General features: G+C 74.2%; 60 protein-coding genes and 1 tRNA gene (2 of these 61 only partly in view). 28 read left to right on the top strand and 33 right to left on the bottom strand.

Going from position 1 to position 55,389, the window contains the following annotated elements; genetic code table 11:
• Positions 1-1,903, bottom strand: the 5' portion of a protein-coding gene (locus E4P39_RS14895; RefSeq protein ID WP_135137356.1) for a sodium-translocating pyrophosphatase. Its footprint begins 359 nt before the window's first position; only the first 1,903 of its 2,262 coding nucleotides appear in the window; the start codon lies at positions 1,901-1,903; its stop codon lies beyond the left edge, outside the window.
• 287 nt (positions 1,904-2,190) lie between these two features.
• On the opposite strand from E4P39_RS14895, the gene E4P39_RS14900 reads away from it, so the two are divergent.
• On the top strand, positions 2,191-4,680 hold the full coding sequence (locus tag E4P39_RS14900; RefSeq protein ID WP_135137357.1) for a DEAD/DEAH box helicase: 2,490 nt from the start codon (positions 2,191-2,193) through the stop codon (positions 4,678-4,680).
• Between the two features lie 365 nt (positions 4,681-5,045).
• Here E4P39_RS14900 and E4P39_RS14910 read toward each other — a convergent pair whose 3' ends face one another.
• The 6 genes from E4P39_RS14910 to ssd form a co-directional block, all read right to left on the bottom strand.
• Complete coding sequence (locus tag E4P39_RS14910) at positions 5,046-5,486, bottom strand: TadE family type IV pilus minor pilin (protein ID WP_135137358.1); 441 nt, start codon at positions 5,484-5,486, stop codon at positions 5,046-5,048.
• 48 nt (positions 5,487-5,534) lie between these two features.
• On the bottom strand, positions 5,535-5,807 hold the full coding sequence (locus tag E4P39_RS23265) for a DUF4244 domain-containing protein (RefSeq protein WP_135137359.1): 273 nt from the start codon (positions 5,805-5,807) through the stop codon (positions 5,535-5,537).
• Between the two features lie 124 nt (positions 5,808-5,931).
• A complete protein-coding gene (locus E4P39_RS14920; RefSeq protein ID WP_245159852.1) occupies positions 5,932-6,678 on the bottom strand; it encodes a type II secretion system F family protein in 747 nt (248 codons plus the stop codon).
• A gap of 13 nt (positions 6,679-6,691) precedes the next feature.
• The gene (locus tag E4P39_RS14925) at positions 6,692-7,507 is read right to left on the bottom strand and encodes a pilus assembly protein TadB (RefSeq protein WP_135137360.1); all 816 of its coding nucleotides are present in this window, start codon (positions 7,505-7,507) and stop codon (positions 6,692-6,694) included.
• A complete protein-coding gene (locus E4P39_RS14930) occupies positions 7,504-8,655 on the bottom strand; it encodes a TadA family conjugal transfer-associated ATPase (RefSeq protein ID WP_135137361.1) in 1,152 nt (383 codons plus the stop codon). The genes E4P39_RS14925 and E4P39_RS14930 overlap by 4 nt, the downstream gene beginning before the upstream one ends.
• Complete coding sequence (gene ssd, locus E4P39_RS14935) at positions 8,652-9,743, bottom strand: septum site-determining protein Ssd (RefSeq protein WP_135137362.1); 1,092 nt, start codon at positions 9,741-9,743, stop codon at positions 8,652-8,654. The genes E4P39_RS14930 and ssd overlap by 4 nt, the downstream gene beginning before the upstream one ends.
• 127 nt (positions 9,744-9,870) lie before the next feature.
• Between ssd and E4P39_RS14940 the strand changes: the two genes are divergently transcribed.
• From E4P39_RS14940 to E4P39_RS14950, 3 genes are all read left to right on the top strand, one after another.
• Positions 9,871-10,722 (top strand): HAD family hydrolase, encoded by an 852-nt coding sequence (locus tag E4P39_RS14940; RefSeq protein ID WP_135137363.1) that lies wholly within the window; start codon positions 9,871-9,873, stop codon positions 10,720-10,722.
• Between the two features lie 52 nt (positions 10,723-10,774).
• Positions 10,775-11,050: a hypothetical protein gene (locus tag E4P39_RS14945; RefSeq protein WP_135137364.1), complete on the top strand. Its 276-nt coding sequence runs from the start codon at positions 10,775-10,777 to the stop codon at positions 11,048-11,050.
• A 178-nt stretch (positions 11,051-11,228) separates the two neighbouring features.
• Positions 11,229-12,113: a hypothetical protein gene (locus tag E4P39_RS14950; protein WP_135137365.1), complete on the top strand. Its 885-nt coding sequence runs from the start codon at positions 11,229-11,231 to the stop codon at positions 12,111-12,113.
• A gap of 37 nt (positions 12,114-12,150) precedes the next feature.
• On the opposite strand, the gene E4P39_RS14955 is transcribed toward E4P39_RS14950, so the two are convergent.
• From E4P39_RS14955 to E4P39_RS14965, 3 genes are all read right to left on the bottom strand, one after another.
• Entirely contained in the window at positions 12,151-12,939 is a 789-nt protein-coding gene (locus E4P39_RS14955; RefSeq protein WP_135137366.1) for an oxidoreductase, read from the bottom strand.
• Positions 12,940-13,030: 91 nt separating this feature from the next.
• Complete coding sequence (locus tag E4P39_RS14960) at positions 13,031-13,249, bottom strand: hypothetical protein (protein WP_135137367.1); 219 nt, start codon at positions 13,247-13,249, stop codon at positions 13,031-13,033.
• A gap of 115 nt (positions 13,250-13,364) precedes the next feature.
• Positions 13,365-13,685 (bottom strand): tetratricopeptide repeat protein, encoded by a 321-nt coding sequence (locus E4P39_RS14965; RefSeq protein WP_135137368.1) that lies wholly within the window; start codon positions 13,683-13,685, stop codon positions 13,365-13,367.
• Between the two features lie 205 nt (positions 13,686-13,890).
• On the opposite strand from E4P39_RS14965, the gene E4P39_RS14970 reads away from it, so the two are divergent.
• Both E4P39_RS14970 and E4P39_RS14975 read left to right on the top strand, forming a co-directional pair.
• Entirely contained in the window at positions 13,891-14,577 is a 687-nt protein-coding gene (locus tag E4P39_RS14970; RefSeq protein WP_135137369.1) for a DUF4383 domain-containing protein, read from the top strand.
• Positions 14,578-14,644: 67 nt separating this feature from the next.
• The gene (locus E4P39_RS14975; protein ID WP_245159853.1) at positions 14,645-15,874 is read left to right on the top strand and encodes an MFS transporter; all 1,230 of its coding nucleotides are present in this window, start codon (positions 14,645-14,647) and stop codon (positions 15,872-15,874) included.
• A gap of 7 nt (positions 15,875-15,881) precedes the next feature.
• Here the strand turns inward: E4P39_RS14975 and E4P39_RS14980 are convergent, their stop codons facing one another.
• Together E4P39_RS14980 and def are read right to left on the bottom strand one after the other, a co-directional pair.
• Positions 15,882-16,499 carry an NAD(P)H-dependent oxidoreductase gene (locus tag E4P39_RS14980; RefSeq protein WP_135137371.1) on the bottom strand — a complete coding sequence of 206 codons (618 nt, stop codon included), beginning with the start codon at positions 16,497-16,499 and terminating at the stop codon, positions 15,882-15,884.
• A 38-nt stretch (positions 16,500-16,537) separates the two neighbouring features.
• On the bottom strand, positions 16,538-17,095 hold the full coding sequence (gene def, locus E4P39_RS14985; protein ID WP_135137372.1) for a peptide deformylase: 558 nt from the start codon (positions 17,093-17,095) through the stop codon (positions 16,538-16,540).
• A 221-nt stretch (positions 17,096-17,316) separates the two neighbouring features.
• Between def and E4P39_RS14990 the strand changes: the two genes are divergently transcribed.
• Both E4P39_RS14990 and E4P39_RS14995 read left to right on the top strand, forming a co-directional pair.
• The gene (locus E4P39_RS14990; protein WP_135137373.1) at positions 17,317-18,072 is read left to right on the top strand and encodes an ANTAR domain-containing protein; all 756 of its coding nucleotides are present in this window, start codon (positions 17,317-17,319) and stop codon (positions 18,070-18,072) included.
• Positions 18,073-18,207: 135 nt separating this feature from the next.
• The gene (locus E4P39_RS14995) at positions 18,208-18,870 is read left to right on the top strand and encodes a lysophospholipid acyltransferase family protein (RefSeq protein ID WP_135137374.1); all 663 of its coding nucleotides are present in this window, start codon (positions 18,208-18,210) and stop codon (positions 18,868-18,870) included.
• 12 nt (positions 18,871-18,882) lie between these two features.
• Here the strand turns inward: E4P39_RS14995 and E4P39_RS15000 are convergent, their stop codons facing one another.
• Complete coding sequence (locus E4P39_RS15000; protein WP_135137375.1) at positions 18,883-19,272, bottom strand: thioesterase family protein; 390 nt, start codon at positions 19,270-19,272, stop codon at positions 18,883-18,885.
• Positions 19,273-19,389: 117 nt separating this feature from the next.
• Here E4P39_RS15000 and E4P39_RS15005 point away from each other — a divergent pair, with 117 nt between their 5' ends.
• On the top strand, positions 19,390-19,815 hold the full coding sequence (locus E4P39_RS15005; RefSeq protein WP_135137376.1) for a VOC family protein: 426 nt from the start codon (positions 19,390-19,392) through the stop codon (positions 19,813-19,815).
• 16 nt (positions 19,816-19,831) lie between these two features.
• Here the strand turns inward: E4P39_RS15005 and E4P39_RS15010 are convergent, their stop codons facing one another.
• Complete coding sequence (locus E4P39_RS15010) at positions 19,832-20,029, bottom strand: hypothetical protein (protein WP_135137377.1); 198 nt, start codon at positions 20,027-20,029, stop codon at positions 19,832-19,834.
• A 194-nt stretch (positions 20,030-20,223) separates the two neighbouring features.
• Here E4P39_RS15010 and E4P39_RS15015 point away from each other — a divergent pair, with 194 nt between their 5' ends.
• Positions 20,224-20,763 carry a type II toxin-antitoxin system PemK/MazF family toxin gene (locus E4P39_RS15015; RefSeq protein WP_135137378.1) on the top strand — a complete coding sequence of 180 codons (540 nt, stop codon included), beginning with the start codon at positions 20,224-20,226 and terminating at the stop codon, positions 20,761-20,763.
• Between the two features lie 58 nt (positions 20,764-20,821).
• Here the strand turns inward: E4P39_RS15015 and E4P39_RS15020 are convergent, their stop codons facing one another.
• Positions 20,822-21,049 (bottom strand): hypothetical protein, encoded by a 228-nt coding sequence (locus E4P39_RS15020; RefSeq protein ID WP_167761882.1) that lies wholly within the window; start codon positions 21,047-21,049, stop codon positions 20,822-20,824.
• Between the two features lie 206 nt (positions 21,050-21,255).
• Between E4P39_RS15020 and cobA the strand changes: the two genes are divergently transcribed.
• Together cobA and E4P39_RS15030 are read left to right on the top strand one after the other, a co-directional pair.
• Entirely contained in the window at positions 21,256-22,536 is a 1,281-nt protein-coding gene (gene cobA / locus E4P39_RS15025) for a uroporphyrinogen-III C-methyltransferase (RefSeq protein WP_135137379.1), read from the top strand.
• Positions 22,537-22,750: 214 nt separating this feature from the next.
• On the top strand, positions 22,751-22,936 hold the full coding sequence (locus E4P39_RS15030) for a hypothetical protein (RefSeq protein WP_135137380.1): 186 nt from the start codon (positions 22,751-22,753) through the stop codon (positions 22,934-22,936).
• Positions 22,937-22,942: 6 nt separating this feature from the next.
• On the opposite strand, the gene ygiD is transcribed toward E4P39_RS15030, so the two are convergent.
• Both ygiD and E4P39_RS15040 read right to left on the bottom strand, forming a co-directional pair.
• Entirely contained in the window at positions 22,943-23,797 is an 855-nt protein-coding gene (gene ygiD / locus E4P39_RS15035; RefSeq protein ID WP_209306550.1) for a 4,5-DOPA dioxygenase extradiol, read from the bottom strand.
• Between the two features lie 78 nt (positions 23,798-23,875).
• Complete coding sequence (locus E4P39_RS15040) at positions 23,876-24,586, bottom strand: (2Fe-2S)-binding protein (RefSeq protein WP_245159854.1); 711 nt, start codon at positions 24,584-24,586, stop codon at positions 23,876-23,878.
• Between the two features lie 156 nt (positions 24,587-24,742).
• Here E4P39_RS15040 and acs point away from each other — a divergent pair, with 156 nt between their 5' ends.
• The 3 genes from acs (at position 24,743) to E4P39_RS15055 (ending at position 28,331) form a co-directional block, all read left to right on the top strand.
• On the top strand, positions 24,743-26,692 hold the full coding sequence (gene acs, locus E4P39_RS15045; RefSeq protein ID WP_135137381.1) for an acetate--CoA ligase: 1,950 nt from the start codon (positions 24,743-24,745) through the stop codon (positions 26,690-26,692).
• A 173-nt stretch (positions 26,693-26,865) separates the two neighbouring features.
• Positions 26,866-27,366: a phage holin family protein gene (locus E4P39_RS15050; RefSeq protein WP_135137382.1), complete on the top strand. Its 501-nt coding sequence runs from the start codon at positions 26,866-26,868 to the stop codon at positions 27,364-27,366.
• 35 nt (positions 27,367-27,401) lie between these two features.
• Positions 27,402-28,331, top strand: a complete 930-nt coding sequence (locus E4P39_RS15055) for an alpha/beta hydrolase (protein ID WP_135137383.1) — start codon at positions 27,402-27,404, stop codon at positions 28,329-28,331.
• A 17-nt stretch (positions 28,332-28,348) separates the two neighbouring features.
• Here E4P39_RS15055 and E4P39_RS15060 read toward each other — a convergent pair whose 3' ends face one another.
• From E4P39_RS15060 to nth, 5 genes are all read right to left on the bottom strand, one after another.
• Positions 28,349-29,530, bottom strand: a complete 1,182-nt coding sequence (locus E4P39_RS15060; RefSeq protein ID WP_135137384.1) for a MarP family serine protease — start codon at positions 29,528-29,530, stop codon at positions 28,349-28,351.
• A gap of 83 nt (positions 29,531-29,613) precedes the next feature.
• The gene (locus E4P39_RS15065; RefSeq protein WP_135137385.1) at positions 29,614-30,075 is read right to left on the bottom strand and encodes a plastocyanin/azurin family copper-binding protein; all 462 of its coding nucleotides are present in this window, start codon (positions 30,073-30,075) and stop codon (positions 29,614-29,616) included.
• Positions 30,072-30,842: a CoA pyrophosphatase gene (locus E4P39_RS15070; protein ID WP_135137386.1), complete on the bottom strand. Its 771-nt coding sequence runs from the start codon at positions 30,840-30,842 to the stop codon at positions 30,072-30,074. The genes E4P39_RS15065 and E4P39_RS15070 overlap by 4 nt, the downstream gene beginning before the upstream one ends.
• Positions 30,839-31,408, bottom strand: coding sequence for a TlpA disulfide reductase family protein (locus E4P39_RS15075; protein ID WP_135137387.1), 570 nt, complete (start codon positions 31,406-31,408; stop codon positions 30,839-30,841). The genes E4P39_RS15070 and E4P39_RS15075 overlap by 4 nt, the downstream gene beginning before the upstream one ends.
• Positions 31,405-32,241 (bottom strand): endonuclease III, encoded by an 837-nt coding sequence (nth, locus tag E4P39_RS15080; protein WP_135137388.1) that lies wholly within the window; start codon positions 32,239-32,241, stop codon positions 31,405-31,407. The genes E4P39_RS15075 and nth overlap by 4 nt, the downstream gene beginning before the upstream one ends.
• Before the next feature lie 201 nt (positions 32,242-32,442).
• Between nth and E4P39_RS15085 the strand changes: the two genes are divergently transcribed.
• Positions 32,443-32,682 carry a hypothetical protein gene (locus E4P39_RS15085; protein WP_135137389.1) on the top strand — a complete coding sequence of 80 codons (240 nt, stop codon included), beginning with the start codon at positions 32,443-32,445 and terminating at the stop codon, positions 32,680-32,682.
• Positions 32,683-32,845: 163 nt separating this feature from the next.
• Positions 32,846-33,520, top strand: coding sequence for a Crp/Fnr family transcriptional regulator (locus tag E4P39_RS15090; protein ID WP_135137390.1), 675 nt, complete (start codon positions 32,846-32,848; stop codon positions 33,518-33,520).
• A gap of 470 nt (positions 33,521-33,990) precedes the next feature.
• On the opposite strand, the gene E4P39_RS15095 is transcribed toward E4P39_RS15090, so the two are convergent.
• The 3 genes from E4P39_RS15095 to E4P39_RS22400 all read right to left on the bottom strand — a co-directional run bounded on the left by E4P39_RS15095 (position 33,991) and on the right by E4P39_RS22400 (position 35,568).
• Positions 33,991-34,788: an NUDIX domain-containing protein gene (locus E4P39_RS15095; protein WP_135137391.1), complete on the bottom strand. Its 798-nt coding sequence runs from the start codon at positions 34,786-34,788 to the stop codon at positions 33,991-33,993.
• Between the two features lie 127 nt (positions 34,789-34,915).
• Positions 34,916-35,401, bottom strand: a complete 486-nt coding sequence (locus E4P39_RS15100) for a RidA family protein (RefSeq protein WP_135137392.1) — start codon at positions 35,399-35,401, stop codon at positions 34,916-34,918.
• Complete coding sequence (locus E4P39_RS22400) at positions 35,398-35,568, bottom strand: hypothetical protein (protein ID WP_167761884.1); 171 nt, start codon at positions 35,566-35,568, stop codon at positions 35,398-35,400. The genes E4P39_RS15100 and E4P39_RS22400 overlap by 4 nt, the downstream gene beginning before the upstream one ends.
• Before the next feature lie 107 nt (positions 35,569-35,675).
• Here E4P39_RS22400 and E4P39_RS15105 point away from each other — a divergent pair, with 107 nt between their 5' ends.
• From E4P39_RS15105 to E4P39_RS15115, 3 genes are all read left to right on the top strand, one after another.
• Complete coding sequence (locus E4P39_RS15105) at positions 35,676-36,695, top strand: ArsA-related P-loop ATPase (protein WP_209306551.1); 1,020 nt, start codon at positions 35,676-35,678, stop codon at positions 36,693-36,695.
• Between the two features lie 61 nt (positions 36,696-36,756).
• Positions 36,757-38,010: an ArsA family ATPase gene (locus E4P39_RS15110; protein ID WP_245159855.1), complete on the top strand. Its 1,254-nt coding sequence runs from the start codon at positions 36,757-36,759 to the stop codon at positions 38,008-38,010.
• Between the two features lie 41 nt (positions 38,011-38,051).
• Entirely contained in the window at positions 38,052-40,406 is a 2,355-nt protein-coding gene (locus tag E4P39_RS15115) for a transglycosylase domain-containing protein (protein ID WP_135137394.1), read from the top strand.
• 8 nt (positions 40,407-40,414) lie between these two features.
• Here the strand turns inward: E4P39_RS15115 and E4P39_RS15120 are convergent, their stop codons facing one another.
• Positions 40,415-40,867, bottom strand: coding sequence for a GatB/YqeY domain-containing protein (locus E4P39_RS15120; RefSeq protein ID WP_135137395.1), 453 nt, complete (start codon positions 40,865-40,867; stop codon positions 40,415-40,417).
• A gap of 53 nt (positions 40,868-40,920) precedes the next feature.
• Here E4P39_RS15120 and E4P39_RS15125 point away from each other — a divergent pair, with 53 nt between their 5' ends.
• The 3 genes from E4P39_RS15125 to E4P39_RS15135 all read left to right on the top strand — a co-directional run bounded on the left by E4P39_RS15125 (position 40,921) and on the right by E4P39_RS15135 (position 43,879).
• A complete protein-coding gene (locus tag E4P39_RS15125; protein ID WP_135137396.1) occupies positions 40,921-41,832 on the top strand; it encodes a metallophosphoesterase in 912 nt (303 codons plus the stop codon).
• Positions 41,833-41,914: 82 nt separating this feature from the next.
• A tRNA-Pro gene (locus E4P39_RS15130) sits at positions 41,915-41,991 on the top strand.
• Positions 41,992-42,082: 91 nt separating this feature from the next.
• Positions 42,083-43,879, top strand: a complete 1,797-nt coding sequence (locus tag E4P39_RS15135; RefSeq protein ID WP_135137397.1) for a prolyl oligopeptidase family serine peptidase — start codon at positions 42,083-42,085, stop codon at positions 43,877-43,879.
• Here E4P39_RS15135 and E4P39_RS15140 read toward each other — a convergent pair.
• The 3 genes from E4P39_RS15140 to E4P39_RS15150 are packed head-to-tail and all read right to left on the bottom strand — an operon-like array spanning position 43,812 to position 47,524.
• The gene (locus E4P39_RS15140) at positions 43,812-45,161 is read right to left on the bottom strand and encodes a glycosyltransferase family 87 protein (protein ID WP_135137398.1); all 1,350 of its coding nucleotides are present in this window, start codon (positions 45,159-45,161) and stop codon (positions 43,812-43,814) included. The genes E4P39_RS15135 and E4P39_RS15140 overlap by 68 nt on opposite strands.
• A gap of 39 nt (positions 45,162-45,200) precedes the next feature.
• Positions 45,201-46,259, bottom strand: a complete 1,059-nt coding sequence (locus E4P39_RS15145; protein ID WP_135137399.1) for an aspartate-semialdehyde dehydrogenase — start codon at positions 46,257-46,259, stop codon at positions 45,201-45,203.
• Entirely contained in the window at positions 46,256-47,524 is a 1,269-nt protein-coding gene (locus E4P39_RS15150) for an aspartate kinase (protein ID WP_135137400.1), read from the bottom strand. The genes E4P39_RS15145 and E4P39_RS15150 overlap by 4 nt, the downstream gene beginning before the upstream one ends.
• A 74-nt stretch (positions 47,525-47,598) precedes the next feature.
• Here E4P39_RS15150 and E4P39_RS15155 point away from each other — a divergent pair, with 74 nt between their 5' ends.
• From E4P39_RS15155 to E4P39_RS15175, 5 genes are all read left to right on the top strand, one after another.
• Entirely contained in the window at positions 47,599-49,191 is a 1,593-nt protein-coding gene (locus E4P39_RS15155; RefSeq protein ID WP_135137401.1) for a phospholipase D-like domain-containing protein, read from the top strand.
• Positions 49,192-49,351: 160 nt separating this feature from the next.
• Positions 49,352-50,539, top strand: coding sequence for an MFS transporter (locus E4P39_RS15160; RefSeq protein WP_135137402.1), 1,188 nt, complete (start codon positions 49,352-49,354; stop codon positions 50,537-50,539).
• Between the two features lie 296 nt (positions 50,540-50,835).
• The gene (locus E4P39_RS15165) at positions 50,836-51,444 is read left to right on the top strand and encodes a helix-turn-helix transcriptional regulator (RefSeq protein WP_135137403.1); all 609 of its coding nucleotides are present in this window, start codon (positions 50,836-50,838) and stop codon (positions 51,442-51,444) included.
• 159 nt (positions 51,445-51,603) lie between these two features.
• Positions 51,604-53,337 carry a 2-isopropylmalate synthase gene (leuA, locus tag E4P39_RS15170; protein ID WP_209306552.1) on the top strand — a complete coding sequence of 578 codons (1,734 nt, stop codon included), beginning with the start codon at positions 51,604-51,606 and terminating at the stop codon, positions 53,335-53,337.
• A gap of 43 nt (positions 53,338-53,380) precedes the next feature.
• On the top strand, positions 53,381-54,109 hold the full coding sequence (locus E4P39_RS15175; protein ID WP_135137404.1) for a VOC family protein: 729 nt from the start codon (positions 53,381-53,383) through the stop codon (positions 54,107-54,109).
• On the opposite strand, the gene mnhG is transcribed toward E4P39_RS15175, so the two are convergent.
• The 4 genes in view from mnhG to E4P39_RS15195 are tightly spaced (at most 5 nt apart) and all read right to left on the bottom strand, a layout consistent with a single transcriptional unit that may run on beyond the window.
• Positions 54,097-54,498 (bottom strand): monovalent cation/H(+) antiporter subunit G, encoded by a 402-nt coding sequence (gene mnhG / locus E4P39_RS15180; RefSeq protein ID WP_135137405.1) that lies wholly within the window; start codon positions 54,496-54,498, stop codon positions 54,097-54,099. The two genes, E4P39_RS15175 and mnhG, sit on opposite strands and share 13 nt — an antisense overlap.
• Positions 54,495-54,782 (bottom strand): monovalent cation/H+ antiporter complex subunit F, encoded by a 288-nt coding sequence (locus tag E4P39_RS15185; protein WP_135137446.1) that lies wholly within the window; start codon positions 54,780-54,782, stop codon positions 54,495-54,497. Before E4P39_RS15185 ends, mnhG begins: the two co-directional genes overlap by 4 nt.
• A gap of 5 nt (positions 54,783-54,787) precedes the next feature.
• Positions 54,788-55,360 (bottom strand): Na+/H+ antiporter subunit E, encoded by a 573-nt coding sequence (locus E4P39_RS15190; RefSeq protein ID WP_135137406.1) that lies wholly within the window; start codon positions 55,358-55,360, stop codon positions 54,788-54,790.
• Positions 55,357-55,389, bottom strand: partial view of a Na+/H+ antiporter subunit D gene (locus E4P39_RS15195; protein ID WP_135137407.1) — the 3' portion only. Its footprint extends 1,701 nt past the window's final position; only the last 33 of its 1,734 coding nucleotides appear in the window; its start codon lies off the right edge, out of view; the stop codon is at positions 55,357-55,359. The genes E4P39_RS15190 and E4P39_RS15195 overlap by 4 nt, the downstream gene beginning before the upstream one ends.

Genomic DNA, 55,389 nt, shown 5'->3' on the forward strand with positions numbered 1-55,389 from the left:
AGTTGGCGAGGAAGACCGCCATCAGCGTGCCCGCCGCGATGGCACCGACCAGGTAGGCCGCCAGCGGGCCGATGCCCAGGCCGAAGCCCACGGCGACCGGTGCCAGGACGGCGAGCAGCCCGGGTGTGGCCAGCTCGCGCAGGGAGTCCTTGGTGCAGATGTCGACGACGGCGCTGTAGTCCGGCCGCTCGGTGTAGTCCATGATCCCGGGCTTGGTGCGGAACTGCTCCCGGACCTCGAAGACCACCCGTCCGGCCGCGCGGGAGACGGCGCTGATGGCGAGGCCCGAGAAGAAGAACACGACCGCCGCGCCCAGTACCGCGCCGACGACGTTGTTCGGGTTGACCAGGCTGAACGCGTCGCCGAGCGTCTCCCCGGCCTCGTCGAGCGCCACCTGGACCTGGGCGTTGTAGGAGCCGAAGAGCGCCGTCGCCGCGAGCACCGCCGTGGCGATCGCGATGCCCTTGGTGATCGCCTTCGTGGTGTTGCCGACCGCGTCGAGGTCGGTGAGCACGCGGGCGCCCGCCTCGTCGATGTCACCGGACATCTCGGCGATGCCCTGGGCGTTGTCGCTGATCGGGCCGAAGGTGTCCATCGCGACGATGACACCGGCGGTGGTGAGCAGGCCGCAGCCGGCCAGCGCGACCGCGTAGAGCGCCGCACCGCCACCGATGAGGAACGCGCCGTAGACGCCGGCGCCGATGAGGAGGGCCGCGTAGACCGCCGACTCCAGGCCGAGGGAGATGCCGGAGAGGATCACCGTCGCCGGGCCGGTCAGCGAGCTGCGGCCGATGTCCTTGACCGGCTTGCGGCTGGTCTCGGTGAAGTAGCCGGTGAGCTGCTGGATGGTCGCCGCCAGGACCACACCGATCAGCACGGAGACGAAGCCGAGGACCTGCGGGCTGACCGACAGGTCCGGGACGTCGGCGACGCTGGGCAGGTAGATGAACGAGGCCCCCGCGACCAGCACGAGCGACACCGCGGCGGAGGTGAAGAAGCCCCGGTTGATCGGGACCATCCCGCTGGCGTCGTTCTTGCTCGGCTTGGTCGCCAGCACGCCGACGACGGAGGCGATCACGCCGATGGCCGCGACCAGCAGCGGGAACACCATGCCGACGTTGCCGAAGAAGACCTGACCGAGGATCAGCGCGGCGACCAGCGTCACGGCGTAGGACTCGAAGAGGTCGGCGGCCATGCCGGCGCAGTCGCCGACGTTGTCGCCCACGTTGTCCGCGATGGTCGCGGCGTTGCGCGGGTCGTCCTCGGGGATGCCCGCCTCGACCTTGCCGACCAGGTCGGCACCGACGTCGGCGGCCTTCGTGAAGATGCCGCCGCCGACGCGCATGAACATGGCCAGCAGCGCGCCGCCGAAGCCGAAGCCCTCGAGCACGATGGGCGCGGTCTCGTCGAACAGGAGCAACGCCAGGGCCGACCCGAACAGGCCCAGGCCGATGGTGATCATCCCGACGACGCCGCCGCTGCGGTAGGCGATGCGGAACGAGGGGAGGTATCCCCCGCCACGTGCGGCCGCCGCGACCCGCACGTTCGCCCGGGTCGCGAGCGTCATTCCGATGAAGCCGACGGAGGCGGAGAAGAGGGCGCCGATCAGGAAGAACACGGCCCGGCCGGCGCGGGTCCCCCAGCCACCCTCGGCCACCGGGAGGACCAGCAGGAGGACGAACACGATCACGGCGAAGACACCGAGCGTGCGGAACTGCCGTTTCAGGTAGGCCGCCGCGCCTTCCTGCACCGCCTGCGCGATCTCGCGCATCTTCACCGTGCCCTGGTCGGCGGCCAGGACGGCCTTGACCAGATAGGCGGCGAAACCGAGGGCAGCGAGGGAGACGACGAGGACGACGGCGACCAGCGCCATGTCCCCGCCGGACAGCGAACTGTCGGGCATGTATTCCTCCAAGCGTCGGCGGCCACCGGGAGGCGTGCGTGCACCCGGATCGGCGGAAGCTCCGGCGCGGAAGTTCCCGCATACCGGAGCGCGGCGCGAGTGTAAGTGAGATCACAGCGTGTGCAGACGTATACGACGTTCTGTTGCCGGGATCACATGGTTGGGATTCTCTCCGCACGCCGGTTGCCCGGAGGTGTGACAGTGGACCCGTGACCGCGCGTGCGAGGTCACTCGGAGACACGGACCCCGTGGGGCACGGGGCAGACGAGCGCCGGCGAGGAGGTTCCATGACCACGCTCCACCCGCTCCGGCCGGCGCCCCCCTCCGGCACGGACGGCGCCCCGTCGGGTGGTCCTCGTTCCGGTGGAACACCTCCCGGGGGCGTGCCACCGGGGGCCGACCTCCTGGCGTCGGTGCTGGCGCGCACCGCCGAGGAGGATCGCCCGGTCACCCACGTCCACCACGTACCGGTCCGGGAGAGCCGCACCCTGCCGTGGCCGGCCTGGGTCAGCCCCGCCCTGCGCGACCGGCTGGAGGAACGCGGTGTCCGCGCACCCTGGCGTCACCAGGTGGATGCTGCGCAGCTCGCGCACGACGGCCGGCACGTGGTCGTGGCGACCGGGACGGCGTCGGGGAAGTCGCTGGCCTACCAGCTGCCGGCGTTGACCCGGCTCGAGGCGGACCCCCGCGCCTGCGTGCTCTACCTCGCGCCGACAAAGGCGCTGGCCCGGGACCAGCTGGCGTCGGTCGCGGCGCTCGCCGACCCGTCCGTGCGCCCGGCGGCCTACGACGGGGACACCCCCGGCGAGGAACGGGACTGGGTGCGGCGGCACTCGCGCTGGATCGTCACCAACCCGGACATGCTGCACCGCGGGATCCTGCCCGCCCACCAGAAGTGGTCCAGCACCCTGCGGCGGGTCGCCTACGTCGTGATCGACGAGTGCCATGCCTACCGCGGGGTGTTCGGCTCCCACGTCGGGCACGTGCTGCGCCGGCTCCGGCGGATCTGCCGCCGCTACGGCGCCGAGCCGGTGTTCGTGCTGGCCTCGGCCACGGTCGCGGAGCCGGCCGCCGCCGCGAGCCGGCTGGTGGGTGCACCCGTGGAGGCGGTCACCCAGGACGGCTCGCCCCGGCCCGGCGCCACGTTCGCGCTGTGGGAGCCGCCACTGACCGAGCGGACCGGCGAGCACGGGGCACCGCTGCGGCGCTCGGCCGCCGCGGACGCCGCCACGCTGCTGGCCGACCTGGTCGAGCGCGGTGCCCGGACGCTGGCGTTCGTGCGGTCGCGGCGGAGCGCGGAGTCGGTGGCCGACCAGGCACGCCGGCTGCTGCACGAACGGGGGCGCGACGACCTGGTCCGGCGGGTGGACTCCTATCGGGGCGGTTACCTGCCCGAGGAACGGCGGGAGCTGGAACGGGCCCTCTCGGCCGGCGACCTGCTGGGTGTGGCGACGACGAACGCCCTGGAGCTCGGCATCGACATCGCCGGGCTCGACGCGGTGGTGCTCGCCGGTTACCCGGGGACACTGGCGTCGCTGTGGCAGCAGGCCGGCCGGGCGGGCCGGGCGCAGAAGGAGTCGCTCGTCGTCTTCGTGGCGCGGGACGACCCGCTGGACCACTACCTCGCCCACCACCCCCGGGCGGTCTTCGGCCGGCCGATCGAGGCGACCGTCACCGATCCGGCCAACCCCTACGTGCTCGGCCCGCAACTGTGCTGCGCCGCGGCGGAGCTGCCGTTGGCTCCTGCGGACCTCGACGACTTCGGCGGGCCGGTCGCGGAGGCGCAGCTCGAGGAGCTCGTGGCCGCCGGGCAGCTCCGGCGGCGGCCGGCCGGCTGGTACTGGGCCGGTCGCGGACGACCCGACGTCGACATCCGCGGCAGCGGCGGGGAGCCGGTGTCGATCATCGAGGCCGCGACCGGCCGGCTGCTCGGCACGGTGGACGCCGACGCCGCGCACTCGACCGTCCACGACGGCGCCCTCTACGTCCATCGGGGGGACACCTTCGTCGTCGACGAGTTCGACGTCGAGGACGCGTGCGCCGTGGTGCACGCGGACAACCCCGAGTGGACGACCGTGGCCCGGGACGTCACCGACCTCGGCATCGTCACGATCGAGCACACCCGCCGGCTCGGTGCGGTGACCGCGCACACCGGCGTGCTGGACGTGACCAACCAGGTGGTCGCCTACCAGCGGCGTCGCCTCGGCACCGGGGAGGTGCTCGCCGAGTTCCCCCTGGACCTGCCGGCCCGGCAGCTCCGTACGCGGGGCGTGTGGCTGACGTTCGACACGCTCGCGGTGGAGCGGGCCGAGGTCGACGAGGTGGAGCTCCCCGGTGCGCTGCACGCCGCCGAGCACGCGGCGATCGGCATCCTGCCGCTGCTGGCGACCTGCGACCGCTGGGACCTCGGGGGGCTCTCGACCGCCCTGCATCCCGACACCGGGGCCGCCGCGATCTTCGTCTACGACGGGCACCCGGGCGGGGCGGGCTTCAGCGAGCGCGGCTTCGCGGTGCTCCGGCGCTGGTTGCAGGCCACCCGCGCCACCGTCGCCAGCTGCGAGTGCGAGAGCGGCTGCCCCTCGTGCGTGCAGTCGCCCAAGTGCGGCAACGGCAACGATCCCCTCGACAAGGCGGGTGCGGTGCGGGTGCTGGACGTGGTCCTCGACGAGCTCGCCGCCGCCGAAGGCCCGCTCGACGACGACGACGCCTCGAACGTCGCCGCCGCCGTCCCCGGACGCCGGGAAGCGGTGCGGGCCGGCGCGTCCGGGGCCTGGTGAGGCCGCGGCCCCCGGCAGGACCGGCCCGGCTCGGGCCCGCGCCGTCGCAGCGCGCAGCCCGAGTGGCCCCAGCCGCACGGGCACGCTGACGGCGACCTCCACGACCGCTCCCCCGCCCACCGTGCAGCCGGTCAGCTCGGCCGCGTTCGCGTCGGCCACGTCCGCCGCGACGGAGCAGGCGCCGGGATCGCCCACGACCACCCGCCCGGCCGCCGCGAGGGCGGCCAGGTCGGCCGCGGCGCCGGCACGATGGCGGGCGACCACCGCGGCGCCGAACAGCACGACCGCCATCCCCACGACAGCGAGGACGCCGGCGAGCGCCACGACCCAGACGGTGGCGGACCCCCGCTCCCCGGACAGCCGCTTCACCCGCCCGAGCCCCTGCCTCCGGCCGTGACGCCAGCCCCGGCCCCAGCCGCAGCCCCAGACCCAGCCCCGGCCACGGCTCCGGCTCCCCCTCCGGCGCCGGCGCCGGCGCCGGTGACGGCCGGCTCCAGCCGCGCCACCGCCTCGGCCGACACGTCGACGCCCAGCGGCACGGGGCCGAGCGGCGTGATCCGACCCGAGACGCCGACCCGCACGTCCTCGCCGTCGAGCGCCACCGAGACGGTCGTGCCCGCCGGAGCCGCCCGGAGCACGAGCGCCCGCACCGTCGCGACGTCCTCGCCGCGCGCCGCCGCCCGCGCGCCTTCGCGGGCGGCGTCCACGCAGCGCAGCTGGGCGCCCACCACGGTCACGGCCGCGACGGCCCCCGCCAGGACGAGGAGCAGCACCGGCAGGACGACGGCCGTCTCCGCGGTGACCATCCCGGCCTCGCGGCACCGTCGCCGACCGGTGCAGGGGCGGCACACCGGTCAGGACAGGGTCGCGAGCGCGGACTCGACGAGGTCGGTGAGCCCCGTGACGATCGAGCCGCCGGTGACCACCCGGTAGAGAACCGCCGCGAAGGCGCAGGCCGCCACCGTGCCGACGGCGTACTCCGCGGTGCTCATGCCGGCCTCCCCGGTCGCCCGCACCGCCCGCCACCGCCGCGTGAGCACATTCGATCTGCCCTCGTGCGATCGTGCACCGGCCGGTGCGTCCGGTTCCGCCTCGGTCTCGCCAGGTCGTGCCTGCCTGCTGGTCATGGGTGCCTCCTCCGGTCGCGGCCCGACGTCCGGGCCTTCTGCGTCGACCCTCGCCGTCGCGGAGACGGCTTCCCAGGTGCTGCGCGGATCTGTGGAGGGCGGCCGCCGCTGTGGACGACGGCGGTCAGCCGAAGACGTCGCCGGCGATCCCGAGGATCAGCGGAACGACGCCCAGGCAGACGAACGCGGGCAGGAAGCAGAGGCCGAGCGGCGCGAGGATCCACACCCCTGCGCGGCGGACATCCGCCTCGGTCGCGGCACGGGCAGCCGCTCGGCCGTCCGCGGCGAGGGCCCGCAGCGCCGGCGCCACCGTGGAGCCCGATTCGCCGGCCCGGACCAGGACCCGACCCAGACCGGCCAGCTCGGACGGGACGTCCGCCCAGGCCCGCCGGGGGTCGGCGCCCATCCGGTAGAGGGACGCGATCCCGCGCAGCTCCGGTCCCAACGGGGCCGGCATGGCCTCCCCCACCGCGGCCAGCGCACCGGCGACCGGCACCCCCGCGCTCAGGCAGACCCCGAGCAGGTCGCACGCTGCCGGCAGCTCGCGGACGAATGCCGCTCCTGCCCGGTCGTCGGCTCCCCGTGTCCGGAGCAGCCGCTCACCACCCACGGCCACCCCGAGCGCGACCGCCGCGCCCGGTCCCCCGCCGACCAGGATCCCCAGCGCGAGGCCGGCCGCCCCTGCCAGGGCCCATCGACGGCCCCGCGGGGTGGCCAGCGGACCGACTCCCGACGACGTCCCGGCCGGCCGCGGCTCCCCCCGCAAGTGCAGCGTGCGGGCCCGCCGGGCCACGGCATCACGCGGGGAGACCCACAGCAGGAGCGCGACCGCACAGAGGAGCAGCACCGGCCAGGGCGGCTGAGAGTTCACCGACGTGCGCCGATCACCGCAGCACGCGCTGCACGAGGCGGCGCGACCACGCCAGGCCGGCGAGCTCGAACGCGGCCCCGGCCACGAGCAGCACCTGGCCGGAGCCGGTGGTGGTGAGGACCCGCCAGGGGTCGGCGCCTATGCCACTGCCCATCGCCAGCCCGAGAAGCGGCAGGCCGGCCAGCAGCATCGCGCTGGCCCGCGGGGCCGCCGTGGCCGATCGGAGCTCCTGCCGTTGCCTCCGGCGGGCGCGCAGGTCGTCGTCGACGGCGCCGACGACGTCGGCCAGCGAGCAGCCGGTCCGGGTACTGAGCAGCACGGCCGCCGACAGCCGGTCGAGGGCGGCACCCACCGCGTCGTCCGCGCCGGAGGTGCTGGAGGGCGACCGGAACGCCGGCGCCGGTACGCGGACGGCGCGGGCGAGGGCCCGGCCGCTCTCCGCTGGTGCGCAGGCGGCCACCGCGGCGGTCGTCGCCGCCTCGAGCGACCGACCGCCGCGCAGCTCCGCGGCCAGTGCGCCGAGCCCTTCCGCCAGACCCGTGAGCCGGCCCTCCTCCGTCCGGTCGCGGCGGGCGGCCATCCATGACCGCGCACCGACCAGGGCGGCGATCCCCGCCACCAGGGCGACGAGCGGGGTACTCAGCACCGCCGCCATCCCGACCGTCCCGGCCGCCGCGAGCAGCGGGACCGCAGGTTCGTCCAGCCGCGGCACGTGCGCGAGCCTCCCGACCGGTGAGAAGCCGAGCCGAGCCGCCCGCCGCGAACGCTCCGCGCGCCGATCCGGCCAGAGCAGCACGGCCAGGGCGGCCGACAGGAGTGCGCCGGTCACGGCGCCTCCCCGCCGGCCGGGGCCAGGAGTTCCTCCAGGCGGCCCCTGGCCGGGACGGGCCGTCCGTCGGCGCTCCAGGCCGGCTCGACCGTCACCAGGTCCCCGATCCGCTGAACCACGCCGATCTCCGCCACCCGGCGGCCTTCCGGCATCCGCCGCAGGTGGACCACGACGGCGAGGGCAGCGGCCAGCTGGCTGTGCACCGCCTCGCGGCCCAGCCCGGCGGCGACACCGAGCGCCTCCAGCCGGGCGGGGACCTCGGCCGGCCGGTTGGCGTGCAGCGTGCCGCAGCCCCCGTCGTGCCCGGTGTTCAGAGCGGCGAGCAGGTCGGTCATCTCCGCCCCGCGGACCTCGCCCACCACCAGGCGGTCCGGCCGCATCCGCAGCGCCTGGCGCACGAGGTCGCGCAGGGTCACCTCCCCCGCGCCCTCGACATTGGCCGGGCGCGCGAGCAGGCGGACGACATGGGGGTGTGCGGGCGCCAGCTCCGTCGCGTCCTCGCAGAGCACCATCCGCTCACCGGGATCGACCTCGCCCAGCAGCGCCGACAGCAGCGTGGTCTTCCCGGAGCCGGTGCCACCGGTGATCAGGAAGGCCAGCCGCCGCCGGACGAGCGCGCGCAGCAGCTCCTCGCTCGCGCCGGGCAGGGTGCCGAGCGAGGCGAGGTCGTCCAGGGTGTGCACCGACCGGCGCAGCACCCGCAGCGACAGGCAGGTGCCCGTCGAGGACACCGGCGGCAGCACGGCGTGCAACCGGGTGCCGTCGGGGAGACCGACGTCCACCCATGGCGACGCGTCGTCCAGCCGCCGGCCCGCAGCGGCCGCCAGCCGGACCGCCAGCCGGCGGACCGCGTCGTCGTCGGCGAACGAGACGTCCGTGCGCTCCAGGCCGGCACCCCGGTCCAGCCAGACCTGTCCGGGTCCGTTGACCAGGACGTCCGTGACGCCGGGGGCTCGCAGCAGGGGCTCCAGCGGGCCGGCTCCGGCGAGCTCGTCGACGGCGTCCCGGACGATCCGGAGCACCTCGTCGTCCCCGAGCAGGCCTCCGGTCTCCGCACGGACGAGCGCGGCCACGCCCGCCCGGGACGGCGGCCCCTGCTCCAGGGCGAGGCGGGCGCGCACCCGGTCGAGGAGGGCCGGGGCGCTCACCCCGTCGTCCTCGGCGCGAGGGCATCGAGCGAGATGGCATCGAGCGCGAGGCGGGCGAGCGAGCCCAACGGGGACCGCGGCGAGACCGCGGGCGGCTCACCACGCTCCCCTCGCGGCACGACGCTGCGGTCGTGCGGCAGGCCGCCCAGGACCGGCCGCCCCACGACGTCGGCCACCTCGTCCCGGGAGAGGCCGCCGGCCACCTGCCGGACGACGAGCCGGGCCTCCGCCCAACCCGAGCCGGGAGCCTCCACCAGCAGTCGCGCCGCCGTGGCCGCCCGCAGCCGGGCAGGGACCACCAGGACCGCGAGGTCGGCGTCCGCGAGTACGGTCTCGACGGCCGGTCCCCCGACCGTCCCCTGGCGGGGCAGGTCCACCACGACGGGCCGGCCGCCGGCCCGGGCCGCGTCGATCACGGCCGTCAGCGCCTCGACGGGGACCGGCTCGGGAGCCGAACGGGACGCCGCGAGGACGTGGACGCCGCCGACCTCCGGCAGGGCCGCCATCAGTGCGTCCCCGTCGACGCGTCCCCGCAGGCCCGCCAGCTCCGGCCAGCGCAGCCCCTCGGCCCGCTCGGCACCCAGGAGCAGGTCGAGCCCCGCGCCCCACGGGTCGCCGTCGACGAGCACCACGCCGGGCGCCGCGGCCAGCGCCACCGCGGCGGCCAGGGTGCTCGCGCCGGCGCCTCCGCAGCTGCCACCCACGGCCACCAGCCACCCGCGCTCCGCAGGCGCCCGCGCCGCGGCGGCCGAGCGGGACAGCAGCCAGGCCTCGTCCTCCGGCAGCACCGCCACGCGCTCCGCGCCCACCTCGACCGCCGCGGCCCAACCCGCGGCCGGTAGCGGGCATCCGGAGACGACGACCACCCCGGGCCGGCGCGGCAGCGCCCGCACGGCACCGCCGCTCAGCGCGTCGGCACCGAGGAGGACCAGCGGCGCCTCCCGGTGCGCCCGGCGCAACGCCGGACCGCCCGTGGCCAGCTCGGGTTCGGTGCCCGCCGCGGCCAGCAGCCGGAAGAGATCGTCGAGCAGTTCCTCGTCGCTGCTGACGACGAGCGGACGGGCGGGCGGGGTGCGGGCGGTCGACACGGCCCCGAGCCCACCCGACGGTGGGCAGACAGTGCCAGGCCGGCGCCGAAACTGTGGATGACCCGAACGGGTGTGGACGGCGCGCGGGATCCGCCGCTGTCAGTCGGTCCACTTAGAGTCGTGCCTTGTGACCCGCGCAGCGGCGTTCTTCGACCTGGACAAGACGGTCATCGCCAAGTCCAGCACCCTGGCCTTCGGCCGGCCGTTCTTCAACGGTGGGCTGATCAACCGGCGCGCCGTCCTCAAGACCGCCTACGCGCAGCTCGTCTTCTCCCTCGCCGGCGCCGACGCGCAGCAGATGGAGCGCCTGCGGGCCCAGCTCACCGCGATGGTCACCGGCTGGGACGCCGCCACCGTGCACGACATCGTCCGCGAGACGCTCCACGAGATCGTCGACCCGCTGATCTACGCCGAGGCGGCCGACCTGATCGAGGAGCACCGCGCCGCCGGTCGGGAGATCGTGATCGTCTCCAGCAGCGGCGAGGAGATGGTCGCCCCGATCGGCGAGATGCTCGGGGTCGACCGCGTCGTGGCCACCCGCATGGTCACCGTCGACGGCCGCTACACCGGCGAGATCGACTTCTACGCCTACGGGGAGAACAAGGCCGCGGCCATGCGCGGGCTCGCCGACGACGGCGGTTACGACCTGGCGGACTGCTACGCCTACAGCGACTCGGTCACCGACCTTCCGATGCTGTCGGCCGTCGGGCACCCCACGGTCGTCAACCCCGACCGCGGCCTGCGCAAGGCGGCGCTCGAGCACGGCTGGCCGGTGCTCCAGTTCACGCGCCCGGTCAGCATGCGGTCCCGCTTCTCCGTGCCCGCGGCCCCGGTCGTGACCGGCGCCGCGGTCGGCGTCGGCGCGGCCGTGGTCGGCCTGGCCTGGTACGCCCGCCACCGTGCGCTCCGGGCGGCCCTCGTGGCCGCGGCCGACGCGCCCGGCCCCCTCAGCGGCCGGTGGCGGCGCCGCGGAGCCTGACGCTCCGGCGGGGCACCCCCGCGCCGGCCGCGCGGTGCTTCATCCTGCCGTCGTGCTCACGGTCGTCCTCGCGTGGCTGGGCCTGCTGGCCGTCCTCGCCGGCGCCGTGCTCTTCGGTCAGACCGCCCGCACCGCACCCCGGCCACGGCGCCCCCGGCCACGGTCCGCGCGGATCGGACTCGCGATCTCGTTGTCCGGCCCCTGGGTGGTCGCGCTCGTCGCCGCGGGCCTGGCCGCGTTCACCGGTGAATGGCTGACCGCCGCGGCGATCGGGGCCTGCGGAGTCGCTCTCGTGGCCGTCGTGGGCGTGACGCTGCACCCGCACTGAGCATCCGGCGCCGGCAACCGCCCGGTCGCCAGGGATGCCGGCGACGGCTCCGTCGCCGGCGACGCGGGCCCTTCCGGATCGTCCACGCGTCGTGTCGGTGACGGACGCGTCGGGGGGGTACCCGAGCCCGCCGCTCGACAGTAGGGTCCGGCCCTTACCGGAACTTGGGGGGCCATTCGTGCTGGAAACCGCTGCCCGGCTGCCCGGCCACGCGAAGCAGGAGGTGCTGGCCCGGGTGGCCCCGTTGCGTCTCCTGGCCGACAGCCGCCACCAACGCCGCCTCCGGCAGTTCGAGCCGCGGTTGCCCGTCCTGCCTCCCGAGCACGAGGCGGTCCTGGCGGGGGTGCGGACCCGCGGAGCGTCGGTGACCTCGCTGGACGCCCTCGATCTCCCTGGCACCGCCGAGCTGAAAGCCGGTGCACGAGCGCTCCAGGACCAGTTCTCGCACAGTTCCCGGAGCGACGCGTCCACGGTCCGGTTTCCCCGGGACTGGGTCATCGAGAAATCCGCCGTCTGGCAGTGGGGCCTGAACGAGCAGATCCTGGACATGGTCGAGAGCTACATCGGTCTGCCGGCCCGCTACAACGGCGCCAGCGTGCGATGCGAGCGGGCAACGGGCGAGGCGATCGGCGTCCGCCAGTGGCACCGGGACGTCGAGGACCGCCGGATGCTCAAGTTCCTGATCTGGCTGAACGACGTCGACGAGGACGGCGGCCCCTTCGAGTACGTCGACCGGGCATACACCGCGGACCTGACCCGCTCATTGCACTACGTCTCCGGTTACGTCAGCGATGAGGCGATCCGGCGGCAGGTCCCGGATTCGGAATGGCGTCGCGGTACCGGGCCGACGTGGACGTGTGTCGTCGCCGACCCGCGCAACCTGTTCCACCGGGCCATGCCGCCCGTTCGGCGTGACCGGTACTCGCTGACCCTGTCCTACACGTCGCGCTCCCCCATCAGGACGCTGTCCGCCCACCCACCCGGCCGGCAGGAGCGCGAATGGGCGACCACCGGGCTCAATGCCCGTCAGCTCGCCTGCCTGCCCAGGGCATATACGAGGTGAAGACCGCGGACTGAGCCCCGGCGGCTGGCGCCGGCACTCAGCCGCGCAGCAGGCTCTCGCAGATCGCCAGGCCCTCGACGGCGCCGTGCTCGGTCGCCCGGCAGCAGTGCACCAGCCAGCCCGCCACACCCGCGGGCTCCCCGGACGCGTACCCGGCCAGCGCCGCCGCGTAGGCCTCCCGACCCAGCTCGGCGAAGCCCACCTCCGGCACGGAGACCGCCTTGGCGTCGAGGCCGCGGGTGATGCCGGTGAGACGGCCGGCTGCCCGTGCCACGACCCCGTCGGAGGTGCCGAACGGCCGCAGGGCCGCGAGCTCGCCGTGCACCAGGCCGGCCACGACGACGGCCGGCGCGGCGGTCCCCCCGGCGACCAGGGAGAGCAGCCCGGACAACCGGGGGCCGGCGTGCGGCGCGGGCCGGCCGAGCGAGGCGGCGTCCACCAGGTCGGCCGCGGCCAGCACGTGCAGCCGGGCGAGGACCTGGCCCGGTGCGCGCGGCCAGGTCTCGACCATGCCGCCGAGGGCCGCCGAGACGCGGAGCGACCCCTGCACGACCGGGTCGTCGACCGTGCCCGCGCGAAGGTCGGCCAGGGGCACGTCCACGCCCTCGAGCGCCGCGGAGGCACGCGCACCCCGCAGCGCCGACTCCGTGCTCACGCCCGCCGACTCGCGGCGCAGCACCTTGTGCCGCAGCAGCCGGTCGACGGCGGAACGAGCGGCGTCCGAGGCGTCCCGCACGCCGGGCAGCTCCAGCAGCGGGGCGAGCGGGTCGGGGGCGCCGGGGCGGTTTCCGGGACCGGCGGCGCCGGCACGGACGGGGATGGTCACGCCGTCGACGGTACGAGGCGCCCCGCTCGCCGGTTCCGCACGGTCCGCAGCCGCGGCCCGGCTGCGTGACCGCGAGTCGCGCCGGGAACGATCAGCGCCGCCGGAGCAGCCCCTGCACGAGGCCGCCCAGGCCGCTGGAGCGCGCGGGTACCGCCCGGCCGCGGCCGACACCACGGCGTAGCCCCCGCCCGGTGGGCTGTGCCGTCCGCCGGCTGGGACGGGCGGCGCCCCGCCCGCCGCGGGCGGCGCCGCGGGTGGCGCCGCGGGTGGCGTTCTCTGCTGAACCGATCAGTCGTCCGAGGATGCTCATGACCGCTCGGTACCCCACTCCGGCCGGTCCTCCGCCCGGAGCCGGTCCCGTGCGCCTGTCCGCGGCGCGGCGTCACCCTCCGCCGCCGGGCGACGGCCCCACCGGATGCGGGCGATCAGGCCGCGCCGAGCGCGTCGGCGATGCGGTGCTGGACGGCGGCGTCGTCCGCCCGGCTCTGCCGGTCCAGCGTGCGGGCGAGCGCACGGCGGGCCCACGCGTCGGACGGCGCCAGGGCGACGAGGCGGGTGAGCACGTCCTCGGCCGGTCCGAGCTGGGCGGCGCCGAAGTAGGCGCGGGCCAGCAGCTCCAGGCCGGCGCGGTTCGACGGCTCGGCCGCCACGACGCGTTCCAGGATGCGCGCGGCCTCGGCAGGCTTGGACATCGCGAGGGAGAACTCTGCCCGCTGGAACTCCGCATGCAGGTCGAACTGCGTCATGCCTTCTGGAACGGCGACAGGGGCGCCGTCCTTCCCGACGCCAGGGCGCCGTCCTTCCCGAAGCCGGGCTCCGTCCTCCCCCGCCGGCCGCCGTCCCTCCCGGAGCCGGGGCGCCGTCCTTTCCCGAGCCGGGCCGCCGACCGCATCCACCCGGTGCCGGCGGGCGAAGAAGGGTGTACCACCCCTCCGTTCCCGGGAGTCTCCGATGCAGTTGCGCCTCTCCCTCCACCCGCGCACGGCGAACGGCGCCTCGGGGCGCGACCCCGGCCAGCGGGTCCTGGCCGTGCACCGGCTGGGTGCCGTGGCCGTCGCCCTCGTGGTGCTGGTCTTCGGCCTGCTCGGCTTCGCCGGCGGGCTGGACTTCTTCTCCACCAGCGGCGAGCCGATCCTCGGGATGTCGTCCAACGGCCTGCTGTCGACCGTCTCGGTGGTCACGGCGGTCGTCCTCATCGCGGCCGCCGTCCGGGGGGCGCGGATCGCCTCGACGGTGATGATCGTCGTCGGCTCGCTGTTCCTGCTCTCCGCGCTGGTCCACCTCGCCGTGCTCCGCACCGGCTTCAACGTGCTCGCCTTCGAGATGACCAACGTCTTCTTCTCGATCGGCGCCGGACTGACGCTGCTGGTCCTCGGCACCTACGGCCGGGTGAGCGGTTCCCTGCCCCCCGACAGCCCCTACGCCCGTCCAGCAACCGGCGAGGCCCCGGAGCCGCCCGAGTCCTACCCGTCGACGCCGGCGGAGTTCGCCGTCGAGCGGGCGATCCGCGAGGCCGAGATCGCGGTCGTCAACCACGTCGCCACAGCCGAGCAGCGCCGCCGCGTCGCGGCCATGGCCTCCGAGCGCACCCGGGCCGGCCGCCGCCGGGTCTGGATGGATCTCGACGCAGCGGCCTGACCCGCCGGTCCGCCGCGGCACCGGCGCGCCGGGAATGCTCCGCTCCCGGCCGGGCTTGTCCTCGGTCGTGGCCCCTCGCGTTCCGCGCACGACGGCTTTCTGGTCGATCGCCGTCCTGCTGCTGCTGGTGCTGGCGGCCTCCGGCGTCCCCTCCCCGCTCTACCGCGTCTACCAGCAGGAGTTCGGCTTCAGCGACGGCGTGCTGACCGTCGTCTTCGGCGTCTACGCCTTCGCCCTGCTCGCCGCTCTGCTCGTCGTCGGCGCCCTGTCCGACCACATCGGCCGACGCCCCGTCCTGTTCGCGGCCCTGCTGCTGCAGGCGGCCGGCATGGTGATCTTCCTGGCGGCCGACGGGGTGGGCTGGTTGCTGGCCGCACGCGTCGTGCAGGGGTTGTCCATGGGCGCGCTCACCGGCTCGCTCGGTGCCGCGCTGCTGGACTTCCAGCGCAGCGACCGACCGCTCGGCGCCCTCGTCAACAGCGCCTCTCCCGGACTCGGGCTGTCGATCGGCGCCCTGGGCGCCGGCCTGCTCGTCGAGTTCGTCCCCGACCCGACGACCTGGGTGTTCGGCGTCCTCACCGTCGCGCTCGTGCTGGCGGCGGGCGGCGTGCTGCTGCTCCCGGAGTCCTCGCCCCGCACACCCGGCGCGCTGGCCTCGCTGCGTCCCCAGGTGCACGTCCCCTCCGCGCAGCGGCGCGACTTCCTCCTCGTCCTCCCGTGCCTCGTCGCGACGTGGGCGCTCGGCGGTCTCTACCTGGCCCTGGGCCCGTCCCTGGCCGACGAGGTCTTCGCCATGGACGGCGACCTGGCCGGCGCCCTGCTGATCCTCGCGATGCAGGGGACCGCCGCGATCGGGGCCGTCCTGGCCCGCCGGCTGGCCGGGGAGCGCGCCATGGTCGTCGGTGCCCTCGTGTTCGCCGCCGGCGTCGCGGGCACGGTGGCCTCCCTGCTGACCGGCTCCGTGACGGTGTTCTTCGCCGCCGCCGTGGTCTCGGGCCTCGGCTTCGGCGCAGCCTTCCTGGGCGCCATGGCGACGGTGACCCGCGGAGTCGCCCCGGGCGAGCGGGCCGGCCTGCTGTCCAGCGTCTTCGTCGTCGGTTATCTCGCCTACAGCGTCCCGGCGATCCTGGCCGGCTTCGCCGCCGCGGAGATCGGGCTGCAGACCGCGGCCGTCGTCTACGGCGCCGTGGTCATCGGCCTGGCGCTGGTCACGGTGACCGGACTGCGGCTCCGGCGGAGGTCCGACCGGCGGGAGGCCGCCCCCGTGGCCGAACCCGCCGAGGCCGTCGCCGCCTGAGCCCGGCTCAGCTGCCCGGGTAGGGCGACGCCTTGAGCAGCCGTGCCAGATGGGCGGCGTTCTCCGCGAGGGTGGCGTTGGTCGAGGCCACGGCCTCGGGGGTCTCGTCGAGGTCGTTGTAGTCGCGCGAGCCCATCGCCTCGTCGTTCCAGTAGGTGCCGCCCTGGGCAGGGATCGTGAACCCGATGTCGTCCAGCGCCTGCATCAGGTCGGCGGTGATCTTGTGGGCGCCGTCCTCGTTCCCGACGACGGCGGTCACCGCGACCTTGCCGGTGACGAGCGGGCGCCCGGAGTCGTCGGTCTCCGACAGCTCGGCGTCGAGCCGCTCCAGGACCCGCTGGGCGACGCTGCTCATGTGCCCGACCCACGTGGGCGTGGAGACGATGAGGATGTCGGCGGCCATCAGCTGCTCGCGGATCGCGGGCCAGGCGTCGCCCTCGCCCATGTCGAGCTCGACGCCCGGCTTCACGTCGTGATCGACCACCCGCACCACGGCGCCGGTGACGCCGTGCGTCCCCAGCTCCTCCAGCAGCTGACGGGCGATCAGGTCGCTGCTGGACGGCGCCGGCGAGGCCTTGAGGCTGCAGACGAGGGCAAGGGCGCGGAGTGGCGCGGTCTCGGTCATGCGCAATGGGATGCCCCGTGACCTATCGGGTCCACACATCAGGCGGGCAGGTCGCCTCCCGGACCCGCCGCCTCGGCCAGCAGGCGCTCCCGGTGTTCCGCGGTCAGCAGGTCGACGTAGACGGTGCCGTCGAGGTGGTCCATCTCGTGCTGGAGGCACCGGGCAGCCATGCCGGAGGCCTCGATCGACACCGGCTCCCCGCGGAGGTCGACGCCGTCCACCCGTGCCCGGAACGCGCGCGGGAGCTCGGCGTAGGGGCCGGGCACCGAGAGGCACCCCTCCTCGGTGACCTCCTCCGCCGGCTCCTCGCCGACCGGGCCGAGCACCGTCAGCGTGGGGTTGACCACGTATCCGACGACGTCCTCGTCGTCCGCGTCGGGACAGTCGATGACGAAGACCCGGGCGTCGACGCCGATCTGGTTGGCGGCCAGCCCGACACCGTCGGCCGCGCTCATGCTGGCGAACATGTCGAGCACGAGCCGGCGCAGCGCCTCGTCGAAGACGGTCACCGGCGCACACGGCCGGTGCAGCACGGGATTGCTGCCGTAGGTGACGATCGGCCGGGCGACGCCGTCGTAACGGCCGGGCAGGCGCATGACCGCCGATCCTAGGGACGGCGGCCGCGGAGGGGTGACGCCCCGGGTGGCGGACGCCGGGTGCCCTTGAGCGCTGGGTCGCCTCGACCGCACGACCGGTGACGACGCGACGCCGCACCGACGTCCAGCTGACCGCTCCGGCGCCGGACCACCCGTTTCCAGCCGCCGCAGTACCGGTGCTCGTCGTACCGTCCGCGTATCCCGTGACGAGGGAGACGGCGATGTCCTTCTCGGCCCCGCCCCGCCGGCCGACCTCCGGCGCGTCGACCGCCCACCATCCCCGACCGGGGGTGGCCACGACCCCCAGCCCCCGGAGGGCCACGCCACCGGTGGCGTCGGACCCGGGCGGACCGCGTGACGGTGGGTCGCGGGCGGCCGGCCGCTTCCGGTACGACCGAGCCACGGACGCCTGGTCGTGGTCGCCGGAGATGTTCGCCGTCCTCGGGATCGACCCCGGGACCACCGATCCCGGAACCGAGGCGTTCGTGGACTGGCAGCACCCCGACGACCGGGTCCGCACGCTGGACGCGTTCGCCGCGGCCTGCGCGGGGCGGGCCTTCGCGCTGGAGGTCCGGACGGCGGGCGAGGCGCGGGCCGTGATCCTCGTCGGCGAGCCGGAGCTCGACGAGGCCGGCGTGACCGCGGTCGAGGGCATGTGCGCCGACATCACCGCCGGGCGCCCCCCGGGGTCGGACGGCGACCGGACGCGGGCACTCGAGGCCGAGGTGGGCCAGCTCCGCGCGGCCATGGCCAGCCGGGCCGTGATCGAGCAGGCGAAGGGCATCCTCATGCTGCTGACCAGCTGCCGGGATCAGACCGCGTTCGATCTGCTGGGGCACATCTCGAGCCACACGCACCGCAAGATCCGCGACGTCGCGCGTGCGATCACCGAGTCGGCGACCGGCGGGGCCCGCCTGCCCGAGGAGATCCGGGCGATCCTGCGGGACGCGTGCCCGCCGACGCCGCACCTGCCCTGACCGCCGGCCGTCCGCGGCGCGCGCGCCTCCGGGGCCCGATTCGGCTTTCTGCGCGCCCGTTCGGGAGAATGCCGTCGCCACCTGCCGTCACCAGTCGCCGGCGGGGGCGAGTACCCCGAGGAGGGGAAGCGCGGCGTGGTCTACCTCATCGCGCGGCTGATCCTGAGGCCGCTGTTCCTGCTCGCGTTCCGCCCGCACGTGCGCGGCAGGGAGAACGTGCCGGCCAGCGGCCCGTTCATCATCGCCAGCAACCACCTCTCCTTCATCGACAGCATGGCCATCCCGCTGATGTCCCCCCGGCGGGTGGGCTACCTGGCCAAGTCCGAGTACTTCACGACCCCGGGCTTCCGCGGCTGGCTGACCAAGACGCTGTTCACCGCCCTGGGCGCACTGCCCGTGGAGCGGCAGACCCACCGCGCGGCGCAGGAGGCGCTGGACACCGCGATGACCGTGCTGAAGGCCGGGGGCGGGTTCGGCGTCTACCCCGAGGGCACGCGCTCGAAGGACGGCCGGCTGGCCCGCGGCAAGACCGGCGTGGCCTGGCTGGCCCTCACCGCCGAGTGTCCCGTCGTCCCGGTCGGCATCACCGGCACCGATCGCATCCAGCCCATCGGCGCGCGCTACTGGCGTCCGCACCGGTTCTCGGTCACCTTCGGTGAGCCGCTGACGTTCCCGGAGCACCAGGGCAAGGCCGGCAACGGCCGGGCCAGGCGGGAGGTCACCGACCGGATCATGGAGGCGATCGCGGACCTGACCGGCCAGGAGAAGGCCGGCTGGGGCGGTCCCCCGAAAGCGTGACCGCGGCGGTCCTCAGCCGTCGGTGAGCAGCGCCCGGACGTCGTCCGGCCACGGGGCCGGCCGGCCGTCGTCGAGGCACACGTAGGTGTTGCGGACGACGCAGCACACCCGCTCGCCGACGCGGATCGTGAAGCGGACCGTGACGCTGGTCCGGCCGATCTTCTCGGTGTCCGCGTCGACGGTGACCGTGTCGCCCCAGCGCGCCGACGACGTCCACTCCAGGGTGCTGGCCTTGACCACGGGGTCGATCCGGCGGGCCACGAGCTCGTTCCAGGGCAGGCCGTGCGTGGCCCACCACGCGTTGGACGCCTCGTCGGCCCAGGTCAGGTAGTGCGCGTTGAAGACGACGCCCTGCTGGTCGCACTCGACGTAGCGGACCGGCGAACTCCACTGTGCTGGCACGGGGAGGGACGTTAGCCCGACGACGGGCGACCCGGCGGGGCACCCTCGGGCCGCGCCGAGGCGGGCCGCGCGCTCGAACTCCGACCGACTGTCGGAGGCCTGTTCTAGCGTCCCGCCATGGCGTTCGACTTCCAGATCGCGATCGACTGCTCCTCCCCGCACGAACTCGCCGACTGGTGGGCCGAGGCCCTCGGCTGGGAGGTGGAGCCGCAGGACGAGGCGTTCATCCGGCGGATGGTCGAGGCGGGGCACGCCACCGAGGACCAGACCGCCCACCACCGCGGCGCGCTCGTCTGGCGGGCGGGCGCCGCGATCACCTCCCCCGAGCCCGGCCGGCCCCGGGTGCTGTTCCAGGAGGTGCCCGAACCGAAGGCCGGCAAGAACCGGATGCATCTCGACGTCCGCGTGGGGCCCGAGCGGCAGGTGGCCGAGGTCACCCGGCTCGTGGGGCTCGGGGCGACCGAGCTGTGGCGGGCATCCCAGGGGCCGCACGCCTGGGTGACGATGGCCGACCCGGAGGGGAACGAGTTCTGCGTGGCCTGACCGGCCCGCAGTCGGGTCAGCCTGCGCGCAGGTCCCGGGCGAGGCGGCGGTCGGCCACGGCGCGCTCGGCGAGGATCCGCGCCCGGCCCCGTCGGGGGCGGCGGCGGGAGCCCAGGTAGTGCGCGTCCTCGACCAGCTGGAAGGCGGCGAGAACGCTGGCCTGGACCGGACGCGCGCTCAGCGTGGTCAGCGGCAGCGGGTCGGCCGAGATCATGGAGTCCCCCATCTCCTGGAGGCGCCCGCCCGGCAGGGCCGCCCCGTGCCGCTGATGGTGCCCTGTTATCGGCGCCCTCACACCTCGGAGTGACCGATTGGTGCCGATGTGTCACGTGTTACAGGCGCGACGCCGTCGCTCCGGCCGAATGGCCACCCCGCGCCGGTCCGGCACGTCCTCCGTACCGTTCGGTCATGGCGGACGGGCGGCGCGACCGACGGGCCCGGGACCTCGCGGGACGGCTCGGCACGGCGCTGCTGGGGCTGCTGCGCAGCCGGCCCGGGACCACCCGGTCAGGCGGCGAACCCGAGGGCGTGCGCCGGGCCCGGCCGGCGGCAACGCGACCGGCCGCCCCGGACGTGGAGTACGGGCCGCGCGAGGACGGCCGGCCGGATCCAGGCGAGGTCGTCTGGGCCTGGGTGCCCTACGACGAGGGCGACGGACGGGGCAAGGACCGCCCGGTGCTGGTCATCGGCCGCCGGGGCCCGGACCTGCTGGGCCTGCTCCTCACGAGTCAGGACCATGACCGCGACGCCGCCGAGGAGGCCCGCCACGGCCGCGTGTGGACCGACATCGGCAGCGGTGCCTGGGATGCCCGGGGCCGGCCCAGCGAGGTGCGGCTCGATCGGCTGCTGGTGCTCCGCCCGGCCGCGGTCCGGCGCGAGGGCGCGGCGCTGGACCGGGCGCGGTTCGACCGGGTGATCGCCGAGGCCCGCCGCGTCCAGGGCTGGTGACCCGCGGGCACCGCTGCCGGCGGGACGACGACGGCCGACCGGTCGGCGCGACGGCGGATCAGTCCGCGACGGACTCGTCGACGGACGCGTCCCGGGCACGCCGGCGCACCGGCGGACGCAGGTTGTAGACCCCCACGCGCTCGGTGAGGGGTTCGAGGTCGTAGCGGTGGACGACCTTGGGGCCGTCGTGGAGGTGGACGTGCGTGATCATCGGCAGCGGCTCCCCGTGCCGCGCCGCTCTGATCTCCACCCTCCCGTCGAGGGGTCCGCCGACGAACAGCAGCACGGCGTCCTGCGGGCTGGGGTCCGTCCCGGTCGTGTCCTCGGACAGCTCGTTCCTCCTCGTTCGACGTCCGGCCCCGGCAAGGGTAGGCGCGTCGCGCCGTCCGGTCAGGCCCGCGCGCCTCGCTTCCCCCGGTAGAGGCCGCCCCGTGCCGGGCGTCGCGACGGGCGGCCCGCGCCCCCGTAACAATCCGCTGGAATCCTGTGCGCATGAACGCGACCCCTGTCGGCCCGGAGTCCGGGGTCGTCTACCCCGTCGGCCTGCGGCTGCACGGCCGGCGGGTCGTCGTGGTCGGCGGCGGACAGGTGGCCCACCGCCGCGTGGCCGGGCTGCTGGAGGCGGGCGCGCACGTCACCGTCGTCAGTCCGGAGGTGACGCCCGCCCTGGAGGCCATGGTCGAGCCGGGCCGGCTGACCTGGGTCCGCCTCCGCTACGCGCCCGGGGACCTCGACGGCGCCTGGTACGCCGTGGCCGCGACCGACGACCCGGCGGTGAACGCGGCGGTGGCCGAGGAGGCCGAACGGGGCCGGATCTTCTGCGCCCGCGCCGACGACCGGTCCGCCTCCAGCGCGTGGACCCCCGCCGTCGGCCGGCACGGTGAGCTGGTCGTGGGCGTGCACGGCGGCGGCGACCCGCAGCGGGCGGTCGGGGTCCGCGACGCCGTCGTCAGCGGGCTCACCGACGGCAGCATCGCCGACCGGGCCGGGCGGCCGGCGCCGGGACGACGGTCCGGCGGCGTCGTCCTGGTCGGCGGTGGCCCCGGCGACCCGGGCCTGATCACCGTGCGGGGCCGTCAGGCGCTGGCCCAGGCCGACGTCGTCGTCGCCGACCACCTGGCGCCGCTGTCGCTGCTGGCCTCGCTCCCGACGGACGTGGAGGTCATCGACGCCTCGAAGCTGCCGCGCGGCCGGTCGATGGCCCAGGAGCAGATCAACGAGATCCTGGTGGAGCGAGCCCTGGCGGGGAAGCGGGTGGTCCGGCTCAAGGGCGGGGACCCGTTCGTGTTCGGCCGTGGCATGGAGGAGATCGCCGCCTGCACGGCCGCCGGGGTCCCCGTCGAGGTGGTGCCCGGGGTGACCAGCGCGATCGGGGTCCCCGCGCTGGCCGGCATCCCGGTGACCCACCGCGGGCTCACCCACGAGTTCGTGGTGGTCTCCGGCCACCTGCCCCCGGGGCACCCCGGCTCCCTCGTGGACTGGGCGGCGATCGGGCGGCTGCGCGGCACGGTCGTCGTGCTCATGGGCGTGGAGACCGCCCCGGCCATCGCCGCGGTCCTCGTCGAGAGCGGCCGGTCACCGGACACGCCGGTCGGGATCGTCGCCGACGGCTCGACGGCGACCCAGCGCACGATCCGGACGACGCTCGCCGCGCTGCCCCGGGTGGTTGTCGACGAGGGCGTGCGACCGCCCGCGGTGTTCGTCATCGGGGACGTCGTCGACCTCGACGGGCGGCCCGGACCGGCGGCACGACCGGATGAGGACAGCGACTGAGAACCAGCCGTACCGAAAAGTAGTTGTGCTGTCGTGGTGGGGGTCTACGGGCTGCTGGCGTTCCTCGGGTTCTTCCTCAGCCTGGGCCAGCACCCGCACCTGCTGCGCGACGGTGCGCTCGTGCTGCGGTTCGGGCACTTCCACTCGGCCGGCGTCCCGCTCGACTCGCTGGTCTCGGTGCGGAGGATCGTCGTCAACGGGCACCGGAAGAAACGTGGCCGTGGACGGCGACGGCCTGGTCGTCGCCTGCATGGGAGAGACCCGGGTCGAGCTGCGGTTCTCCCCGGCCGCCGTCGTCGACGTCGACGGGCAGGAGCATGCCGTGTCCCGGGTCTCCTTCCTCGCCGACGACCCGGACACGGTCACCGCGCTGCTCCGGCCGCACGTGCGCAGTTCCTGACGTCGGCTAGATGTTGGCCCCGTCCGCGGGTGGGCCCTCGGGCAGCGGGGCGGCGAAGCCCACGCCGTCCGGGGCCGGTGGCGTGGTCATGCCCACCGTGTAGGAGGTCATGGACAGCGAGCCGTAGGCGTAGCCGTCGACGAGTACCTCGGCCCGGGTGCTGGTCGCCCCCGCGACCCCGGCGACGTACAGCAGCGGCAGGAAGTGGTCCGGGGTCGGGACGGCGAGGTCGTAGTCGCGGTGCGCGTCCATCCGGCCGACCTCGGTCGGGTTCGTCAGCATCAGCTCCTTCGCCTCCTCGTCGAAGCGCTGCGCCCAGTCGAACCCCGCGTCGGGCAGCGCGCGGCTGACCCCGCCGAGGTTGTGCACCACGTTGCCGCTGCCGACGACGAGCACGCCGTCCGCCCGCAGCGGAGCCAGCGCGGCCCCCAGCTGCAGGTGGTAGTCGACGGACTTGAGCGCGTTGATCGACAGCTGGACGACCGGGATGTCGGCGTCCGGGAACGCGTGCATCAGCACCGACCAGGCGCCGTGGTCGATGCCCCAGCTGTCCAGGTCGGCGCCCACCCAGGTCGGGTGCACGATGTCGGCCACCTCGTCGTACAGCCCGGGCAGTCCGGGCGCGGCGTAGTCGACGTCGAAGAGCTCGCGCGGGAAGCCGAAGAAGTCGTGGATCGTGCGCGGCCGGGGCATCGCCGTCACGGCGGTCGCGTGCACGTACCAGTGCGCGGAGATCACCAGGATCGCCCGGGGCCGGGGCACCGCCTGGCCGAAGGCCCGCCACGCCTGGGTGTACCGGTTCTTCTCCAGCGCGTTCATCGGGTTGCCGTGCCCGAAGAACACGGCGGGCATGACGCTCATCCGGCCTCCCCTGTCGTTCCCGGCACCGCGATCATCGCCCCGCCGCTGCCGCTGTGCGAGGCATTCGGAACCGCCCGTTCAGAACCGGGCCGCGGCCCGCTCGAGCAGGACCTGCCGCTCGGCCGGGAGGCGTCGCGGGCAGGACGTGCACAGCGGTCCGCCCGGCAGCTCGTAGACCAGGCAGCAGGAGGCCCGCCGCACGAAGCGGGCACCTCCGACGTCCACGTACCGGGGCACGGGCAGCGGCGTACCGATGGCCGCCGCCAGCGGGGCGGCCAGCGCCGTGATCCCGGGGACGTCGCGGAGCGCCCGCCCGAGGCCCAGCAGCCCGGCGGCCAGTGAGTCGGTGGCCACCGCCCAGAGCGGCGCCTCGCGCATCCGCCCGGCCTCGGCGACCGCGCCGACGACCGCCGTCAGGGTCTCCCGCAGCTCCGCGGCCAGCTCCGAGCCGAGGGCGGACGACGTCGCCGCGACCGGCAGCCCCCCGGACGCGAAGGACAGCGAGAGATCGGCCGGTCGCGCCGAGAGCGGCACCCCCGTGACCAGCCCGGCGAGCGGCGGGGCCAGCAGGACCGCCGAGGCCGAGTACCACCACACCGTCGCGGCCACCCGCGGCTCGGGCCGGCCGAGCGCCCGCGCCCGCGCGGCCACGAGTCCGGCCGTCCGGGCGGGATCGGCCAGCGCGGCCACGGGGATCGACGCCGCCGACGGGGGCGCGACGAGCCCCAGCCCGGCTGCACCCGGCAGGCGGGCCGCGACCGCGGCCTGGGGCCCCGGCGGCAGCGTCACGCGGGCCAGTCTCTCCGACGCCGCCGGGCAACCGTTGCGAGCGCCGGTCTCTCGTTTGCCTCACCGCAAGACGCCGGACCACCCGGGGTCATACGGTGTGGCGGAAGCCACGCCGCGTCGCCGTCCCCGGGCGACGCCCGATCCGGGAGGCAGCGCATGAGCGAGACCCAGGCGACGGAAGCCCGCACCTTCGAACCGCCCCAGGAGCTCGCCGCGCAGGCGAACGTCGGCCCCGACGTCTACGCCGAGGCCGAGGGCGACCGGCCGGCCTTCTGGGCGAAGGCGGCCGGGCGGCTGACCTGGGAGACGCCGTGGGACGAGGTCCTCGACTGGAGCAACCCGCCCTTCGCCAAGTGGTTCGTCGGCGGCAAGCTCAACGTCGCCTACAACTGCCTCGACCGGCACGTCGAGGCCGGCCACGGCGACCAGGTCGCCTACCACTGGGAGGGCGAGCCGGGCGACACCCGCACCTTCACCTACGCCCAGCTCACCGAGGAGGTCTGCCGGGCCGCCAACGCGCTGACCGAACTGGGCGTGCAGGCCGGCGACCGCGTCGCCATCTACCTGCCCATGATCCCCGAGGCCGTCATCTCGATGCTGGCCTGCGCCCGCATCGGCGCCGTCCACATGGTCGTGTTCGGCGGGTTCTCCGCCGACGCGCTGGCCAGCCGGATCACCGACGCCGGCGCCACGTTGGTCATCACCTCCGACGGTGGCTACCGCCGCGGTTCGGCCAGCGCGCTCAAGCCCGCCGTCGACGACGCCGTCGAGCGCACCGAGGGCGTGCGCAACGTGCTGGTGGTCAAGCGCACCGGGCAGGACGTCGCCTGGAGCGAGGGCCGCGACCTGTGGTGGGACGACGTGGTGGCGAAGCAGTCGTCGGAGCACACGGCGGAGGCCTTCGACGCCGAGCACCCGCTCTACATCATGTACACGTCGGGGACGACGGCGAAGCCGAAGGGGATCCTGCACACCAGCGGCGGCTACCTGACCCAGGTGGCCTACACGCACTGGGCTGTCTTCGACCTCAAGCCCGACACCGACGTGTTCTGGACGGCGGCCGACGTCGGCTGGGTGACCGGCCACAGCTACATCGTCTACGGCCCGCTGGCCAACCGGGCGACGTCGATCATGTACGAGGGGACGCCGGAGACCCCGCACCGCGGCCGCTGGTTCGAGCTGATCGAGAAGTACCGCGTGACCATCCTCTACACCGCCCCCACGGTGATCCGCACCTTCATGAAGTGGGGAGCGGACGTCCCCGAGGGCTTCGACCTGACGTCGCTCCGGCTGCTCGGGTCGGTCGGCGAGCCGATCAACCCCGAGGCCTGGCTCTGGTACCACAAGAACATCGGCGGCGGCCGCTGCCCGATCATGGACACCTGGTGGCAGACCGAGACCGGCGCGCACATGCTGACCCCGCTGCCCGGCGTGACGAGCCTCGTGCCGGGCTCGGCCCAGCACCCGTTCCCCGGCATCGCCGCGAAGGTCGTCGACGACGAGGGCAACGAGCTCAGCGACGACTCGACCGGCCTGCTCGTCCTGACCGAGCCCTGGCCGTCGATGCTGCGCACGATCTGGGGTGACGACGACCGCTACGTCGACACGTACTGGTCCCGCTTCGGGAAGACCGTGTACTTCGCCGGGGACGGCGCCAAGAAGGACGCGGACGGCAACATCTGGCTGCTCGGCCGGGTGGACGACGTCATGAACGTGTCCGGCCACCGCATCTCGACGACCGAGGTCGAGTCCTCCCTCGTCGGCCACCCGGCGGTCGCCGAGGCGGCGGTCGTGGGGGCCAGCGACCCCACGACCGGCCAGGGCATCGTCGCGTTCGTGATCCTCCGGGAGAGCGGGACCGACTCCGGCGACGAGCTCGTGCAGACGCTGCGCAGCCACGTGGCCAAGGACATCGGCCCGATCGCGAAGCCGCGCCAGATCATGGTCGTGCAGGAGCTGCCCAAGACCCGGTCCGGCAAGATCATGCGGCGGCTGCTGCGGGACATCGCGGAGAACCGGGAGCTGGGCGACGTCACCACGCTGACCGACTCGTCGGTGATGAACATGATCAAGGACAAGCTGCCGGCCGCCCCGTCCGAGGACTGACCGACCCCTCCTGCGGCCGAGATGGCCATTTCGGCCGCGGGGGGGGCAGGGTTCCGGCATGCGGCGGTCCCGTCCGGGGGATGCGGGGACGCGCCGTCGCGCATCGTGGGGCACGATTCCCCTGACCAGCAGACGACCCCGACCCCTCGGGGCCGGACGAAGAAGGAGCTCCCGTGGCCCACAGTGTGTCCCCGGCCCGCACCGACGGGGCCGCGGTAGCCGACGAGCCCTCCGTCGGCACCCTCGTGCAGAGCGCGATGGCCGACGTCTCGACCCTGGTCCGCGGTGAGATCGAGCTGGCCAAGGCGGAGATCGGCAGGTCGGCCAAGAAGGCGGGGATCAGCGTCGGCATGTTCGCGGCCGCCGGTGTGTTCGCCGCGTTCGCCGGCGTCTACCTGTTCGTCACCATCGCCGAGGCGCTGACCGCGCTGGGCCTGCCGCGCTGGGTGTCCTACGGCATCGTGACGCTCTTCCTGCTGGTGCTCGCCGGCATCGCCGCCCTGATCGGGATGCGGCTGCTCAAGAAGATCGAGAAGCCCGAGCGGACCCTCGAGACGCTGCACGACCTGCCCGAGGTGCTGCACCGCGAGGCGCCCGGCGAGCGGCACCGCTCCGTCCCCGAGGTCAGCAACGGCCAGGTCAAGCTCCGCGGCAACGCCTCCTACAAGGTCTGAGCGGGGCGCCAGGGTCCGATCAGGGGTAACCGGCCATGACCGTCCCCGAGGACGGCCGTCCCGACGCGACCAGCGTCCTGCTCCCCGGCCCGTGGACGCACCGCACCATCTCCGCCAACGGCATCGGACTGCACGTCGCCGAGGCCGGCGAGGGGCCGCTGGTCCTGCTCCTGCACGGCTTCCCGCAGTTCTGGTGGACCTGGCGGTCGCAGCTCGTCGCCCTCGCGGCGGCGGGCTTCCACGCCGTCGCCCCGGACCTGCGCGGTTACGGGGCGAGCGACAAGCCCCCGCGCGGCTACGACCTGCCGACGCTGTCGGCCGACGTCGCCGCGCTGGTCCGCGCGCTCGGTGAGAAGGACGCCGTCGTCGTGGGCCACGACTGGGGCGGGCTCCTCGGCTGGACCACCGCCGCGCTGCACCCGCGCATGGTCCGCCGCCTGGTCGTGCTCTCCATGGCGCACCCGCGCCGGCTCCGGGCCGGCATGGCCGACCGCGCCCAGCGGCGCGCGTCCCGCTACTTCCTGCGTTTCCAGGTCCCCCGGCTGCCCGAGCGGATGCTCACCCGGGCCGACGACGACCCGGTCGCCGATCTCCTGCAGCGATGGTCGGGACCGGCGTGGACCCACACCGCCGACTTCGCCGAGGCGGTGACCCGCTACCGGTCGGCCTCGCGCATCCCGCAGGCCGCCTACGGGGCGATGGAGTACCACCGCTGGGCCGCCCGCTCGCAGCTGCGCCCCGACGGCCTGCGCTACGCCCGCCGGATGGCGGCCCCCGTCACCGCACCCACGCTGCAGCTGCACGGCGAGCTGGACACCTGCGTGCTGCCGTCCACCGCGCGGGGGTCCGGGCGGTACGTCGCCGGCGCCTACGAGTGGCGGGAGCTGCCGGAGATCGGCCACTTCCCCCAGGAGGAGGTACCGGACGTCGTCAGTGCCGCCGTCGCGCAGTGGGCCCAGGCCTGACCACCCGGCGGTGACGGCTACTCGCAGGGGCCGGTGCCGACCGGGGTCTGGGCCGTGCTGCCGGTCCTGGCGGCGTCGGCCACCTGCTGGGCCGTGAGCGCGTACCCCGTGTTCGGGTCGTCGATCGCCGAGGCGAAGACGACGCCCAGGACGCTCCCGTCAGGAGCGAACAGCGGCCCGCCCGAGTTGCCCGCCCGCACCGTGCCGAACAGTGCGTAGACCTCACGGACCACCTTCGTGGTGGCGCGGAAGTCCGGCCCGCTGATCTCGCCGCGCTCGCGCACGCGGGCCGGCCCGACCCAGAACGGCCCGCCGCCGGGGTACCCCATGATGATCGAGTCGTCGCCGGTCTCGGCCGTCGCGGGCGCGAAGTCCAGCGGCACCTGTGGCAGGTCGGGAACGGCGAGCACCGCGACGTCGAGCAACTCGTCGATGAAGACCGGGGTCGCGTCGTACTCATCCCCCTCGGCCGTCACCACCGGATCGGTCACGCCGGCCAGCACGTGGGCGTTGGTCATCACCCGCTCCGCGGCGTAGACGAAGCCCGAGCCGTCGATCTGCCGGGAACAGGACGGGGCGACTCCGCTGATCTTCACCACGGAGCCCTCCACCGAGGCCACCACCGGGCTGTTCGCCAGCGTCTCGTCGGGCGGGGGGACGTCCGGAACCTCGGTCGCGGTGAGCGGGTCGAGCACGTCGGGCAGCCCGCGCCGGTCGATCGCCGTGCGCAGCGAGTCGTACACCGAGCGGACGCCGTCGGGGACGGCGTGGTCCACCGCCTGGACCAGCGCGGACTGGCGCACCTGGCCCGCGACGGTCGGGAAGGGTGAACTGGCCAGCGGCGAGGCCACCATCCACGCGACCAGCAGGACGGCGACCGCGGAGACCACAGCCCCGGCCGCCGAGTCGACCATCTTGGCCGGCTCCCAGGTGACCCGGGTGCGCAGCGCGCGGCCGGCTGCCCCGGCGAGGATCTGGCCGAGCAACGCCCCCGCCAGCACCACGACGAGAGCGGCGAAGACCCGGGTGATGCTCGACCCGTCGATCCGGTCGGCCACCGGTCCCGAGAGCTGGGCGCCGAGCACCGCGCCCACGACGAAGCCGACGATCGAGGTGGCGGAGACGAGCAGCCCGCGCCGGAAGCCGGAGAGGGCGAAGAGCAGGGCGAGGGCGATCAGCACCAGGTCGACGACGGACACCGAACGCTATACCCCCTGCTCGACTCCGGAGCCGGTCCGCTCCTCGGTCGCTGGCGCTCCCTGCGATGCTCCCGCCACTGTCGTCATCGGCTGCGCACCGTCATGGTGCCGACCTGGCCGAGCTGGATGTGGAAGCTGCACTCGAACGGATAGTCCCCGGGCTCGGTGACCTCGAACTCGATGGTCACCTCCTGGCCCGCCGTGAGGAGGGGGATCTCCGCGCCGATGGGCGCGGGGACCTCGTCGGGGGTGAAGCGGAAGTTGTGCGTGAGGTCCTTCGCCACGTTGACCACGGTGAGGCGGACGGGTCCGGGGTCCACGGTGAACGTGTCGGGGGTGAAGACGTAGTCGTCCTGGGTCTGCAGGGTGATCTCCTGGACCCCGTCGGCGGCGGTGGTCACCGTGCCGACGTCCGGCCCTGCGGACGGCGGCGCCTGCGGGGCCTCGGCCTCGCCCCCGCACCCGGCCAGGACGGCGGGCAGCACGAGCAGGGCGAGGAGCAGCCCGCCGCCCCGCCGTCCGGAATCCGTCCGCCGCCCCCTCATCGGGGCGGAACCGTACGCGTCGGAGGGCCGTCCGGTGCGGGATCGGCCACCGTCGGCGCGGCGGCGTCCTCCTCCCCGCCGGCATCGACCGACCCGGGGAGCGCGTACGGGCGGATCGCGGACGCCGGCAACGGCCGCACGTCGTCCTCGTCCCACGGCGTCGCGAGACCGGCCGCCTCGAGGATCGCCTCGAGCAGCCCCGCGGTGAATCCCCACACCAGCATGTCCGCGACGGCGAAGGCCGGCCCGATGTAGCCGGACGGGTGGCCGACCCGGAACCGGTTGGCCGGGTCGGCCAGGTCGGCCAGCGGTACCCGGGCCACCCGGGCGACCTCCCGGGGATCGCCGACGCTCACGTCACGGGGGTCGTCCCACCAGCCGACGACGGGGACGACGAGGTTGTCCGACGGCCCGAGGAAGAGCTCCTGGAGGGTGGCCAGCACGCGCACGCCCTCCGGGTCGATCCCGGCCTCCTCCTGCGCCTCGCGCAGCGCCGTCCCGACCGGGTAGTCGTCGCCCGGGTCGGCCTGCCCGCCGGGGAAGGCCGGCTGGCCCGCGTGGCTGCGCAGGTGCGCGGACTTCTCGATGAGCAGGACGTCGGGCCCCGAGGGGCCCTGACCGAAGAGGATCAGCACCGCGGACCGGCGGGCCGTGGACGTCGCCTTCGGCATCCGGTGCCGCAGCGGCGGGTCGACGGCGGCGTCGAGCAGCCGCACCAGGTAGTCCGGCAGGCCGTCCGTCCCCTGCTCGCCCGGCACCGACGTCACAGCGGCACCCCGAGGTGCTCCGCGACGAGCCCGCGCAGCTCGTCCGCCGACTCGACCGGGCCGAGCTCGCTGTGCACGAGCCGGCCGTCGGCATCGAGGAACGCCGTGTACGGCAGCCCGTTCAGGCCCAGCTCGGCCATCAGCTCCCCCTCGCCGTCGAAGGCACTGGCAAAGGTGACGCCGGCGTCGGCGGCGAAGGACTCGGCCTGCGGTAGCCCGTCCTTGCTTATGACGCCGAGCACCCGGACCCGGTCACCCGCGCCGTCCGCGAACTCCTGGAGCAGCGGCAGCTCCTCGCGGCAGGGTCCGCACCAGCTGCCCCAGAGGTTGACCACCGTGGGCGTTCCGGGCGCGCGGGCGAGATCGAGCTCGCCACCGCCGGGGCAGGAGAAGGACAGGGCGGGCAGCGCGCCGCCACCCGCGGCCGGCTCGTCGCCCTGCTCCGGGCACGGGAGCAGGGCGCTCTCCGCCGCCGGCGGGCTGTCCGGGGCGTCCGGCCCGGCGGTGCAGCCGGAGAGTGCAGCGGTCAGCGCGACCCCCGCGGTGACGAGGCGGGCGCGCGTCACTCGGTGTCCGAGGCGGTCGGCGTCCTGACGAGCTTCAGTGCGACCTCCGGGTCGCTCGGCCCGATGCCAAAGGACGGGCACCAGGCTGCCAGCCCGCAGGCACCGCAGGCGGCCTTCTTGGCGTGACAGACCCGGCGGCCGTGGAAGATCACCCGGTGGCTGAAGTCGGTCCACTCCTTCTTCGGCACCAACCGGGCCACCTCCGCCTCGACCTTGACCGGGTCCTCCTCGGCCGTCCACCCGAACCGGCGGACCAGCCGGCCGAAGTGGGTGTCCACCGTGAGCCCGGGAACGCCGAAGGCGTTGCCCAGCACGACGTTCGCGGTCTTGCGGCCCACCCCGGGCAGGGTCACCAGGTCCGCCATCCGGCCCGGGACCTCCCCGTCGAACCGCTCGACGAGCACCGCGCTCAGCCCCAGCACCGAGTTCGCCTTCGCCCGGAAGAACCCGGTCGGCTTGAGGATCGCCTCGAGCTCGTCGCGGTCGGCCCCGGCCAGGGCGACGGCGTCCGGGTACTTCGCGAACAGCGTCGGCGTCACCTTGTTCACCATCTTGTCGGTGGTCTGCGCCGACAGGACGGTGGCCACCAGGAGTTCGAAGGCGTTCGTGAAGTCGAGTTCGCAGTGCGCATCGGGATGGATCACGGCGAGCTCGCGGGCCATGCGCCGGGCGCGGCGGGTGCGGGAGAGGGCGGTCTCCGCGGGATCGAAGGGCGAGCTCCCGGTGAGAGCCGCACGCGTGGGGCGACGCAGCCGGGCGGGGCGCGCGTAGGCGAGCGGGGTCCCCCGCTCCTGGACGGCCTCGGGGGCGGGCTCCGACGCGGGGATCGACACGCCGTCGAGGGTAGGCGGACCCACTGACGCCTTGCTCCGGAGCACGACCCGCCGCCCGTCCGCCCGCACCCCGAACCGCCGTCGGAACTCCCGTTCCCGGCGTCATCAGGAACCGGCGCGCCTCGCGCCGTACCCTGGGTGTCCCGGGCGCTTTCCTTGTCATGGCCGCCCTGCCGAACCCCGACGGTCCAGGAGGTCGCGATGGTCGCCTTCAGCGTCATCCTCTTCCCGCCGCTGCTCATCGCGTTCCTGCTCGTGATGGAGCGCGTCGAGGAGCCCCTCCGCCGCCCGGCCGGCCCCCGCGAGGTCGCCGAGTTCCTCAACACCGCGACCCCCGGCGAGGTCGACACGCTGGCGACGTCGGGCATCCGCCGGGCCCTGTTCTTCTGGCGGCGCCGCCGGGGCGGGCGCAAACGGTCGGCGAACCCGCCGCTCGTCTGAGCCGGCGCTGCGTCCGGCGTCCACGGGCGGCATGGCACGGGCCTCTCGCTCGGAGGGGGGACGGATCCACCCACCGATCGGGTGACAGACGGCACAGCCGCCTAGACTCCCTCCGGACACGGACGCCGCTGCGCGCGTCCGTCGGTGCGTGAGAGGACGTGTAGTGGACGAGGTGCTGGCCCAGTCCGGGATCTTCCAGGGACTCTCGGAAGACGCTGTCGACCCTGTCGCCAGCCGGCTGGAGACGATCACCCTGCCCCGCGGCCGCGTGATCTTCAGCGAGGGTGAGCCCGGCGACAGCCTGTACATCGTCCTCACCGGCAAGATCAAGCTGTCCCGCCGCGCCCCCGACGGCCGCGAGAACGTACTGGCCGTCATGGGCCCGTCCGACCAGTTCGGTGAGCTCTCGGTGTTCGACCCCGGCCCGCGGACCGCCACCGCGACCGCCGTCACCGACGTCAAGCTCGCCCGGATGCCCCAGTCGATGCTCCGCCCGTGGATCGAGGCGCACCCGGAGATCGGCGAGCAGCTGCTGCGCGTGCTGGCCCGGCGGCTGCGGCGTACCAACGACTCGGTCGCCGACCTGATCTTCACCGACGTCCCCGGCCGGGTGGCCAAGGCACTGCTGCAGATGGCGGACCGCTTCGGCAGCCGCGACAACGAGGGCCTGCGCGTCAAGCACGACCTCACGCAGGAGGAGCTGGCCCAGCTCGTCGGCGCCTCCCGCGAGACCGTGAACAAGGCACTGGCGGACTTCGTGCACCGCGGCTGGATCCAGCTGCAGGGCAAGTCGGTCGTCGTCCTCGACGAGGAGCGCCTCCGCCGCCGCGCGAGGTGACCGAGCAGCACTGACCCGCGACGAGGCCCCGCACCGATCCGGTGCGGGGCCTCTCGTCGTTCAGCCACCTGGCGCGCGACGAGAGCCGCCGTACTACCGCCGGAGCCGCGCTGCAGGGCGGCTCTCGCGGTCGTAACCCGGCTCTCGTGCCTTGCAGCCGGGGACCAGCTGGCGCTTGACGGGTTGTCGGGCCGAGTGGGCCCCGGAGGGGTCCGCGCAGGCACGACGCAACGGCTCAGCGCAGGCCGGCGACGGCCACCGGCTGGCGCTTGACGGGTTGCCGGGCCGAGTGGGTCCCGGAGGGGTCCGCGCAGGCACGACGCAAGGGCTCAGCGCAGGCCGGGAACGGCCACCGGCTGGCGCTTGACGGGTTGTCGGGCCGACTGGGCCCCGGAGGGGTCCGCGCAGGCGCGACGCAAGGGCTCAGCGCAGGCCGGGAACGGCCATTGGCCGCGGTGTGACGCGGAGCGTCACGAAGGTAACGGCACGACCATCCGGATCCGGGTCCCGTCGGGGAGGACCGCCCACCGGCCGTCGGCCTCCTCGGTGAAGACGGGGCTGATCGGGCGCAACGGCTCCGGCGGCGAACCGGCCAGGACCGCTGCGACGTCGGGGAACGCTTCCAGCTGGGCAAGGGTGTGGATCGTGGGCGGCAGCATCGGCCGGATGCCCGCGCTCATCTCGGCAAGCGCCTGGGCAGGCGTGAGCCAGCTGGCCTCGTCCGCCTCCCCCGACACGTGGCGCGCCTCCTGCCCGACGGGGAGCGCGGCCGCGAAGAACTTGGTGTCGTAGCGCCGGGGCTCCTCGGGCGGGGTGATCCAGTGCGCGAAGGGCCGCAGCAGATCGGCGCGGAGCGACAACCCGCGGCCGGCCAGCAGTTCGGTGAGGGACAACTCGCGGGACAGCAGGGCCTGCCGCTGTTCCTCCCAGTCGTCACCGGAGACATCGGGGACGACGGCACCTTCGGAGTCCCCCGCCAGCAGGACGCCGGCCTCCTCGAACGTCTCCCGTACCGCGGCACAGACCAGCTCGCGGGCCAACCGCTCGTCGCAGCCGAACGCCGCGGCCCACTCCGCCGGGGTGGGCCCGATCCAGCCGATCTCGACGTCCGCGTCGCGCTCGTCGACGCCGCCGCCCGGGTAGGCCGTCATCCCTCCGGCGAACGGCATGCCGCGGGTGCGGCGCAGCACGTAGACCTCGAGTCCGGGGGTGCCGTCGCGCAGCAGGACGACGGTGGATGCCTGCTTCGGCTCGGCGGGTCTGGTCATCGGACGCCGACGGAGAAGGCGGTGGCCACGGTGCGGGTACCGGAGGCCTCCCGCCGGGGGCACGGGGACACGCTCGTCGTGGCGCGCGCCGAAGTCCGGCCGCGCTGGCGTCCGGAGGACGCCGATGTCATGGCCTCACCTCGACGGTGAGCTCGACCTCCACCGGGGCGCCGAGCGGGAGCTCGGCCACCCCCACGGCACTGCGGGCGTGCTGCCCGGCCTCCCCGAAGATCTTGCCCAGCAGCTCGCTCGCGCCGTTGATCACCCGCGGCTGCCCGGTGAATCCCTCGGCGCTGGCCACGTAGCCGACGACCCGGACGACCCGGACCACCGAGTCCAGGCCCACCAGCTCGTCGATCGCGGCGAGGGCGTTGAGGGCGCAGACCTTGGCGTCGGCGGCCGCTGCCTCGGCGTCCACCGAGCCGCCGACCTTGCCGGTGCGCCGGAGCCCGCCGTCCACGAACGGGAGCTGGCCGGAGGTGAACACCAGCGACCCCGCACGGACGGCGGGGACGTAGGAGGCGACCGGAGCCGCGACCGGCGGCAGCCGGATGCCCAACTTCGCCAGCCGCGCGTTCCAGCCCTCCTCCGCCGCGGGGGGAGGGGTGGTCACGCCGGGCGCTTCAGGTAGGCGACCAGCTGGTCGGCACCGGTGGGGCCGGGCAGGACCGTCACCAGCTCCCACCCGTCGACGCCCCAGGAGTCGAGGATCGCCTTGGTGTTGTGGATCAGCAGCGGGATGGTGGCGTACTCCCACTTGCGGCGGGCAGCTTCGGTCATGCGTCGGACGGTAGCGCAGCCCCGGGAGGGCGCGGCCCGCACCGGCGCCGGGTGGCCGTCCGGCCACAGGAAGCCGGTCCCCCGTGGGTGCTCCTAGGCTGGGCCGGGTGAGCCCAGCGCCGTCCTCCGTGCCGTCCTCCTCCGTGCGCCTGCACGTCGTCACCGGCAAGGGCGGAACCGGCAAGACCACGGTCGCCGCGGCCCTCGCCCTGGCCCTCGCCGCCGGGGGAGGCTCGGTGCTCCTCGTCGAGACCGAGGGTCGGCAGGGCATCGCCCAGCTGTTCGACACCCCGCCGCTGCCCTACGAGGAGCGGCGCGTGGCCGTGGCGCGCGGGCACGGCGAGGTGAAGGCCCTCGCGATCGACGTCGAGGAGGCGCTGCTCGACTACCTCGACATGTTCTACAACCTCCGCCGGGCCGGCCGGGCGCTGCGGAAGATGGGCGCGATCGACTTCGCGACGGCCATCGCGCCCGGTCTCCGCGACGTGCTGATCACCGGGAAGATCAAAGAGGCCGTGACGCGGCGCCACGACGGCCGCCCCGTCTACGACGCCGTCGTCGTCGACGCTCCACCGACGGGCCGGATCACGCGGTTCCTCGGGGTCACCGCCGAGATGGCCGAGCTGGCCCGCTCGGGCCCGATCAAGACCCAGAGCGACGGCGTGATGGCCGTGCTGCGCTCGCCGCAGACGGCCGTGCACCTGGTGACGCTGCTGGAGGACATGCCGGTCCAGGAGACCGCCGACGCGATCGCCGAGCTGACGACGGCCGGTCTGCCCCTCGGCTCGGTGGTGGTGAACATGGCCACCGAACCGGTGCTGCCGCCGGCCGAGCTGAACCGCGCAGCCCGGGGTCTGCTGACCGGCGCCGACCTCGCCCCCGCCCTGGCTGCCGCCCACCTGCCGGGCGGCCCGGCCGTCGCCGACGCGCTGGCCGCCGAGGTCGTCGACCACGCCCGGCGCTGGGCCTCGCAGGACGCCCTCCGGGACGAGGTGGAGGCGCTGGGGCGCCCGATCGTGGAGCTGCCGCTGATGGCCGGCCCGATGGACCTGGGCTCGCTCTTCGAGCAGGCCGCCCGGCTCGAGGACCACCTGCGCGCCGAGGTCGTCGAGCGGACAGGGGCGTGAGCACCGCAGTGAGGAACGAACGAGGAGCGGAGCGCCCCGCGGGAGCGAGAGGGGAGATCGCGTGAGCGCCGAGGAGGTCGCGGAGCCCCGCGCCACCCGCGCGCCGGCCCGTCCCGCCCGGCCGGCGCCGCTGGCGGCGCCGATGGACCTGGCCGCGCTGATCGCCGACCCCGACACCCGGATCCTCGTCTGCTGCGGCTCGGGAGGCGTGGGCAAGACGACGACGTCGGCAGCCCTGGCCCTGGCCGCCGCCGAGGCCGGGCGCACGGTCGTCGTCCTCACAATCGACCCGGCGCGGCGGCTGGCCCAGTCGCTCGGCCTGGTGGAGCTGGACAACGAGCCCCGCCAGGTCGACGTCCCGGGGGCGAAGGGCGAGCTCCACGCGATGATGCTCGACATGAAGCGCACGTTCGACGACGTCGTCGTGGCGCACTCGACGCCCGAGCGGGCCGAGGCGATCCTCGCCAACCCCTTCTACCAGTCCCTCTCCTCCTCCTTCTCCGGGACGCAGGAGTACATGGCCATGGAGAAGCTGGGGCAGCTGCGGGCCAGCGAGCAGTGGGACCTGATCATCGTCGACACCCCGCCGTCGCGGTCGGCGCTGGACTTCCTCGACGCCCCGAACCGGATGAGCCGCTTCCTCGACGGCCCGATGATCCGGCTGCTCACCGCGCCGGCCCGCGTGGGGGGCCGGGCCGGGCTGCGCTTCGCCAGCGCCGGGTTCATGTTCTTCACCAAGATCATCAGCAAGATCCTCGGCGGCCAGCTGCTGCGCGACATCTCGGCGTTCGTCGCGGCGCTGGACACCATGTTCGGCGGCTTCCGGGAACGGGCGACGGCGACCTACGAGCTGCTCCACCGGCCGGGCACGTGGTTCGTCGTCGTCGCGACGCCCGAGCCGGACGCGCTGCGGGAGGCGTCCTACTTCGTCGAGCGGCTCAGTTCCGAGGGCATGCCGCTGGCCGGCCTGGTGCTGAACCGGACCCACCCGCCCGCGACCTCCGCGCTGTCGGCGACCCGCGCCGAGGGCGCCGCGGAAGAGGTCACCGAGGCCGGCGGGGCGGGGGCCGAGCTCGCCGCCGCGGCCCTCCGGGTGCACGCCGAGCGGATGGTGCAGGCCGCCCGCGAGCAGCACCTCGCGGACCGCTTCACCAGCGCGCACCCCGAGGTCTGCGTCCGGACCGTGCCGGCCACCTCGGGCGACGTGCACGACCTCGAGGGCCTGCGGGCCATGGGCGCCGAGCTGACCGGCCCCGACGCGGACACGCCGACCGGCACGCCGCGCACCCGGGTGCTGCCCGCGCGCCGTCCCTGAGCCAGGCGGGGTGTCGCGTTCGGCACGTACATTCACCTGCGATGTCGGAGAATGTGCAGTCCCGGACCCGTGTGATCGCGAAGCTCGCCGCGACGGTCGTCGTCGCCGGAGCGCTGCTGGCCGGACTGCTGCTGCCGTGGGTCGGCGGCACCGGGGTGGTGGCCCGCAACTCGGCGTCCCTGCTCGACGCCCTGCCGGTGGAGCTGACCGACAAGACGCCGACCGGCAACAGCCGCGTGCTCGCCGCCGACGGGTCGCTGATCACGAACCTGTACGAGAACAACCGCACGCCGGCCGCCTCCGACCAGATCTCCGAGGTGATGAAGCAGGCGCTGGTCGACATCGAGGACTCCCGCTTCTACGCGCACAACGGCCTGGACGTGCAGGGCACGATGCGCGCCCTGATCACCAACGTGGCGGCGGGGAGCGTCCGGGAAGGCGGCTCGACGCTGACCCAGCAGCTGGTCAAGCAGACCCTCCTGCAGACGGCGGCGACGCCCGAGGAGGGGCAGGCCGCCGTCCAGGAGAGCGTCGGCCGCAAGCTCAGGGAGGCCCGGCTGGCCCTCGCGCTCGAGGAGAAGTACTCGAAGGACGAGCTCCTCACCCGCTACCTGAACATCGTGTACTTCGGCCAGGGCGCGTACGGGATCCAGGCCGCGGCGCAGAAGTACTTCAGCGTGAACGCGATCGACCTCACCCTTCCCCAGGCGGCCATGCTCGCCGGGCTGGTGCAGAGCCCGGCGAACGACGACCCGATCGACAACCCCGAGAACGCGCAGATCCGCCGCAACCAGGTGCTGGAGCGGATGCACACCCTCGGCCACATCACCGACCAGGAGCTCGCCGACATCTCGCCCCAGCCGGTCGCGGTCGTCCCCGGGGTGAACCCGCCGAACGGCTGCCGCTACGCGGTCATCGGCGGTTTCTTCTGCGCCTACGTGCTCGAGTACCTGACCGGCACCCTCGGTCTCACCCCGACCGAGCTGAACAACGGCGGGCTGACGATCCAGACGACGCTGCGGCCCGACATGCAGGCGGCCGGCGACCAGGCGGTGCTCAACACGTTGCCGATGGGCGCAGAGCTCGCCGGCATGTACACCGCGGTCGAGCCCGGCACCGGGCACCTGCTGGCGATGAGCGTCAACCGCCAGTACGGCTGCGAGGACCCCAACCTGTGCGAGTCCGTCATCCTCAACGCGGCCTACAGCCAGGGCGCGGGGTCCACGTACAAGACCTTCGTCGCGGCCGCCGCGCTCGAGCAGGGGTACTCGCAGTACTTCACCCAGACGACGTCCGACCCGTACGTCTCGCGCATCTACAAGGACGGCCGGAACGCCTACGACGTGCGGAACGCCGGCTCCGGCTACTCGGCGACGCTCGACCTCGAGCGGGCGCTCTACATGTCGTCGAACACCTACTTCCTCGCCCTCGAGGACGTGCTCGGCAGTGTCGAGACGCCGGTCCGCATGGCCGAGCGCATGGGCATGAACTTCGTCAGCCCGCCCGGCGACCAGATCGTGGCGGAGAACAACGGGTCGTTCACCTTCGGCCCCTACCCGACCAGCCCCCTGGACCTGGCCAGCGCGTACAGCACGCTCGCCGCCAGCGGGACCCAGTGCGACCCCACCCCGGTCACGGCGATCCTCGACCGCAACGGGAAGCCGCTGGAGAACGACGAGGGGAACCCCGTCGTCAGGAACGACAACTGCACGCCCGAGGCGATCCCCCCGGGTGTGGCCACGACCCTGAACCAGATGCTGCGCAAGGACGTCGAGCCCGGCTTCTCCGGCCAGACCGGATCACGCGCCTTCGTGCCCGGGCACCAGATCGCCGGCAAGACCGGGACGTCGCAGGAGAACTACTCGGTCGCGTTCGTCGGCTACACCCCGCAGTACACGGCCAGCGTCATGGTGCTCAACCCCAAGAGGAACCAGGACGTCGGCGGCTTCGGCGGCGGCAAGGGCGCCACGATCTGGCACGACGCCATGGCCCCCATCCTGACCGGTCAGCCGATGGCGCCCTTCCCGCCGGCCGACCCCACCGTGCAGAACGGCAACACCCGGGTCGTGCCGTCGTGCAACTCGGAGCGCGGCTGCGCGTCCGCCCTCCAGTCGGCCGGCTTCCAGTCGGCCACGCGGGAGGTCGACAGTGACCAGCCCGCCGGCACGGTGCTGGGCACCAGCCCGCCGGCCGGTGGCCGGGCGGTGCTCAACCAGGTCGTCACGATCCAGGTCAGCAACGGCTCGCAGGCACCCCCGCCGGCCCCCGAGACACCGGCCGCGCCCGAGAGCACGCCCAACCCCGACGGGGACGGCGACGGCGACGGAGGCGGCGGGAACGGCGGCGGGAACGGTGGCAACGGCGGAGGCGGCGGAAACGGGAACCGGAACGACTGACGGGGCGCTCAGCCGAGCTGCCGGCGTACCTCCGCGGCGACCCGCCCGCCGTCGGCCCGGCCGGCCACGACGCCCTGGACGGCGCCCATGACCTTGCCCATGTCCTTCATCCCGGCTGCCCCGGTGCGGGTGACGGCATCGGCGACGATCGCGGCGAGGTCGGCGTCCTCGAGCTGCGCGGGCAGGTAGCCCGCGAGCACCTCCCCCTCGGCCAGCTCGCGGGCGGCCTGCTCGGCGCGGCCGGCGGAGCCGAACGCCTCGGCGGCCTCCCGGCGCTTCTTGGACTCCCGGCGGAGCACCCCCAGGACCTCGTCGTCGGTCAGTTCGCGGGCCTCCTTGCCGGAGACCTCCTCGGCACTGACCGCGGAGAGCACCATCCGGAGCGTCGCCGTGCGCAGCTCGTCGCGGGCCTTCATGGCGGTGGTCAGGTCGGCGCGGAGCTGTTCCTTCAATGGGGGCACGTCCCCAGCCTGGCACGGGGGGCTCCGGTCGCGGGACCGTAGGCTGGCCGATCATGCGCTGGTACACCGCCGTCCCCGCTGCCGCCGTCGCGACCGGCGCCGCCGTCACCGCCTACGCCGGCCTCTACGAGCGCACCCGCTGGACCCTGCGGCGCTTCGACGTCCCCGTGCTCGCCCCCGGCTCGGCCCCGCTGACCGTGCTGCAGATCTCGGACCTGCACATGACCGCCGGACAGCGCTCGAAGCAGGAGTGGGTGGCCTCCCTCGCGGCGCTCGAGCCCGACCTCGTGATCGACACCGGCGACAACCTGGCCGGACACGACGCGGTGCCCGGCACGCTGCGCGCCCTGCAGCCGCTGCTGGACCGCCCGGGCGCGTTCGTGATGGCCAGCAACGACTACTTCGCCCCCCGGCCCAAGAACCCGCTCAAGTACTTCGTGACCGAGCACAAGCGGGTGCACGGCGATCCGCTCCCCTGGCGCGGCCTGCGCGACGGCATGCTGGCCCGCGGCTGGCTCGATCTCACCAACGCCGCCGGAGAACTGGTGGTCGGGGGTCGGCGGATCGTCCTCGCGGGTGTCGACGACTCGCATCTCAAGCTGGACCGGTACGACGACGTGGCCGGGCCGGCCGACCGCTCCGCCGAGGTCCGCATCGGGCTCGCGCACTCGCCCGAGCCGCGGGTGCTCGACCGGTTCGCCGCCGACGGCTACGACCTGCTGCTCTGCGGCCACACGCACGGCGGCCAGCTGCGGATCCCGTTCTACGGTGCGCTCGTCACCAACTGCGGCATCGACCGCGACCGGGCCCGGTGGCTGCACCGCTGGGCCGAGCCCACGCCCGATCGGCCGGCCGGCACCTGGCTGCACGTCTCGGCGGGTCTGGGCACCAGCCCCTACGCCCCGGCACGGTTCGCCTGCCCGCCCGAGGCCACGCTGCTGACCCTCACCGCCCGCGCCGCCTGAGCCGCACCGCGCGGAGTGCGTCCGTCCGCCCGGCCCGCCGCCGGAGCCGGCGGCGGCGGACGCTAGACTCCTCCCACGACCTCGGGGTGTGGCGCAGCTTGGTAGCGCGCGTCGTTCGGGACGACGAGGCCGCAGGTTCAAATCCTGTCACCCCGACCACTCTCAGGGGCCGCCACCGGCGGCCCCTGAGTCGTTCCCGGCCACCTGGGCCGACGTTCCTGCCGGTGCGGTGGACGGGGAGGATGACCGGGTGAGTGCCGAGCCCCGTCCCGCCCCCCGCCTCTCCCCGGAGGTCACCGCCCGGTGGCAGGCCCGCTTCCGGGCGCCCCGGGTCTCCCTCCCGGGCTGGGCGGAGGACGCCCCGCACCGCTGCCTGTACACCTCCGACCTGAGCGGCGTCGTCGAGCAGTACGCGTGGGACCGGCGCACCGACGAGCACCGGCGGGTGACCGACCGCCCCAACGGCACGCTGATGGCCACGCTGAGCCCGGACGGCGACACCATCTGGTGGTTCGCCGACAGCGACGGGGACGAGTTCGGGGTCTGGCGGACCCAGCCGTTCGCCGGAGGTCCGGACGCCGTCGCCGTCGACGAGGTCGGCCCCGCCTATCCCGCCGGGCTGGAGGTGGGCCGCACCCTGGTGGCGATCGGCCGCTCGACCGACGACGGCAGCGAACTGTGGCTCGCCCCCCACGGCGGCCCGGCGCGGGTGATCTACCGGCACCCCGACCCGGCGAGCGTCGACGCACTCACCCGGGACGACCAGCTGCTCGTGCTGTCCCACTCCGAGCACGGCGACCCGCGGTACCCGGCCCTGCGCGTGCTCCGCACCGCCGACGACACGGTCGTCGCCGAGAAGTGGGACGGCGAGGGGCTCGGCCTGCACGCCCTGGAGTTCGGCCCGCTGCCCGACGACCGCCGGCTCCTGGTGGGCCACGAGCGGCGCGGCCGCGAGGAGCTGCTGATCTGGGACGTCGAGGCCGGCACCGAGACCGAGCTGCACCTCGACCTGCCCGGCGACGTGACGGCGGGTTTCTACCCGGACGGGTCGGCGCTGCTGGTCGGGCACGACCACGCCGCACGCAGCGAGCTGTACCGCTACGACCTGGCCACGGGAGCCCTGGAGAAGCTGGACACCCCGCCCGGCGTCGTCCGCGGGGCCACCGCGCGTCCCGACGGCACGGTGGAGCTGGCCTGGTCGTCGTCCGCGCGGCCGCCGGTGATCCGCCGGGCCGACGGGCCGGTCGTGCTGTCGGTCGGCGACGAGGAGCCGCCCGCCGCCTATCCGGTCGAGGACCGCTGGGTGCCCGGCCCGGGCGGGGACGTGCACGCGCTGCTGGTGCGTCCGGAGGGGCCGGGGCCGTACGCCACGGCGTTCCTGGTGCACGGCGGCCCGGAGTCGGCCGACGACGACTCCTACCGTGCCCGGCGGGCCGCCTACGTCGACGCGGGCTACGCCGTCGTGCACGTCAACTACCGCGGCTCGACCGGCTACGGCAGCACCTGGCGGGACGCGCTCACGGGGCGCCCGGGGCTCACCGAGCTCGAGGACATCGGCGCCGTCCACGACGCGCTGGTCGGCGAGGGGGTGGTCGACCCGCAGCGGGCACTGATCTCCGGCGGGTCGTGGGGCGGGTTCCTCACGCTGCTGGCTCTCGGCACCCAGCCCGAACGGTGGGCCGCGGGCATCGCCGAGGTGCCGGTCGCCGACTACCTGGCCGCCTACGAGGACGAGATGGAGGGTCTGCGGGCCTACGACCGGGCGCTGTTCGGCGGGTCACCGGAGGAGGTGCGGGACGTCTACGTGCGGTCCTCGCCGATCACCTACGTGGACGCCGTCGCCGCGCCGGTGCTCGTGGTCGCGGGCGCCAACGACCCGCGCTGCCCCATCCGGCAGATCGACAACTACCTGACCCGCCTCGAGGAGCTGGGCAAGGAGCACGAGGTGTACCGGTTCGACGCCGGCCACGGCTCGCTGGTCATCGAGGAGACCATCCGCCAGGTCGGGATCGCGCTGGACTTCGCCCTGCGGCACGTGAAGCCGTAGGGGCCACAAGCACGCTCTTGGCCGTCCGCCCCGTGAGATCGCGCGCCGGGAGCAGCACCAGCAGCGCGAGCATCGCGCAGGTGCAGACGCTCCGCCCTCCGATGTCGACGGCGACGGAGGTCGGGCTCCCGGGAGCGGGCACGAAGGCCCAGTAGGTGGACAGGAGGAACGGGACCGCGACGGCGACGGCGAGCAGTCCGGCCCCGAGGGCGAGGGCCCGCGGGCGGTCCCGCGACCATCGCGAGACCGTGCCCAGCACCGGGGTCCCGGCTGCCACGTCCGCGAGCAGGACCACCCCCGGGACGACCCAGTACAGGTGGTGCACCCACGAGATCGGGCTCACCAGGCAGGCGGTCAGCCCCGTCAGGGTGACGGCGGTCAGGTCGTCTCCGCGCCGGTACACCCGCGTCGCACGCCACAGCCCGAGGACGGCGACACCGGCGGCGAGCAGTGCCCAGAGCCGGCGGTCCGGCTGCGCGGGGTCGGACACGTGCGCCAGCAGGCCCAGGACCGACTGGTTCCAAGGATTGGCGAGCCGGCCGACCCGCGAGGTGTCCCACAGGGTGCTCGTCCAGTACTCCCACGACGCGGCCGCGTCGACGACGAAGCCGAGCAGCGTCGCACCCAGCGCCGTCCCCGCGGCGACGACCGCGGCCCGGCGACGGCCGATCAGCACGAGGAGGACGAGGAACAGGCCGGGCGTCAGTTTCAGGGCGGTCGCGAGGCCGATCCCGACGCCGCACCAGGCCCGGCCGCGGCGCAGGGCGACGACGTCGGCGAGAACCAGCGCGAGGATGACCATGTTCAGCTGGCCCTCGCCCAGCGTCAGCCGGATCGGTTCCATCGCGAGGACCGCGGGCACCGCGAGGGCCACCGCGAACCACGGGGAGATCCCGTGCCGCCGGGCCACCGGCGCGACGAGCCACCAGGTCAGCAGCACCACGACGACCGCGGAGGCCGACAGGACCAGGATCGCCACCGGCCCGGCCGGCAGCCAGGTCAGCGGCACCAGGAAGGCCGCGGCGAACGGCGGATAGGTGAACCCCTTCGAGTCCAGCTCGAACGCGTACAACGGCTCGCCCCGCAACCACCAGAGCACCGCGCCGCGGTAGACCTGCAGGTCGAAGAAGCCGTGCAGCGGCGGTTTCTGCACCACCTCGAGGACGACGTAGCAGGCGGCCGCGGCCACCACGCCGACGGTGGCGAGCCGGATGCCCGCGCCGGCCACCACGCGCCGGCGGGACCGGTCACCCGGGACCCGCGCCGGAACGGACGTCCGCACGGCGGCTGTCCGTCACATACCCCGCGGGCACGCGTCGGATCAGCCGGCGGCCTTCGCCGCGATGAGCTCCGCGATCTGGATCGTGTTGAGGGCCGCGCCCTTGCGGAGGTTGTCGTTGCTGACGAACAGCGCGAGCCCACGGCCGTCGGGGGCGCCCGGGTCCTGACGGATGCGGCCGACGTAGCTCGGGTCGCGGCCGGCCGCCTGCAGCGGGGTGGGGACGTCGGAGAGCTCGACGCCCGGCGCCGTCGACAGCAGCTCGGTGGCCCGCTCGACCGACAGCGGCCGGGCGAATTCGACGTTGAGCGACAGCGAGTGGCCGCTGAAGACCGGCACCCGCACGCAGGTGCCCGAGACCAGCAGCTCGGGGATGCCGAGGATCTTGCGGCTCTCGTTGCGGAGCTTCTGCTCCTCGTCGGTCTCGAAGCTGCCGTCGTCCACGATCGAGCCGGCCAGCGGCAGCACGTTGAACGCGATCGGGCGCACGTACTTGACCGGGTCGGGGAAGGTCACGGCCGACCCGTCGCGGGCCAGCTCGGCGGCCTTGTCGACGACGGCCTTCACCTGGCCGTCGAGCTCCTCCACGCCGGCCACGCCGCTGCCCGAGACCGCCTGGTAGGTGCTGGCGACGATCCGGGTGAGCTGCGCCTCGGCGTGCAGCGGCGCCAGCACCGGCATCGCGGCCATGGTCGTGCAGTTGGGGTTGGCGATGATGCCCTTGCGCATCTCGGCCAGCGCCTGCGGGTTGACCTCGCTGACGATCAGCGGGACGTCGGGGTCGCGGCGCCAGGCGGAGCTGTTGTCGACGACGGTGACGCCGGCGGCGGCGAACCGGGGGGCCTGGGCCCTCGAGGTGGTGGCGCCCGCGGAGAAGAGGGCGATGTCCAGACCGGTGGGGTCGGCGGTGGCGGCGTCCTCCACGGTGATCTCGCCGTCCCCCCAGGGCAGGGTGCTGCCGGCGGAGCGGGCGGAGGCGAAGAAGCGCAGCTCGCTGAGCGGGAAGTTCCGCTGGGCGAGGATCTCCCGCATCACGGAGCCGACCTGGCCGGTGGCGCCGACGATGCCGACCCGCAGGCCACTGCTCGAGAAGGTGCTCATCGTCCGGTCCCTCCGTAGACCACGGCCTCGACCTCGTCGGAGCCGAGCTCGAACGCGTCGTGCACCGCGCGGACGGCGACGTCGACGTCGGTGTCGCGGCAGACGACGGAGATGCGGATCTCCGAGGTGCTGATCAGCTCCAGGTTGACGCCGGCGTCGGCCAGCGCGCCGAAGAACCTGGCGGACACCCCGGGATGCGAGCGCATGCCGGCGCCGACCAGCGAGACCTTGCCGATGTGCTGGTCGAAGCTGACGTCGGAGAACCCGACGGTGTTCTTCACCTTCTCCAGCGCCGCGATCGCGGCGGGGCCGTCGCTGACCGGCAGCGTGAAGGAGATGTCGGCGAGCTTGCTCGCACCGGCCGACACGTTCTGCACGATCATGTCGATGTTGATCTCGGCGTCGGCCAGGGTGCGGAAGATCTGCGCCGCCTCACCCGGCCGGTCGGGCACGCCGTAGACGGTGATCTTGCCCTCGCTGCGGTCGTGCGCGACGCCTGTGATGATCGCCTGTTCCACCGGGAGGTCCTCCATCGAGCCGGCCACGATCGTGCCGGGGAGCTGTGAGTAGGAGCTGCGGACGTGCACCGGGATGCCGTAGCGGCGGGCGTACTCGACGCACCGCAGCATGAGCACCTTCGCCCCCGAGGCGGCGAGCTCGAGCATCTCCTCGTAGGTGATGGTGTCGAGCCGCCGGGCGTTCGGGACGATCCGCGGATCGGCGGTGAAGACCCCGTCGACGTCGGTGTAGATCTCGCAGACGTCGGCCTGCAGCGCCGCGGCCACCGCGACCGCCGTGGTGTCCGACCCGCCGCGGCCGAGCGTGGTGATGTCCTTGGTGTCCTGGCTGACGCCCTGGAACCCGGCGACGATCACGATCGAGCCCTCGTTCAGCGCGTCGCGCAGCCGGCCGGGGGTGACGTCGATGATCCGCGCCTTGCCGTGGCTGGACGTGGTGATGACACCGGCCTGCGAGCCGGTGAAGGACCGCGCCTCGTAGCCGTGGGTGGAGATGGCGATCGCCAGCAGTGCCATCGAGATCCGCTCGCCGGCGGTGAGCAGCATGTCGAGCTCGCGGCCGGGCGGGTCGTCGGTGATCTGGCTGGCCTGGTCGAGCAGTTCGTCGGTGGTGTCGCCCATCGCGGAGACCACGACGACGACGTCGTCACCGTTCTTCTTGACGGCGACGATCCGCTCCGCGACACGCTTCATGTGCGCGGCGGACGCGACGGACGAGCCACCGTACTTCTGGACGACGAGGGCCACGGGTCCACAGGCTACCGAGGTCCTCCGGGGTGACGTCGCTTGCGTCCCGGACCGGGGCGGGATGTGATCATCGCGTGGACGATCCCGAGACCTGGCTGCTCAGCGCGGAGGAGCGTGGCAATCCGCACACGCAGCTGCCCGGCTGGACCGCAGGGAACCTCGCCACCCCCCTCCTGCACGGCGTCGAGTACTTCGACCGGCTGGTCGAGGAGGTGCGGTCGCTGAACGCCGGCGACCACCTGTTCTTCACCGACTGGCGGGGTGATCCCGACGAGCGGCTGCGCGAGGACGGGCCGACCGTGGCCGAGCTGTTCACCGACGCGGTCAAGCGGGGCGTGTGCGTGCGCGGCCTCGTCTGGCGGTCGCACATGAGCCGGATGTCGCTGAACAAGGAGGCCAACCGCTCGCTGGACGACGAGATCGAGCACGGCGGCGGCGAGGTGATCCTCGACCAGCGGATCCGGCGGATGGGCAGCCACCACCAGAAGCTCGTCGTCCTGCGGCACGACGAGGACCCGTCCAAGGACGTGGCCTTCGTCGGGGGGATCGACCTCTGCTACGGACGTCGGGACGACGCACGGCACGGCGGCGACCCGCAGTCGGTGCCCATGGCGGCGGCGTACGGCGACCGGCCGCCGTGGCACGACGTGCAGCTGGAGATCCGCGGGCCGGCCGTGCACGCGATCGACACGGTCTTCCGGGAGCGCTGGGACGACCCCAACAGCCCCGACGAGGACCACCCGATCGCCTGGATCCACGACAAGCTGCACCACACGCGGCTGCACGCCGACCCGCTGCCCGACCAGCTGCCGCCGCCGCCGGAGTGCGGGCCGATGTTCGTGCAGAACCTGCGGACCTACCCGGCCATCCGTCCGCCGTACGACTTCGCCCCGGACGGCGAGCGGTCGGTGGCCCGCGGCTACACGAAGGCGATCAAGCGGGCGCGCCGGCTGATCTACCTCGAGGACCAGTACATGTGGTCCGCCGACGTCGCCCGCCTGTTCGCCGAGGCGCTGGCGGACAACCCCGAGCTGAACCTGGTGGTCGTCGTCCCGCGGATCCCCGACCAGGACAGCGCGTTCGCCGAGCGGCCGCAGCTGGTGGGCCGGTGGCAGGCGATCGAGATGTGCCGCCGGGCCGGCGAGGGCCGCGTGCACGTCTTCGACGTGGAGAACCACCAGGGCACGCCGGTCTACGTGCACGCGAAGGTGTGCGTGGCCGACGACACCTGGGCGAGCGTGGGCAGCGACAACTTCAACCGGCGCTCCTGGACCCACGACAGCGAGCTCTCCAGCGCGGTGCTGGACACGACGCGGGATCCGCGGGAGCCCCTCGATCCCGGCGGTGAGGGCGACGGCGCGCGCACCTTCGCCCGGGACCTTCGCCTGGCACTGGCCCGGGAGCACCTCGACCTGCCCGACGACGGTTCCCGGGACGACGAGATCCTCGGCCCCGAGCGGTTCGTGGAGTCGCTGAAGGCCAGCGCAGACGCGCTGGACGCCTGGCACGAGGGGGGACGGACGGGCCCCCGACCCGCAGGGCGGCTACGACCGCACCGCGCGGAGCGGCTTCCGCTGCACACGCGGCTGTGGGCGACCCCGGTCTACCGGCTGCTCGATGATCCGGACGGGCGGCCGCTGCGGATGCGGCTGGCCAAGGAGTTCTGAGCCCGAACCGGTGCGCGCGGTCCAGCCGCTCGCCGACGACGGGCACGGTCCGACATGGCGCGGAGCTTGCATCGGCGGCGCGGACGGGGTGGGATCACTCCGTGGACGATCCTGAGCCTGGCGAACTATCTCGCGTCGGCCGTTCGGCGCCGGCCCGCCGGTGACGGAACGGGAGCCCGAGCCGGAGAGCTTCTGGGGTCGCCTGCGGTCCCGTGACCTGGCCGCCTCCGCGACGACGTCCGGGATCATGGGCCTCGCCCTCGGCGTCGCCGGCGTGGCCCTTCCCCTGCTGGCGATCCGCGCCGGCTACTCGGCGGCGGAGATCGGTGCCCTGACCGCGGTGTCCGCGGTGTCCCAGCTCGTCAGCCGCCTGTCCCTCGGCGGCCTGATGAAGCGGGTGCCGGAGTGGACCCTGATCAGCTCCGCCGGGTTCTTCCTCGCGCTCAGCTGCGGCCTGGTCGCGCTGTCGCCGGCCGTCCTGCCGTTCGTGGTCGCGCAGCTGCTCCAGGGTGTCGCCCGCGCCTTCCACTGGACGTCGACCACCGCCCACCTGGTCCGGGCCCCCGGACGGGCCGCGCCCCGGCTGGCCGTCGTCAACTTCACCGCGGCCATCGGCTCGCTGATCGGACCGGTGATCGCAGGGGTGCTCTCCGAGCAGACGCCGGTGCTCGCTCTCGCCGTGGCCGCCGGCATCAGCCTGGTCGCGATCGGCCCGACGTTCCTGCTCGACCGGCTCCCGCCGTTCGCCCCGCCCGAGGATCGGCCGAAGGGGCGCGTCTGGCGCCGGCCCGGCGTCGACGTCGGCTGCTGTGCGGCCGTGACGGCCGGCGGCTGGCAGGCCCTGCTGACGTCCTACGTCCCGGTCGCCATGGTCGCGGCGGGACAGAACGCGGCCACGGTGGGCGCCCTCGTGTCGGTCGCGAACGGGGCGATGCTCATCGGCGCCGGCGTCGCCGGGCGGGTGCGCAGCCGCTGGCAGCCACCGGTCGTGCTCGGGGCGATCCTGGTCGGGGGCACGGCCGTCGCCCTCACCGCAGCACTGGCCGACAGCGTGCCCCTGTCGGCGCTCGTGCTGGCGGCCGGCGGGTACTGCGCGGGCACGCTGCAGGTGCTGGGCTCCGCGGTGGTGGCGGAGTCGGTCCACCCGGAGGAGCGCGGGGAGGCCATCGCCGCCAGCGGGACGTTCCGTGCGCTGTCCATGTTCGGCACGCCGCTGGCGGTGGCCGGACTCATCTCCCTGGTGCCGCTGGCGCCGGCGGTGGCCGCCGTCGGCGTCGCCCTCGGCCTGCCCGCCGTGGTGCTGCGCCGCCACGCGCGGCCGCGACCTCCCGGCGCCAGGCCCGATTGAGGGCCCGCGGCTGCCCCAGGACGATCGATACCAGGGCGATCGAGCGGGCCGCCGGCTGATCCCCCGGACGGCCGCTGGGCAGCCCTCTCCGCACGCTAGGTCTCTGAGTGCATGGGCACTCAGAGACGTAGCTCTCGCGAGGAGGTGCCGGACGCGGCAGGCGCACGGGCGACAGCCACCCGTCCCGGGCCTCGCCATGACAGCGGCGTCCGGCGTCCTGCGTCCACAGGGCACCGCTTCTCCACATCCCGCCGCTGGGCGCGGACCGAGGCGACCTGCAGGGGCAGGCTGACCCGGTGGCCCCGTTCGACCTGTCCGGGGCACTGCGCCGAATCAGGCGGCTGGCCGATCTGTCGCAGCGGGAACTCGCCGACCGCTGCGGTCTCTCCCAGTCCGCGGTCGCCCAGGCCGAGAGCGGACGACGGGACCTACCCGCTGGTGATCTCGCTCGGGCGGCCGCTCTTGCCGGCCTCCGGCTGGCATTTCTCGACCGCGACGGCCAGGAGATCGGCGCCATGGCGCCCGACCGGGTCCGCGACCTCCGCGGCCGCCGGTTCCCCGCCCACCTCGACACGGTGCACGCTGACGAGCGGTGGTGGCGCTACGAACACCGCTTCGACCGCCCCAGGCCTTCCTTCACCTTCGACCGGCACCGGGAAGGCCGTGACTCCGCCCGCCGGCGCAGCGGCACGCAGGACGACCATCACCTGCCCGACGCCGGTGAGTTCCCGCAGGTGCGGAGACGGGCGGCCCTCGCCGGGAACCCTCGGGCATTCGCCGGGGACTTCTGGGCACTCGACGAGGGAATCGACTGCACCTGTCCGGCGCATTGCGACGAGCTCGACGACCGATCGGGGAAGCCGGTCCACGCGCCGGGATGCCCGTGCGACTGCGACGTTGCCTGAGGCACTGTTACCGTATGTCCGTGCGCGGCAGCCTCCTGCTTATCGGCCGCGGCGAGGCCCTCTCCTAGGTCGGCCCCCTCGCCGCGGAGTTCGCGCGTCCCCGGGCGCCGCTGACCGCACCCCGGAGCTGAGCACAGCCCGCGCCTGAGGAGCCTCCCCGTGAGCACAGACCACCCGCACGCCCGCAATCCGCAGCAGCCCTCGCGGATGCCGATCCACCGCTACAGCCCGTTCCCCCCGGTCGGCCTGTCCGACCGCACCTGGCCCGAGAAGGTCAGCACCGTCGCCCCCCGCTGGTGCGCCGTGGACCTCCGGGACGGCAACCAGGCGCTGATCGACCCCATGACCCCTGACCGCAAGCGGCGGATGTTCGAGCTGCTCGTCCGGATGGGCTACAAGGAGATCGAGGTCGGCTTCCCGGCCGCCAGCCAGACCGACTTCGACTTCGTCCGCCAGCTGGTCGAGGAGGACCTGGTCCCGGACGACGTCGTCATCCAGGTGCTGACCCAGGCCCGGGACGAGCTGATCGAGCGCACCTTCGAGTCGGTGCGCGGCGCCAAGCAGGCGATCGTGCACCTGTACAACTCGACGAGCACCCTGCAGCGCCGCGTCGTCTTCGGCTCCGACCGCGCCGGCATCGTCGACATCGCCGTCCACGGGGCTCAGCTCGTCCGCAAGCTGGCCGAGCAGATGGGCGACACGGAGATCCGGTACCAGTACTCCCCCGAGTCCTTCACCGGGACCGAGCTCGACTTCGCCGTGGAGATCTGCAACGCGGTCAACGACGTCTGGGAGCCGACGCCCGACCGCCCGGTGATCGTCAACCTGCCGGCCACGGTCGAGATGGCCGAGCCGACGGTCTACGCCGACCAGATCGAGTGGATGCACCGCAACCTCGGCCGGCGCGACTCCGTCGTCCTCAGCCTGCACCCGCACAACGACCGCGGCACCGCCGTCGCCGCCGCCGAGCTGGGCTACCGCGCCGGCGCCGACCGCATCGAGGGCTGCCTGTTCGGCAACGGCGAGCGCACCGGCAACGTCGACCTGGTCACGCTGGGGCTGAACCTGTTCAGCCAGGGCATCGACCCGCAGATCGACTTCTCCGACATCGACGAGATCCGCCGCACCGTCGAGTACTGCAACCAGCTCGGCGTGCACGAGCGGCACCCCTACGGCGGCGACCTGGTCTACACCGCGTTCTCCGGCTCGCACCAGGACGCCATCAACAAGGGCTTCAAGGCGCTGGAGGCCGACGCGCAGGCCGCCGGCACGACCGTCGACCGGATGCCGTGGGCCGTCCCGTACCTGCCCATCGACCCCAAGGACGTCGGCCGCAGCTACGAGGCCGTGATCCGGGTGAACAGCCAGTCCGGCAAGGGCGGCGTCGCCTACATCATGAAGACCGAGAACCACCTCGACCTGCCCCGCCGGCTGCAGATCGAGTTCAGCGCCGTCATCCAGCGGCACACCGAGGACGAGGGCGGCGAGGTGACCGCCGCGCAGATGTGGGCGGCATTCACCAGCGAGTACCTGCCCGACCCCGACGCACCGTGGGGCCGCTTCGCCCTCACCGGCCACCGCCACCGGGCCCACGGCGAGCAGCTCGACGAGATGGTGGTGGAGCTGACCGACAACGGCGTCCCGGTCACCGTCGAGGGCCGTGGCAACGGCCCCATCGCCGCGTTCGTCGACGCGCTGCGCAGCCTCGACGTCGACATCCGCGTGCTCGACTACGCCGAGCACGCCATGTCGGCCGGCGGGGACGCGCGGGCCGCGGCCTACGTCGAGACCGCCGTCGGTGACCGGGTGCTGTGGGGGGTCGGCATCGACCCGAACATCGTCACCGCCTCCCTCCGGGCGGTCGTCTCCGCGGTGAACCGGGCACAGCGGTAACCGGACCCGGGACGCCGCGGCGTCGGCGGTGCATGATCCCGGCATGTCGCAGCTCATCCCGTACCTCGTCGTCCGCGACGCGCGCTCGGCCATCGCCTGGTACGGCGAGGCGTTCGGTGGACGGCAGGTCGGCGACCCCTACGTGATGGACGACGACCGGATCGGGCACGCGGAGATGGAGGTCGGCGGGGCGACCCTGTACCTCGCCGACCCCTATCCCGAGCTCGGGCTGACCGGTCCGGACGACGGCCGGGTCGCGGTCTCGCTGCACCTCTCGGTCGCCGACGTCGACGCCGCGATGGCCCGCGCCCACACCGCCGGGGCGACCGTCGAGCGCACGGCGGAGGACACCGGGCACGGGCGGACCGGCGTCGTGGTCGACCCCTACGGCCACCGCTGGATGCTCCAGACCCCGCCGCCGGCCGCGCAGTCCGGTCCGCGGCCGGGCGACGTCGCCTACCTGACCCTCCAGGTGCCCGACGGCGCCCGCGCCCGCGACTTCTACGACGCGGTGCTCGGCTGGTCCGCCGTTCCCGGCCGGGTGCCCGACGGCTGGCAGGTCGAGAACACGACCCCGATGATCGGCATCGGTGGCGGCACGTCGGAACCGGGGGCGGTGCCGATGTACGCCGTCGACGACATCGAGGTCGCCGTCGCGGCTGTGCGGACCGCCGGCGGCTCGTCCGGGGAGATCGAGCGGCAGTCGTTCGGGCAGTCGGCGCTCTGCCGGGACGACCAGGGCCTGCCGTTCTGGCTCGGTCAGCTGGGCTGAACTCGTCCGTCCGGCGGGGCGTCGGCGGGCTCGTCCCCGCGGTGGACGCTGTCCTGGGCCTCGGCCGTGCGCAGCTCGTCGACGAGCAGCAGGTCCCGGCGGACGTGCCGGCGGCGGTAGGCGACGCGGCTGACCATGTGCGCGCTGACCGGGGCGGTGAGCATCTGGAAGACCGCGACCAGCAGCAGCATCCAGGTCGCCGACCAGCCGTGCAGCCGGATCGCGGCGCCCACCATGACCAGCAGCACGCCCAGGACCTGCGGTTTCGTGCCCGCGTGCATCCGCGAGAGCACGTCCGGAAAGCGCACCAGTCCCAGCCCGGCGGTCAGGCACAGGAAGGCGCCGGTGAGCAGGCAGCCCAGTGCCAGGACGTCCACGACCACGCTCATCGCGGCGGCTCCTCGGCGGCCGACCGGATCAGCATCCCGCCGACGTAGCGCGCGATCGACACCGATCCGACGAACGCCAGCAGCGACACCACCACGAGCACGGGGACGACGGTGGGGTCGCGCGCCAGACCCGCGTAGACCGCCAGGCCCGCCGCGATGATCACCAGCAGCGTGTCGGTGGCCACCACCCGGTCGAGCAGTGAGGGCCCCAGGGCCAGCCGGACCAGCGCGAGGAGCGCCCCGCCGCCGAGCAGGGCGTAGGCGATCACGGACACGACGTCCATCCCGCTCACGGCGTCGACCGTCCCTGCGGGGAGAGGTCGGAGCCGGGGTCGAGCGCCGCGATCTCCGCGGTCGACCCGAAGGCCCGGACCACGCGGTCCTCCATGGCCAGGACGCCGGCCTTCTCCAGCTCCACGTGCCCGAGGTCGCGGACGTGCAGCAGGTGCACCGCGATGGTGCGCTCCTCCCGGTCGAGGTCGAGGACGAGCGAGCCCGGCACCAGCGACACCGTCTGGGCGATGATCGTCAGGAGCAGGTCGGAGTCCGTGCGCAGCCGTACCCGCACGATCGCGCTCTGCCGCTGCCGGCCGGGCCGCAACGCCTGCCACGCGACCTGGGCTCCCGAGAGCACCAGGTCCAGCAGGAAGTGGCCGAGGAACCCCAGCAGCGGAACCGGCCGCACCCGCAGCCCGCCGACCACCGCGGGCAGCGGCAGCAGCACGGTGACGGCGAGGGCCACTGCGATCCCCGACAGCAGGTTCGCCCACGACCACGTGCCCCAGAGCAGGATCCAGACCAGCACCAGCCAGCCGAGGAGGGGCAGCTGGTGGCGGAGCTGGACCGCGGCGGGACCACTCATGGCACCTCCCGCGGGCCGAACACCGACTC

It is taken from the genome of Blastococcus sp. CT_GayMR19, from assembly GCF_004570385.1.
Taxonomy (GTDB): Bacteria; Actinomycetota; Actinomycetes; order Mycobacteriales; family Geodermatophilaceae; genus Blastococcus_B.

Coding starts and splice junctions, on each gene's coding strand:
- E4P39_RS15175 (WP_135137404.1), top strand. CDS start 53,381: ATGTCGCAGCTCATCCCGTACCTCGTCGTCCGCGACGCGCGCTCGGCC.
- cobA (WP_135137379.1), top strand. CDS start 21,256: ATGAACGCGACCCCTGTCGGCCCGGAGTCCGGGGTCGTCTACCCCGTC.
- E4P39_RS23265 (WP_135137359.1), bottom strand. CDS start 5,807: ATGACCAGCAGGCAGGCACGACCTGGCGAGACCGAGGCGGAACCGGAC.
- E4P39_RS15185 (WP_135137446.1), bottom strand. CDS start 54,782: ATGGACGTCGTGTCCGTGATCGCCTACGCCCTGCTCGGCGGCGGGGCG.
- E4P39_RS15055 (WP_135137383.1), top strand. CDS start 27,402: ATGACCGTCCCCGAGGACGGCCGTCCCGACGCGACCAGCGTCCTGCTC.
- E4P39_RS15125 (WP_135137396.1), top strand. CDS start 40,921: ATGCGCTGGTACACCGCCGTCCCCGCTGCCGCCGTCGCGACCGGCGCC.
- E4P39_RS15115 (WP_135137394.1), top strand. CDS start 38,052: ATGTCGGAGAATGTGCAGTCCCGGACCCGTGTGATCGCGAAGCTCGCC.
- acs (WP_135137381.1), top strand. CDS start 24,743: ATGAGCGAGACCCAGGCGACGGAAGCCCGCACCTTCGAACCGCCCCAG.
- E4P39_RS15095 (WP_135137391.1), bottom strand. CDS start 34,788: ATGACCAGACCCGCCGAGCCGAAGCAGGCATCCACCGTCGTCCTGCTG.
- E4P39_RS15010 (WP_135137377.1), bottom strand. CDS start 20,029: ATGATCTCGGCCGACCCGCTGCCGCTGACCACGCTGAGCGCGCGTCCG.
- E4P39_RS14980 (WP_135137371.1), bottom strand. CDS start 16,499: ATGACCGAGACCGCGCCACTCCGCGCCCTTGCCCTCGTCTGCAGCCTC.
- E4P39_RS15145 (WP_135137399.1), bottom strand. CDS start 46,259: ATGAGCACCTTCTCGAGCAGTGGCCTGCGGGTCGGCATCGTCGGCGCC.
- E4P39_RS14990 (WP_135137373.1), top strand. CDS start 17,317: ATGTCCTTCTCGGCCCCGCCCCGCCGGCCGACCTCCGGCGCGTCGACC.
- ygiD (WP_209306550.1), bottom strand. CDS start 23,797: ATGAGCGTCATGCCCGCCGTGTTCTTCGGGCACGGCAACCCGATGAAC.
- E4P39_RS15005 (WP_135137376.1), top strand. CDS start 19,390: ATGGCGTTCGACTTCCAGATCGCGATCGACTGCTCCTCCCCGCACGAA.
- E4P39_RS22400 (WP_167761884.1), bottom strand. CDS start 35,568: ATGACCGAAGCTGCCCGCCGCAAGTGGGAGTACGCCACCATCCCGCTG.
- E4P39_RS14960 (WP_135137367.1), bottom strand. CDS start 13,249: ATGAGCATCCTCGGACGACTGATCGGTTCAGCAGAGAACGCCACCCGC.
- E4P39_RS14970 (WP_135137369.1), top strand. CDS start 13,891: ATGCAGTTGCGCCTCTCCCTCCACCCGCGCACGGCGAACGGCGCCTCG.
- mnhG (WP_135137405.1), bottom strand. CDS start 54,498: ATGAGCGTGGTCGTGGACGTCCTGGCACTGGGCTGCCTGCTCACCGGC.
- E4P39_RS14965 (WP_135137368.1), bottom strand. CDS start 13,685: ATGACGCAGTTCGACCTGCATGCGGAGTTCCAGCGGGCAGAGTTCTCC.
- E4P39_RS14910 (WP_135137358.1), bottom strand. CDS start 5,486: ATGGTCACCGCGGAGACGGCCGTCGTCCTGCCGGTGCTGCTCCTCGTC.
- E4P39_RS15190 (WP_135137406.1), bottom strand. CDS start 55,360: ATGAGTGGTCCCGCCGCGGTCCAGCTCCGCCACCAGCTGCCCCTCCTC.
- E4P39_RS14900 (WP_135137357.1), top strand. CDS start 2,191: ATGACCACGCTCCACCCGCTCCGGCCGGCGCCCCCCTCCGGCACGGAC.
- E4P39_RS15085 (WP_135137389.1), top strand. CDS start 32,443: ATGGTCGCCTTCAGCGTCATCCTCTTCCCGCCGCTGCTCATCGCGTTC.
- E4P39_RS15065 (WP_135137385.1), bottom strand. CDS start 30,075: ATGAGGGGGCGGCGGACGGATTCCGGACGGCGGGGCGGCGGGCTGCTC.
- def (WP_135137372.1), bottom strand. CDS start 17,095: ATGCGCCTGCCCGGCCGTTACGACGGCGTCGCCCGGCCGATCGTCACC.
- E4P39_RS15015 (WP_135137378.1), top strand. CDS start 20,224: ATGGCGGACGGGCGGCGCGACCGACGGGCCCGGGACCTCGCGGGACGG.